The sequence below is a fragment of the Cytobacillus sp. Bac17 genome (assembly GCF_024519925.1).
Taxonomy (GTDB): Bacteria; Bacillota; Bacilli; order Bacillales; family Cytobacillaceae; genus Cytobacillus; species Cytobacillus pseudoceanisediminis.
This window is the reverse complement of sequence record NZ_JALJRC010000037.1, coordinates 1-41239: the sequence shown is the minus strand read 5'-3', so window position 1 is coordinate 41239 and position 41239 is coordinate 1. Positions and strand designations below refer to the sequence as shown.

General features: G+C 43.3%; 42 protein-coding genes. 37 read left to right on the top strand and 5 right to left on the bottom strand.

Features of this window, described 5'->3' with window-relative positions; all coding sequences use genetic code 11:
- Positions 1-346 precede the first annotated feature (346 nt).
- Positions 347-535: a hypothetical protein gene (locus NR125_RS25630; protein ID WP_009332207.1), complete on the bottom strand. Its 189-nt coding sequence runs from the start codon at positions 533-535 to the stop codon at positions 347-349.
- Positions 536-756: 221 nt separating this feature from the next.
- Between NR125_RS25630 and NR125_RS25625 the strand changes: the two genes are divergently transcribed.
- Positions 757-987, top strand: coding sequence for a hypothetical protein (locus NR125_RS25625; protein WP_034296171.1), 231 nt, complete (start codon positions 757-759; stop codon positions 985-987).
- Positions 988-1049: 62 nt separating this feature from the next.
- On the opposite strand, the gene NR125_RS25620 is transcribed toward NR125_RS25625, so the two are convergent.
- On the bottom strand, positions 1050-1766 hold the full coding sequence (locus NR125_RS25620; RefSeq protein ID WP_009332206.1) for a LysM peptidoglycan-binding and 3D domain-containing protein: 717 nt from the start codon (positions 1764-1766) through the stop codon (positions 1050-1052).
- Between the two features lie 646 nt (positions 1767-2412).
- Here NR125_RS25620 and NR125_RS25615 point away from each other — a divergent pair.
- The 20 genes from NR125_RS25615 (at position 2413) to NR125_RS25520 (ending at position 23669) form a co-directional block, all read left to right on the top strand.
- On the top strand, positions 2413-2787 hold the full coding sequence (locus tag NR125_RS25615; protein WP_009332205.1) for an NADH-quinone oxidoreductase subunit A: 375 nt from the start codon (positions 2413-2415) through the stop codon (positions 2785-2787).
- Positions 2778-3290 (top strand): NuoB/complex I 20 kDa subunit family protein, encoded by a 513-nt coding sequence (locus NR125_RS25610; RefSeq protein ID WP_256816402.1) that lies wholly within the window; start codon positions 2778-2780, stop codon positions 3288-3290. The genes NR125_RS25615 and NR125_RS25610 overlap by 10 nt, the downstream gene beginning before the upstream one ends.
- A gap of 3 nt (positions 3291-3293) precedes the next feature.
- Entirely contained in the window at positions 3294-4673 is a 1380-nt protein-coding gene (locus NR125_RS25605; RefSeq protein WP_009332203.1) for an NADH-quinone oxidoreductase subunit C, read from the top strand.
- 3 nt (positions 4674-4676) lie between these two features.
- Positions 4677-5777: an NADH-quinone oxidoreductase subunit D gene (locus NR125_RS25600; protein ID WP_071157169.1), complete on the top strand. Its 1101-nt coding sequence runs from the start codon at positions 4677-4679 to the stop codon at positions 5775-5777.
- A complete protein-coding gene (gene nuoH / locus NR125_RS25595) occupies positions 5777-6784 on the top strand; it encodes an NADH-quinone oxidoreductase subunit NuoH (RefSeq protein WP_009332201.1) in 1008 nt (335 codons plus the stop codon). Before NR125_RS25600 ends, nuoH begins: the two co-directional genes overlap by 1 nt.
- 394 nt (positions 6785-7178) lie before the next feature.
- On the top strand, positions 7179-7598 hold the full coding sequence (gene nuoI, locus NR125_RS25590; RefSeq protein ID WP_009332200.1) for an NADH-quinone oxidoreductase subunit NuoI: 420 nt from the start codon (positions 7179-7181) through the stop codon (positions 7596-7598).
- Positions 7595-8116, top strand: a complete 522-nt coding sequence (locus NR125_RS25585; protein ID WP_009332199.1) for an NADH-quinone oxidoreductase subunit J — start codon at positions 7595-7597, stop codon at positions 8114-8116. Before nuoI ends, NR125_RS25585 begins: the two co-directional genes overlap by 4 nt.
- Positions 8113-8427 (top strand): NADH-quinone oxidoreductase subunit NuoK, encoded by a 315-nt coding sequence (gene nuoK / locus NR125_RS25580; protein ID WP_009332198.1) that lies wholly within the window; start codon positions 8113-8115, stop codon positions 8425-8427. The genes NR125_RS25585 and nuoK overlap by 4 nt, the downstream gene beginning before the upstream one ends.
- A 144-nt stretch (positions 8428-8571) precedes the next feature.
- The gene (gene nuoL / locus NR125_RS25575) at positions 8572-10440 is read left to right on the top strand and encodes an NADH-quinone oxidoreductase subunit L (protein ID WP_256816398.1); all 1869 of its coding nucleotides are present in this window, start codon (positions 8572-8574) and stop codon (positions 10438-10440) included.
- A complete protein-coding gene (locus NR125_RS25570) occupies positions 10437-11954 on the top strand; it encodes an NADH-quinone oxidoreductase subunit M (protein WP_256816396.1) in 1518 nt (505 codons plus the stop codon). Before nuoL ends, NR125_RS25570 begins: the two co-directional genes overlap by 4 nt.
- Before the next feature lie 6 nt (positions 11955-11960).
- The gene (gene nuoN / locus NR125_RS25565; protein ID WP_256816395.1) at positions 11961-13475 is read left to right on the top strand and encodes an NADH-quinone oxidoreductase subunit NuoN; all 1515 of its coding nucleotides are present in this window, start codon (positions 11961-11963) and stop codon (positions 13473-13475) included.
- Between the two features lie 288 nt (positions 13476-13763).
- Positions 13764-14015 carry a DUF1146 family protein gene (locus NR125_RS25560; RefSeq protein WP_256816394.1) on the top strand — a complete coding sequence of 84 codons (252 nt, stop codon included), beginning with the start codon at positions 13764-13766 and terminating at the stop codon, positions 14013-14015.
- A gap of 272 nt (positions 14016-14287) precedes the next feature.
- On the top strand, positions 14288-15031 hold the full coding sequence (locus NR125_RS25555) for a YwmB family TATA-box binding protein (protein WP_009332193.1): 744 nt from the start codon (positions 14288-14290) through the stop codon (positions 15029-15031).
- Between the two features lie 33 nt (positions 15032-15064).
- Positions 15065-16375, top strand: coding sequence for a UDP-N-acetylglucosamine 1-carboxyvinyltransferase (gene murA / locus NR125_RS25550; RefSeq protein ID WP_009332192.1), 1311 nt, complete (start codon positions 15065-15067; stop codon positions 16373-16375).
- 414 nt (positions 16376-16789) lie between these two features.
- Positions 16790-18376, top strand: a complete 1587-nt coding sequence (locus NR125_RS25545) for a sensor histidine kinase (RefSeq protein ID WP_071157171.1) — start codon at positions 16790-16792, stop codon at positions 18374-18376.
- A 22-nt stretch (positions 18377-18398) separates the two neighbouring features.
- Entirely contained in the window at positions 18399-19085 is a 687-nt protein-coding gene (locus NR125_RS25540) for a response regulator (RefSeq protein WP_192907953.1), read from the top strand.
- A gap of 183 nt (positions 19086-19268) precedes the next feature.
- Positions 19269-20246, top strand: a complete 978-nt coding sequence (locus tag NR125_RS25535; RefSeq protein WP_019380628.1) for a tripartite tricarboxylate transporter substrate binding protein — start codon at positions 19269-19271, stop codon at positions 20244-20246.
- Between the two features lie 12 nt (positions 20247-20258).
- Positions 20259-20708 carry a tripartite tricarboxylate transporter TctB family protein gene (locus NR125_RS25530; RefSeq protein ID WP_009332188.1) on the top strand — a complete coding sequence of 150 codons (450 nt, stop codon included), beginning with the start codon at positions 20259-20261 and terminating at the stop codon, positions 20706-20708.
- Positions 20709-20729: 21 nt separating this feature from the next.
- On the top strand, positions 20730-22235 hold the full coding sequence (locus tag NR125_RS25525; protein ID WP_009332187.1) for a tripartite tricarboxylate transporter permease: 1506 nt from the start codon (positions 20730-20732) through the stop codon (positions 22233-22235).
- A 66-nt stretch (positions 22236-22301) separates the two neighbouring features.
- Positions 22302-23669, top strand: a complete 1368-nt coding sequence (locus tag NR125_RS25520) for an SLC13 family permease (protein ID WP_071157174.1) — start codon at positions 22302-22304, stop codon at positions 23667-23669.
- Between the two features lie 74 nt (positions 23670-23743).
- On the opposite strand, the gene tcuA is transcribed toward NR125_RS25520, so the two are convergent.
- Positions 23744-25243, bottom strand: a complete 1500-nt coding sequence (gene tcuA, locus NR125_RS25515) for an FAD-dependent tricarballylate dehydrogenase TcuA (protein ID WP_256816393.1) — start codon at positions 25241-25243, stop codon at positions 23744-23746.
- A 123-nt stretch (positions 25244-25366) separates the two neighbouring features.
- Here tcuA and NR125_RS25510 point away from each other — a divergent pair, with 123 nt between their 5' ends.
- Positions 25367-26224: a LysR family transcriptional regulator gene (locus tag NR125_RS25510; RefSeq protein WP_071157178.1), complete on the top strand. Its 858-nt coding sequence runs from the start codon at positions 25367-25369 to the stop codon at positions 26222-26224.
- Positions 26225-26329: 105 nt separating this feature from the next.
- Positions 26330-27361, top strand: coding sequence for a stage II sporulation protein D (spoIID, locus tag NR125_RS25505; protein ID WP_019380633.1), 1032 nt, complete (start codon positions 26330-26332; stop codon positions 27359-27361).
- A gap of 31 nt (positions 27362-27392) precedes the next feature.
- On the opposite strand, the gene NR125_RS25500 is transcribed toward spoIID, so the two are convergent.
- Positions 27393-27812, bottom strand: coding sequence for a VanZ family protein (locus NR125_RS25500; protein WP_019380634.1), 420 nt, complete (start codon positions 27810-27812; stop codon positions 27393-27395).
- 143 nt (positions 27813-27955) lie between these two features.
- Between NR125_RS25500 and spoIIQ the strand changes: the two genes are divergently transcribed.
- The 7 genes from spoIIQ to NR125_RS25465 all read left to right on the top strand — a co-directional run bounded on the left by spoIIQ (position 27956) and on the right by NR125_RS25465 (position 35042).
- Positions 27956-28921, top strand: a complete 966-nt coding sequence (gene spoIIQ, locus NR125_RS25495) for a stage II sporulation protein SpoIIQ (protein WP_009332181.1) — start codon at positions 27956-27958, stop codon at positions 28919-28921.
- 239 nt (positions 28922-29160) lie between these two features.
- Positions 29161-29766, top strand: coding sequence for a pyroglutamyl-peptidase I (locus NR125_RS25490; RefSeq protein WP_256816392.1), 606 nt, complete (start codon positions 29161-29163; stop codon positions 29764-29766).
- 217 nt (positions 29767-29983) lie between these two features.
- Complete coding sequence (locus NR125_RS25485; RefSeq protein WP_372675483.1) at positions 29984-30259, top strand: hypothetical protein; 276 nt, start codon at positions 29984-29986, stop codon at positions 30257-30259.
- 145 nt (positions 30260-30404) lie between these two features.
- Positions 30405-30707, top strand: coding sequence for a DUF4212 domain-containing protein (locus NR125_RS25480; RefSeq protein WP_019380636.1), 303 nt, complete (start codon positions 30405-30407; stop codon positions 30705-30707).
- Positions 30708-30800: 93 nt separating this feature from the next.
- Positions 30801-32471, top strand: a complete 1671-nt coding sequence (locus NR125_RS25475) for a sodium:solute symporter family protein (protein ID WP_019380637.1) — start codon at positions 30801-30803, stop codon at positions 32469-32471.
- A complete protein-coding gene (locus NR125_RS25470) occupies positions 32452-34362 on the top strand; it encodes a DUF294 nucleotidyltransferase-like domain-containing protein (RefSeq protein ID WP_372675484.1) in 1911 nt (636 codons plus the stop codon). Before NR125_RS25475 ends, NR125_RS25470 begins: the two co-directional genes overlap by 20 nt.
- A gap of 17 nt (positions 34363-34379) precedes the next feature.
- Entirely contained in the window at positions 34380-35042 is a 663-nt protein-coding gene (locus NR125_RS25465) for a 3'-5' exonuclease (RefSeq protein ID WP_256816389.1), read from the top strand.
- Between the two features lie 83 nt (positions 35043-35125).
- Here the strand turns inward: NR125_RS25465 and NR125_RS25460 are convergent, their stop codons facing one another.
- Positions 35126-35764, bottom strand: coding sequence for a LysM peptidoglycan-binding domain-containing protein (locus NR125_RS25460; RefSeq protein WP_019380640.1), 639 nt, complete (start codon positions 35762-35764; stop codon positions 35126-35128).
- 135 nt (positions 35765-35899) lie between these two features.
- Between NR125_RS25460 and NR125_RS25455 the strand changes: the two genes are divergently transcribed.
- The 7 genes from NR125_RS25455 to fabZ all read left to right on the top strand — a co-directional run bounded on the left by NR125_RS25455 (position 35900) and on the right by fabZ (position 41129).
- Positions 35900-36085, top strand: coding sequence for a hypothetical protein (locus NR125_RS25455; protein ID WP_256816387.1), 186 nt, complete (start codon positions 35900-35902; stop codon positions 36083-36085).
- A 373-nt stretch (positions 36086-36458) separates the two neighbouring features.
- Positions 36459-36731, top strand: a complete 273-nt coding sequence (gene spoIIID, locus NR125_RS25450; protein WP_009332173.1) for a sporulation transcriptional regulator SpoIIID — start codon at positions 36459-36461, stop codon at positions 36729-36731.
- 521 nt (positions 36732-37252) lie between these two features.
- On the top strand, positions 37253-38254 hold the full coding sequence (mreB, locus tag NR125_RS25445) for a rod shape-determining protein (protein WP_009332172.1): 1002 nt from the start codon (positions 37253-37255) through the stop codon (positions 38252-38254).
- A gap of 330 nt (positions 38255-38584) precedes the next feature.
- Entirely contained in the window at positions 38585-39424 is an 840-nt protein-coding gene (locus NR125_RS25440) for a flagellar hook-basal body protein (protein ID WP_256816386.1), read from the top strand.
- A 34-nt stretch (positions 39425-39458) separates the two neighbouring features.
- Entirely contained in the window at positions 39459-40286 is an 828-nt protein-coding gene (locus tag NR125_RS25435) for a flagellar hook-basal body protein (RefSeq protein ID WP_019380643.1), read from the top strand.
- Positions 40287-40303: 17 nt separating this feature from the next.
- On the top strand, positions 40304-40573 hold the full coding sequence (locus NR125_RS25430; RefSeq protein WP_009332169.1) for a DNA-directed RNA polymerase subunit beta: 270 nt from the start codon (positions 40304-40306) through the stop codon (positions 40571-40573).
- Positions 40574-40700: 127 nt separating this feature from the next.
- Positions 40701-41129 carry a 3-hydroxyacyl-ACP dehydratase FabZ gene (gene fabZ, locus NR125_RS25425; protein WP_009332168.1) on the top strand — a complete coding sequence of 143 codons (429 nt, stop codon included), beginning with the start codon at positions 40701-40703 and terminating at the stop codon, positions 41127-41129.
- Positions 41130-41239: the final 110 nt, after the last annotated feature.

Here is a 41239-nt window from a genome sequence, read left to right as displayed (position 1 = left end):
TGTCGATGCAGGCGATGCTTACTTTCGCTGCCATGAATTTGAAGAAAATGGCCAACTGGACTTGGCAAGGTCCAGAAATGGCCTAAATGATAACCTCGGAGAGGTCTGCAATTCTCTGTAATTACTTGAAGTCCCACAAAAAATGAAAAAAAGAGTTCGGAATGAGACTATTCCGAACTCTTTTTGTCTACAAACTGACAGGCTGCCTTTTAGAGGGCAGCCTGTTTTTAGGTGAACTTAATCGAATGGTATTGATGGTTGATATGTTGGTGGGTGAGTGGCTAATAGCTGCAATCCGGGTTTTATACATAAGAAAGGACAGGCATAGGCCTGTCCTTGTATTATTTTAATACTTTGTCTGGTCATATAGGGTTAACTGATCCAGGTTTTTATGCACGGTCATAAGCTTTTTGAGAAGGCTCATGAACTTTTGTTTATCTTCAAAAGGAGTGACGTCTAGTTCTTTTTTTAGCTCATTGCTTTTTTTAACGAGCTCATCGAATTTTTGAATAACTGGGCAGTTGTTTTTAGTCATATGAATTTCTCCTAATTTAAGCTCTTGAGATAACTTTATCACAAAATATAATTTCATAGGAAACAGCCGTGTGACATTTATATTAAAAACAAATGGCCTTTTTAACTAATTTAACTATTTTGTTAAATGTGTCAGATTCTGTTGAAACCCGGGGAATAGAGTCTTATATTATCAACATGGCTTAGAAAGACAAGGTTTAAGAAAACCAGGGGGTGAGATCCTTGTCGACTGTATTATTTGGAACGATAGAATACTATGAAAGAGAGTTAATCAGCTATTTTACAAATAATCATATAAGCAATAAGGATGATGCAACCATGAAAATATTCATCATGCTTGAAGCGGAGATTTTCAATGTATTTTTATTTGACGAAGCGATACGGATAAAATGTATGCAAAATCTATTAAAAGCCTTTTGCCGGGTGTCTGAAACATACCTGGTTAAAAAGTAGCCATTATTATGAATAGCACAATTAAGAGGTCCCTGTGTGAGAGACCTCTTCGTTAATTGCAATTAATTCAGAATCGTAACTTTTACCTCTTTTCTTCCCCATTGCATGGCATCTGGTGTGGCAGGAATAAACACATCAATTTCATTTCCCTTAATTCCTCCGCCAATATCCTCGGCAGTAGCATACCCGTATCCTTCTACAAATACTTTAGAACCCAAAGGAATTACCTCCGGATCCACCGCAATAACTTTTGCATCCGGGTTATCCATAAGATTTACTCCTGTTTTAGTAATGCCGATGCATCCTTCACAGCTGGCTGTATAGGCAGTTGCCGTGACAGTCAGGTTTTTGCCTGCTTCAGCTGCAGGCTGTCCTGTGTTAGCGGCTTTTACAACTGTTTTAGATTTTATTTCCTTCGCAGAGCCATTTTTATAGATGATAAGCTCTAAACCGGGTTTAATAACGTCTGAGTTTAGCTGATTCCATTTTTTGAGGTTATGTACTGTAATACCGTATGTTTTGGCAATATTCCATAGTGTATCACCGGATTTTACTATGTAGATTTCTTCAGGTGAAACATCGAGTTTATCATTTGGATGAATCAAATCCCCGGCTAGACCATTCCAGTTTTTAATATCCTGAACGGTCACTTCATGTTTTTGTGCTATGGACCAAAGGGTATCCCCTTTGTTTACAGTTACTTCTTCTGCATATGCGCTCGCACCTGCTGTACTCCAGATGGTTAAAGCTGCGAGCAGATAATAAAAATATTTTTTCATATTAAAGCCTCCTAATAGCTTGGTTGACAATTTCTATGCTAGCACAGAAAATTCAGAGAAAAAGAACAGGGGAGTTATAATTTAATTACGCACATTTCAAGAAATTAACGAAGAAACGGCAAAACATAATAATGTTCATAATAGATGAACAAAAAGCATCAGAAATGGTCATATTTGATACATTTAATCCTTAAGATGGTTTAAATAGAAACTTTTGTATGTGATTTATTTTCCGATATGTCAGTGCTGTATATTGATAGAACAGGAACTGACCGATAAATTGGAAAAGTGGCCGATAAACTTAAGGAGCAATGAATGCAAAAAACTCAGGCTTAAAATAAAAAACTCTTTTAAGGTGTTAAATATCTCACTGACAAAGCAGGTGGTTTAATTTTTAATGGTAGATAAATATAAATGAAGATTTTAATGGATATTGACTGGGGGAAAGCTCATATAATCTGGAGAAGGTGTTAAACCAGCTGGGAAGTGCGTATGGAAATTCTCTTCCGGCGATCCGATTTGAGGCCTAGATAGAATTTCCAATAATAGTCTGAGGTTGTGTCGACACATGGGGGAGTAGGGTGTATAATGGTTACGGTTACATGTTTAAATGTTGTGAAAATTTTCAGCATTGGAGGGGATAGGCATGGAGCTTTGGAATTTATATCAGAATAACTATTTGATAGTTTTTGTGTTTTTGTGCCTGGGAGTTTTACTGCCTGTGGTGGCTTTGTTTTTGGGAAAGCTTTTGCGGCCCTATAAGCCATATGATACGAAGTATACCACATATGAGAGCGGGATTGAGCCATTCCATGATTCGAGGGTGCAGTTCAATGTCCGCTATTATATTTTTGCCCTGATGTTTGTCATTTTTGATGTAGAGACGGTATTTTTGTATCCTTGGGCTGTGGCCTATGAGAAACTTGGTATTTTTGCATTGATTGAGATGCTGATTTTTGTATTTATGCTAGTAATTGGACTTGTTTATGCATGGAAAAAGAAGGTGCTGAAATGGATTTAAAGTTGGATAATATTTCACCAGAAGAAATGGAAGAACTGCAGCGAAATGTGTTTATGGCAACTTTGGAACAGATTAAAGCGTGGGCGCGGAGTAATTCATTGTGGCCAATGACCTTCGGGCTTGCTTGTTGTGCCATTGAAATGATGGGTGTTGGTTCATCGCATTACGATTTGGACCGTTTCGGATCTTTTTTCCGTACATCTCCCCGCCAGTCTGATGTCATGATTGTTTCAGGTACAGTAACAAAGAAAATGGCGCCAATCGTCCGCCGTCTTTACGATCAAATGCCTGAACCAAAATGGGTGATTGCAATGGGCTCCTGTGCAACAGCGGGAGGGCCATATGTTAAATCTTATTCAGTTGTAAAAGGGGTCGACCAGATTGTCCCTGTTGATGTATACATACCAGGATGCCCGCCGAACCCGGCAGCATTGATTTATGGAATTAATAAGCTAAAAGAAAAAATCCGTTATGAGGCTAAGATTGGGAAGAAGGTGATCTAACCTATGAGCGGAGAAAAGGATCTTGAACAGCTGAAAAAAGAAGCAGCAGCTAAAGCGAAGGCTGCAGCTCTGGCTAAAATGAAGGCGAAAGAGCAGGGTGAAGCGAAGGAAGAAACACCTGCAGAAGACATGGATCTGGCTAAGCAAAAAGCCGCCGCAGCTGCGAAGGCAAAGGCTGCTGCCCTAGCAAAGATGAAAGCGAAAGAGCAGGGTGAAGCGAAGGAAGAATCCCCAGCAGAAGACATGGATCTGGCCAAGCAAAAAGCTGCTGCCGCTGCGAAGGCAAAGGCCGAAGCACTGGCTAAAATGAAGGCGAAAGAGCAGGGTGAAGCGAAAGAAGAAACCCCAGCAGAAGACATGGATCTGGCCAAGCAAAAAGCCGCCGCAGCTGCGAAGGCAAAGGCTGCAGCACTGGCTAAAATGAAGGCGAAAGAGCAGGGTGAAGCGAAGGAAGAATCCCCAGCAGAAGACATGGATCTGGCCAAGCAAAAAGCCGCTGCCGCTGCGAAGGCGAAGGCTGCAGCACTGGCTAAAGTGAAGGCGAAAGAGCAGGGGGAAGCGAAGGAAGAATCCCCAGCAGAAGATATGGACATTGCCAAGCAAAAAGCCGCCGCCGCCGCAAAAGCAAAGGCCGCCGCAGCAGCTAAGGCGAAAGCCGCTGCTCAAGCAAAACAAGCTGGCGGGGATGACGAGAAAGCAAAGGCTATTGCAGCCGCAAAGGCGAAAGCCGCCGCTGCAGCAAAAGCAAAATTAGCTGCGGCAGGCAAAGCTGGCGGATCAGCTGATGATGAAAAGGCCAAGGCAATCGCAGCCGCAAAGGCAAAGGCCGCCGCCGCAGCTGCCGCAAAGGCAAAAGCTGCCGGAAGCAAGGCAGACACTGAACGGGCTGCAGAAAAAGCGCCATCCGTTAATCAGCCTTATCTTGATAAATATGTGAAGGTAATTGAAGAGAATCTTGGTGCTGACGTTCTTGAAGAGTACTATATTAATGATCTTTCCAAGGATGTGCCTACTTTAGTTGCCAAGGCTGAATCATATTTTAAATTGGCAGAATTCCTGAAATATAATGAACAACTTGGTTTTGATTACCTATCAGAGCTTCATGGCACTGATTTTGAGACGCATATGGAAGTGTATGCTCATTTATACTCATACAAAAAGCGCCAATCTGTAGCCCTTAAGGTTAAAATTGACCGCGATAAGCCGGAAATTGATTCTCTGCAGCCGTTATGGGCTGGAGCGGATTGGCCGGAATGTGAAACGTATGATTTGCTGGGCATTCAGTTCAAGGGCCACCCTAATTTATATCGGATTATGCTTGGGGAAGACTGGATTGGGCATCCGCTGCGCAAAGACTATGAACCGTACGATGTGGAGGTGTAACCAATGCTGCGAACCGAAGAAATGCTTTTGAATGTTGGACCTCAGCATCCAAGTACGCACGGTGTTTTCCGCCTTGTTCTGAAAATTGACGGTGAGATCATCAAAGAGGCGAAACCGGTCATCGGCTATCTGCACCGCGGAACGGAGAAATTGGCTGAAAACCTGCAGTATACGCAAATTATTCCTTATACAGACAGAATGGATTATCTTGCCGCTATGACGAATAACTATATCCTTGTGCATGCCGTTGAAACGATGATGGATCTTAAAATTCCGGATCGGGCCGAATATCTTCGGATAATTACCATGGAACTTGGCCGGATTGCCAGCCATCTCGTATGGTGGGGTACCTATTTGCTGGATATTGGAGCGACAAGCCCATTCCTGTATGCATTCAGAGAACGTGAAATGATCATCAATATGCTGAATGAAATATCCGGGGGCCGCTTAACGTTTAACTATATGCGTGTCGGCGGTGTAAAATGGGATGCTCCTGAAGGCTGGATTGAAAAAGTAAGAGAGTTTGTTCCCTATATGCGTGAACAGCTGAAAGGCTATCATCAGCTTGTAACAGGAAATGAAATTTTCATGAACCGTGTCAAAGGGGTAGGAAAGTATACGAAAGAGGATGCTTTAAACTACTCCCTGAGCGGTGCAAATCTTCGCTGCACAGGCGTGAAATGGGATCTCCGGAAAGATGAGCCGTATTCCATCTATGACCGCTTCGATTTCGATGTTGCCGTTCAGGACGGCGGGGATGCGTGGGCCAGGTATCATGTGCGCATGAAGGAAATTGAAGAATCATTAAAGATCCTTGAACAGGCAGTGGAACAATTCCCTTCAGAAGGCGAAATACTGGCAAAAGTTCCGAAAATCATCAAAGCGCCAAAAGGGGAAGCGTTTGTAAGAATCGAATCTCCTCGGGGGGAAATCGGCTGCTATATCGCGAGTGATGGAAAGAAGGAGCCATATCGCTTAAAATTCCGAAGGCCATCATTCTATAATCTTCAAATTCTCCCTAAACTGCTTGAAGGCGAAAACATTGCGAACTTGATTGCTATTTTAGGGGCAATTGATATTGTCCTTGGGGAGGTGGACGGTTAATGGTAGAAGAACTTCTTTATTCCGAAGCAGGTCTGCTGAATTTCGGTATTTTCTTCTTGCTTGCCACCGTTTTGCTATTAGTCGTTTTGGGGTTTGTTACTTATGCCATCCTGGCAGAACGTAAAGTCATGGGGTTTATGCAGCTGCGCCATGGCCCGAATCAGGTCGGAGGACGCTGGGGGCTGCTTCAGACCGTTGCTGATGTATTAAAGCTTTTATTAAAAGAAGACACCATTCCTAAACTTGCAGACAGGCCGCTGTTCATTCTTGCACCGGTCATTGCGTTTGCACCGGCATTTATGGTGCTGGCAACGATTCCTTTTACAGATAAACTTCAGTTTGCTGATATTGGAGTTGGACTGCTGTATTACATAGCCATTTCCGGACTGACAACAGTCGGTATTGTCACCGGAGCTTGGGCTTCCAATAATAAATATGCCCTGCTTGGGGGGATGCGTGCTGCGGCCCAGATGATTTCTTATGAGATCCCGCTCGTTATGTCTGTATTAGGCATTATCCTTTTAACAGGCAGCTTAAACCTCAATGAGATCGTGGAAGCGCAAAAGAATGGCTGGTTCATCATTTGGCAGCCAATTGCTTTCATCGTATTCCTGATTGCTTCGACAGCTGAGCTGAACCGTGTTCCATTTGACTTGCCTGAAGCTGAATCAGAGCTGGTCGCAGGTTTCCATGTTGAATATTCCGGCTTCCGCTGGGCGTTCTTCATGCTTGCGGAATATGTATATTTCTTTGCAATGGCTTCGTTGACAACCGTATTATTCCTTGGCGGGTGGCTGCCGCTTCCATTCCTGGAATTCATTCCGGGTGCCGTTTGGTTTGCACTTAAATTCACGGCTGTAATCTTTATCTTGGTTTGGTTTCGTGTCACATTCCCGCGCCTTCGTGCAGACCAGCTCATGGAATTTGGCTGGAAGGTTCTGCTGCCCGTAGCGCTTGCGAATATCTTCTTAACAGCTTTGCTGAAAGAATGGCTGAATATATTTTAATTGAAGACCGGCCTCATAAAGTTTTGTGAACTGTCTAGCTCCACAAGGAACGATTCGACAGCATCGTCATCGCGGGACTAAAAAGCGTTAGCTTTTAGGAGCGGCCTACCCCCTCGAGGTCACAAGCTTGTCTAGTTGCGGCTCCTAGGGACGAAAGACTAGCCAATCCCTTTCAGAAGGAAAGAACACCTTCTTGCAGGGCTCGTCTTGTGCTTGTCGGGGGTGGGCAAGGCGCTTCCGCATTTCTAAAATTGTCCAGCTCCAGGCGCCATCGGCTCTCGGGTCTAAGCCAATCCGTCCAAAAGGTTAAAAAACAACCTTCTAGCCGGCTCGTCTTATGCTTGTCGCCGATAAGCGGGCGCCGTATGCATTTCTTAACAAGGGGTGAAAAAACATGCTTGGTTTAGCGAAAGGATTATCGTATACCCTAAAAAACCTGACTCGCAAAAAGGTAACCTATGACTATCCGAATGAACCGCTTCCGCTTCCGGACAGGTTCAGGGGAATTCAAAAGTTTTATCCTGAAAAGTGCATCGTGTGCAATCAGTGTGCAAATATTTGTCCAACCGATTGTATCCAGCTGACAGGCAAAAAGCATCCGGACCCTGCCAAAAAGGGAAAAATCATTGATACCTATGACATCAATTTCGAAATTTGCATCCTTTGCGACTTGTGCACAGAGGTCTGCCCAACCGAAGCGATTATCATGACCAATAATTTTGAACTGGCGGAATATAGCCGGGATGAGCTGTTTAAAAATCTTGAATGGCTTGATGAAAATGATGAAAATATACGGAAGGTGAATAAAGCATGACGTTTTCAGGTGAGTTTTTAGCGTTTATGTTTCTAGCTTTAGTTGCGGTCATCGGCGGCGTGCTTTTATTAAACCTTACCAAAGTCGTGCATATGGTTGTCGCCCTGGTATTTACATTTGTAAGCATTGCCGGAATTTATGTGCTGCTTTCAGCTGAATTCCTGGCTGCCGTCCAGATCTTAATTTACTCCGGTGCCATTACCATCATCATGCTGTTCGGAATCATGCTGACACGCCATAACGATACAAGCGAGCCGAAAACAGGACGCTTTCGAAAGCTGTTATTATTCCTGGGTGTGCTTGGCTTTGCTTTCGCGGTGTACATCGGGATTTATAACCTCGATTTGCCGTCAGCACCGAATGACCTTCATGTCAATAATACAGAGCAAATCGGAATTGAGCTTTACTCAAAATTCATAATTCCATTTGAAGTAACATCTGTCCTATTATTGGTCGCTTTAATTGGTTCAATTGTTTTGGCTAAGAGAGATGATGAAAAGGAGGCGGAAAAGGAATGAGTACAGTTCCCGTTCAAGCCTACCTGGCCTTGGCTTTAATTCTTTTCTGCATCGGGCTGTATGGTGCCTTGACAAAGCGCAATACCGTGATTGTCCTGATTTCAATCGAACTGATGCTGAATGCGGTCAATATCAATCTGGTGGCATTCAGCAAATACGGCATTATGCCATCCATAACAGGCCAGATATTTGCTTTGTTTACAATCACTGTTGCAGCCGCAGAAGCAGCAGTTGGCCTGGCGATATTAATTGCCCTGTACCGTAATAAAAAGAGTGTTAATATTGATGAAATGGATGCTATGAAGCACTAAAGAGACTGTGGAAATGCAGCCGGACTGGCTGAGAATAGAGAGTAGTGAAGGCTGCCATATATGGCGCCGCCTTTATGGACCTGAAAAAAGGTCCCAATCTGACACGCCAAGCATTAGGGTGTGTTCAAAAAGGGGATTGTGATAATGATGGAGAATGCATGGATCATACCGCTTTTCCCGCTTTTATCGTTTTTGTTCCTTATTTTATTCGGCAAACGGCTAAAAGAAGCGAGTGCTTATATAGGAATTCTGTTTACACTGGCATCGCTTGTCTATTCAATATTGGTGCTATTTGACCGGTTTTCGGCACCAACTTTTAAAGCAGAAGGCGTTTGGCTGACTATAGGGGATGTTCAGTTAACAGCGGGTTTTGAAGTTAATCAGTTAAATGCATTGATGCTGGTAATTGTATCGCTTGTCAGTTTCCTGGTACATACGTATTCGAAAGGGTATATGCAGGGTGATGACCGCTTCCCTGTTTTCTATGCTTATTTAGGGTTATTTACATTTGCCATGCTGGGCCTTGTCATCTCGCCTAATCTGCTTCAGACGTACTTCTTCTGGGAACTTGTCGGACTTGGTTCCTTCCTGCTGATCGGTTTCTATTTTTACAAAGAGGAAGCAAAGGCTGCGGCTAAAAAAGCATTTATCATGACCCGTATTGGGGACGTCGGCCTTTTGATCGGAATGATTCTATTATTCTGGCAGGCTGGCAGCTTTGAGTATGATGAAATTTTTGCAGCTGTTGAAGCTGGTGCCATTTCTGGCACAATGATTACGTTAACAGCCATTCTTATCTTTGTAGGGGCTGTCGGTAAATCGGGCCAATTCCCGCTGCATACCTGGCTTCCGGACGCAATGGAAGGACCGACGCCGGTCTCCGCATTAATCCATGCTGCGACAATGGTAGCGGCAGGTGTGTATTTAGTGGCAGCGCTGTTCCCGCTGTTTACAGCAAGTGAAACAGCACTGATGACTGTTGCTGTAATTGGGGCATTCACAGCCATTTTTGCGGCAAGCATCGGCCTGGTCCAAAAGGATATAAAGCGGGTGCTCGCTTATTCAACCGTCAGCCAGCTTGGCTATATGATGCTGGCGCTCGGTTCTGCCGGATATGTAGCCGGTGTATTCCATTTAATAACACATGCCTTTTTCAAGGCCTTGCTGTTTCTTGCAGCCGGAAGTGTCATCCACGCGGTTCATACACAGAATATTGAACATATGGGCGGATTATGGAAAAAGCTGCGCGTGACTGGCCCTCTATTCCTGATTGGGACACTGGCGATTAGCGGGGTTCCATTATTTTCAGGGTTCTTCAGTAAAGATGAGATTTTAATTGCTGCCTGGGCGCATGGGAATACAGTACTGTTCTGGCTAGCGGTGATTGCTGCGTTCTTTACGGCATTTTATATGTTCCGTCTGTTTTTTATGGTTTTCGCTGGTGAAGCAAGAACCGATATGAAAAATGTTCACGAGTCGCCTGGTGTAATGACGCTGCCAATGGTGGTCCTAGGAGTGCTGGCTGTAGTGGCTGGATATGTGAATACGCCATGGTTTGGTACGTTTCTTGGTGATTGGCTCGTGGAAGATAACCATGCTCTGGGCCATGGCCATATTGAGGGACCTGCATGGATAATGATTGTCGCCACTGCTGTATCCCTGCTTGGAATTTTCCTTGCCTGGCTAATGTACGGCAAACGTTCGCTTGCCCGTGACTGGCTTACAAGCAGAATGCCGCTTTCATACAACGTTCTGTACAATAAATACTATATTGATGAATTCTATTCGCTGACAGTGGTGAATGGTGCGAAATTCATTAGCTCATTTCTGCGATTCCTGGAAGTGTTCCTGGTTGAAGGACTCGTGAAGAGCGTTACTGGAATCACGTCTGCACTCGGAAGACTGGGTTCTAAATTTCAAAATGGCCAGATTCAGACATACGGAACAGCAGCGTTTGTCGGGCTTGCTATTTTAGTTGTCATCTATGCGTTTACGGGGGGGTACTTAAAATGAACTTAGCGTATTTTCTATCCATTTTAGTTTTCTCCCCGCTCCTTGGTATTTTAGTATTATCATTCCTGTCGAAAACACAGGAAACATTGATCAAGACCGTAGGATTTTTGGCTACCATTCCGGCACTGATATTGGCGCTGATAGCCTATTTTCAATACCGGGCAGGTGCAAGTCTGGAACAGCTGAATGAAAAAGTCAGCTGGATTCAGTTTGGAGATTCCGGCCAGCTGGGCAACCTTTTTTCCATTGATTATGAACTGGGGCTGGATGGATTTTCATTAATCATGGTTGTGCTCACTGCTGTGCTTTCTACACTGGCAGCTATTGCTTCTATTCATATTAAAAAAGAATGGAAGGGCTACTTCATGCTGTTCCTGCTGCTTGAAGTCGGCATGCTTGGTGTATTTGCGGCTGAAAACCTGATTCTTTTCTTTATTTTCTTTGAAATCACCTTGATTCCGACCTTCTTCCTGATCGGGAAATGGGGTTACTTTGAAAAGGAAAATGCCGCTTACAGCTTCCTGATCTATAACGGTCTCGGATCTGCTGTGCTGCTGATTGTCATTATGGTGCTGTTTGCCCGTACTGGCACAGCTAATATTGATGCTTTGATGGCCGCAATGAACGCGGATAATCCGCAGCTAGTTGCGCCAATCTCTGAAAATATGAAAATGGGCATGCTGATTGCGCTTTTAATTGCGTTTGGAGTGAAGCTTCCTATATTCCCGCTGCACAGCTGGATGGTAAGGGTGCACGTACAAGCTCCGCCATCAATAGTCATGCTGCATGCCGGAGTGCTTTTGAAAATTGGTGCCTTCGGTTTAATCCGCTTTGGTATGGGAATATTTCCTGAGCAATTCCAAAGTATTGCTGTATGGCTGGCTGTGCTCGGAGTCGTGAATTTACTGTATGGAGCATTTCTGGCATTTGTTCAGACCGATTTTAAAATGGTGCTTGCCTACTCCTCTATTTCCCACATGGGAATCGTTTTAATCGGGTTAGGCGCATTAAATGAGGCAGGAATCCAGGGGGCGATTTTCCAGGTTGTTTCCCACGGTTTAATCGCAGCACTTTTATTCTTCCTTGTTGGTGTTTTCTATGAACGCGTTCAAACATCCAATATTCAAAATCTCGGAGGTTTGGCAAAAGGGATGCCGCTTACAGCAGGCTTCCTGCTTACAGGGGCTATGGCCTCACTTGGCCTGCCTGGCATGTCTGGGTTTGTAAGTGAATTTATGGCCTTCCTTGGCCTGTTTAAAGAAATGCCGATTCTTGCCGCAGTCGGTGCGATCGGAATCATTATGACAGCTGTTTACCTGCTTCGCGCGGTACTGGGCATCACATACGGCAAAGCGCTTAGAGATTTTGCCGGCGTAACGGATATGAGGAAGTTTGAGTTTGTGCCTGTCCTGGTATTAGTCGGCTTAATTGTCCTGATTGGTGTTTATCCGAGTGTACTGAGCGAACCGCTGACATCAACACTTGAAACGATCATGCTGGGGATAGGAGGGTGATGAAGGATGGATCTCGAAACATTATTATCATATGAATGGGGCATTATGACGCCGGAGTTCATCATCCTTGGTGTTGCGACCGCTCTTTCACTAATGGATTTGTTTATGCCGAAATCACAAAGCCGTAAAATTCTCGGCTGGGTCGGCTTTGCCGGAGTTCTGGCAGCACTTGTTTCTTTACTTGGCCTTATCGGACACGGCCCGGAATCCATTTTGCTTGATACATTCAGGCTTGATTCATTTGCAAATGCTTTTAAGCTGCTGCTTTTGATCGGATCGGCAATGGTACTGCTGATTGCCATTGGCTATGAGCCAAATGAAGGATTGGAAGAGTTCAGGGGGGAATTTTTCTATCTATTCATGGCTGCATTGCTTGGAGCGATGATCATGTCTTCAAGCGGAGACTTAATCACCCTGTTTGTGGGACTTGAGCTTCTTTCCATCTCGTCTTATATTCTGGCAGGCATGAGAAAAAGAAATCTGCATTCAAATGAATCTGCCATGAAATATGTAATAAATGGCAGTATCGCCACAGCGATCACTTTGTTTGGAATGAGTTATGTATACGGTTTAACTGGAACTACGAACTTAAAGGAAATGGCAGGATTTTTGCCATCCATCTATAACGAGCAGCATATTTACCTGCTTGGCCTTGCGTTCTTTATGATTGTGGTGGGGCTATCCTTCAAGTTGGCAGCAGCACCGTTCCATATGTGGGCGCCTGATGTGTACCAGGGCGCACCAACACCTGTAACAGCTTTTTTAAGTGTAGTTTCCAAAACAGCCGGGTTCATCATTATAATCCGCATCCTGTTCTCAATCTTTGCGAATGCACCATCCGGTGAGGCTCAGGGGCTGCCGATGATTCTTGCTCTCCAGGATTACATAGCCTTCCTGGCCGGCGCCACGATGATTATTGGGAACCTGATTGCGTTAAGACAGCGGAATATCAAGCGTTTGTTTGCCTATTCCAGTATCGCACAGGCTGGTTATCTGCTGGTCGTCATTGCGAGCATGTCATTGTTCATGTTTGATACACTCTGGTTTTATCTGGGAGCCTACTTATTCATGAACTTGGGTGCTTTTGCGATCATCCAGCATGTAACACATAAATCGGGCTCTGAAGATATCAGCCAATTTGCCGGCCTATACCGCCGCGCTCCGTTCCTGGCCATTGCCATGGCCATCTTCCTGCTCTCGCTTGCAGGAATTCCGGGAACAGCCGGATTTATTGGCAAACTGAATATCTTTATGGGTGCATTAGTGCCGAGTGAAGGGCATTATGTATTAGTATCGATAATGATTGCGACAACAGTTGTTTCATACTTCTATTACTTCGGCGTAATGGTGCAAATGTTCTTCAGGCCAGCAGGTGATACAGGGAAGGTTAAGATCCCAGCTGCATTAACAGCTGTTATCGGCATTAGCCTGGCAGCAACAATCCTATTTGGAGTTGCACCGAATATCGCATTTGACTTCCTGCAGGGCAATTTCAATCAGTTCACTGATTTCTTTCAGTAAGGTAAAATCGCTTTATAGGATGGGGATTATAAAAAAGCTTTTACAAAAAGGGGACAAAAGGGGTATTAATAAGAGGGGGAATTTACCCCTCTTTTTGTTTGCCCCTGTTTACACTTCGTGTTTTTTCGACAATTCGATATAATAGACATACAAACTGCGAAAAAGAAAGAAACTTAATTTTCAAAAAATATACAGTCATGAAACTTACCTGGTAAGATAAACGTCAAATGGTATTGTAGCGCACAAAACAGGTAAGCGACGTGGCAAATTGTTAAGGGAGGGAAGAAGATGGTATCAGGATTTGGGCAACAGGCACTTATCAGCATTATGTCTCATCTGGTGTTTATTGCGCTGGCCTGGTGGGCGCTTCAGGCACTGCAGTTTGAAACGCTATTGCGGGCGAATCATGTTTTTCAGGCAAGAGTACTGTATGTTCTGCTTTCCATTGTGATTGGATCAGCCGTAAGCAATTTCTTTCTCGATTATCTTCTATGGTCCCAGCAGCTGCCGCTTATTCTGCAGAACATCACCTTTCTTTAGGAGATGCATTTGATGGCCATATTTTTTATAAATATAGGTCTTCATACATGTTTTCATTTTGATAATTATTGAGTAAAATCTTTTTGTTGCTTGTTTTCCTGCATACATACTAGTTTGTGAAATGGTTTTCAAAGTATGCAAAAAAGGGCAGGAATAACATCGGAGTTAACAGTGATTTTGCTGCCTTTTCAGTTTGTCAAAAAGTGACGACAATTCCCAAGTATGCTCTCTCTATCCTTGGTAACAATGGTACTAAGGGGAGGAGTTTAGAGATGAAAAAATTATTCATGACATTATCCATTATTGCCATTATTGGTTTCATGATGATAAACATTGGGAATAAGACGACTGTAGCCAAAGGGGAGCTTGACCTGTTAACGATGGCCTCGGTTTTACAGGGCGAGAATATTTTAATCAAGAATTGGACTTTGCATGCGAGAGAAAAAATGGAAAACCTTCAAACCCTTCAGGAAGTGAAAGCATTCACCGATGAATTGCAGTCGAAATATCCTGATTGGGAATGGAGCTTTCAAAGATCAGAAAAGGCTTGGGAAGCAGAAGCTATTATTATGAAAACAGATACTCAGTCAGAAGCAGTAAAAGTTTTATCGACCCCCACAAAAGGTCAAGTTCAGACGTATGTGATTTATGAGGCCAAAGGTCAGGGGTGGAAGAAAGAACAAAGCGAACTGGCTGCAGAACTGAATAGTAAGATTTCTGACATTTTTCGAGGAAATGCCACAATTTTCTCTTGTATCCAGGGTGAATTCAATGATAAGATGAATAAGTCTTTGCCTGATACTGCAGCTCAATTGCTGGCAGCTTTTAATGCAACGGAAATAGAAGCAATAAAAGAAGACCAATTTATTTCAGCATCAGCAAATTCACCGCTTTTTGGTGAATCCATTGAGACAAATGGCAATAAAATGAACATGCAGCTTGGATTACGGACACAAGGAATGGGCGCCAAGACAAACATAGTTATTGGCACACCCATCATTACGATTGAATATTAATATAGAGAAATTGGACGCGGAGGGGAATACACTTTGGATAAAATCATCGTCCGCGGCGGAAATAGGTTAAGCGGTACTGTCAAAGTAGAAGGAGCAAAAAACGCTGTCTTACCGGTTATCGCCGCAACACTGTTAGCAAGTGATGGCAAAAGCGTAATTCGTGATGTCCCAACACTCTCCGATGTATATACTATTAATGAAGTATTACGCTATTTAAACGCCGAAGTGGAGTTTGAAAATAATACAGTAACAGTAAATGCATCTCGAGAGTTGAAGGTAGAAGCACCTTTTGAATATGTACGCAAAATGCGTGCTTCAGTTTTAGTCATGGGATCTTTATTAGCAAGAAATGGCCGTGCCCGTGTGGCATTGCCAGGGGGCTGCGCAATTGGTTCCCGCCCGATCGATCAGCATTTAAAAGGCTTTGAAGCGATGGGTGCGAAAGTAAAGGTTGGTAATGGCTTTATTGAAGCGGAAGCACCAGAAGGCCGCTTGCATGGAGCAAAAATATATCTCGATTTCCCTAGTGTTGGTGCTACGGAAAACATTATGATGGCTGCAACATTAGCCAAAGGCACAACGATTTTGGAAAACGTAGCAAAGGAACCGGAAATTGTTGACTTAGCTAACTTCCTGAATAAAATGGGTGCCAAGGTTAAAGGGGCAGGAACTGGCACGATCCGCATTGAAGGCGTGGACGTACTGTTTGGTGCAGAGCACAACATCATTCCTGACCGCATTGAAGCAGGTACATTCATGGTAGCAGCTGCCATTACAGGCGGAGACGTTCTTGTAAAGGGTGCTGTTCCTGAGCATTCCGCTTCTTTGATCGCCAAGATGGAAGAAATGGGTGTTACCTTCATCGAAGAAGCTGAAGGAATTCGTGTACTGGGTCCAGATAAATTAAAGGCAGCTGATATTAAAACAATGCCTCACCCTGGCTTCCCGACAGACATGCAATCACAGATGATGGCCCTATTGCTTCATGCTCAGGGTACAAGTGTAATCACGGAAACTGTATTCGAAAACCGATTCATGCATGTGGAGGAATTCCGCCGCATGAACGCTGATATTAAAATTGAAGGCCGTTCTGTCATTATGAACGGACCAAGCAATCTGCAGGGTGCAGAAGTAGCTGCTACAGATCTTCGTGCAGCCGCTGCGTTGATCCTGACTGGATTGGTGGCAGATGGCGTAACACGCGTAACAGAGCTGAAGCATCTTGACCGCGGATACGTGAATTTCCACGAAAAGCTTGCTGCACTCGGTGCAGATATCGAACGTGTGACAGAAGTGGAAGAAACACCTGTTAATAGCAGCATTGTTTCTGACATGAACGCGTAAGTAATGCCAATCAAGGCGGCCACCTGCAAGTCGTCAAAATAGTCGCCTTGCGCGCATTTCAAACTGAAACCGCAGAATCGAGCTGTCAGAGGACTGACGAATCGATTCTGCGGTTTTTAATTTCTGATAAGAATAACATTTGAACGTTGATAACTATCTAGTTCCAGCGAGGTCACAATCCGAGCCCCCCAACGCCTTTCCGAGAGGCTCGACTTGTTGTGCTTGTCGGGGGTGAGCACCTAAGGGAAGCTTCCTTGGGTGTTCTTCGCAGGAACAAGCGCTTTTGGCTTTTTCCGAAGGCGCTTGCGCTTTTCTTATTGGCCGACTAGTAAGAAATATTCATGGATAATTTTGAATATTTATACTAATATAATAGAAAAAGATGGGATATAGTGAACAGCTAATGAAGATATCATGAAAAAATTCCTAAAGGTTTCATTGAAGGTGAAAATTCTGGGATTGGTCCTTATGCTGATTATATTTATCATCACTTCTTTATCAGGTCTATTTATTTATATGAAGCAGGCTGATGATGTGGTAAAGGCGAGGGAAATTTCCTTGGAAACGGCCAAGACCCTGTCTTATATGCCTGCCCTGCAAGACTTTTTTCGGCATGGCGGCGAATATGAAAATATCAATATATTGATGGACCAGATTAAATATCAATCCAAGCCCATGACTGTATTTTTTCAGGGCCGTGATGGGAGGCTGATTGCTTCAACAGATGAACAGGGTTTATATAAAATGCTGAATAATGACAATGCAGATAAAGCGCTTACTTATGGGAGCTATTACGTACTCCAAACAACGGAAAACGGCAGAAAGGTGCTTAAAGCGATTGCCCCAGTTATGGTGGATTATGGGCCATATAAAAAAGTGGAGGGTACAGTCGTTGTTTTATATGAAATGGATGCGATATATATTTCTATTTGGGACGACATCGCAAAGATTCTAAAGGCCTCCGTATTAATCTTAATCATGGGGATTTTTGGAAGCTTCCTATTGGCCAACAGCATTCGCAAAGATACTCTCAATCTGGAACCATATGAAATTGCCGCTTTGTTCAGAGAAAGAAATGCAATCCTGCAATCGGTGCGAGAGGGAATCATTGCTGTGGATGCACAAGGAGTTATCACCATGATGAACTCGTCTGCACAGCATATGCTGGATATTGAGGCACAGGCAGAAGGTCGGCCCTTAACTGAAGTAATTGACTCCTCAGAAATGTTAAAGATCCTTTCAAACAATGAAAAACAAATGAATGTTGAAATACAATACAAAGAAAAAATTATGATCGTCAGCACTGAGCCAATTATTGAAGAAGAACAAAAGAAAGGGATGGTCGGAAGCTTTCGTGATCGGACAGAGATTAAGCATATGATTGATGCCCTATCTGAGGTTAGGCAGTATTCCGATGACCTGAGAGCTCAAGCTCATGAATTCACCAATAAGCTGTATGCCATTCTCGGCCTTCTTCAGCTGAATAAGAAGAGGGAAGCGATTGAGTTTATTAAAAATGAGGCACATATCCATTCAATAGAGGAAGATTTATTACTATCGAAAATACAGGATGAAAAAGTCCAGGCCATCCTATTAGGGAAAATGGCGCAGGCATCGGAAAAGAAGATAAATTTTGTTATTGACCCAGAAAGCTCGCTGGAATCCCTACCGGAAAAATTCAAGCTATCTTCCCTGATCATTATTTTGGGAAATCTCATTAATAATGCATTTGATGCCGTTGCAGAAAAAGAAGAAAAGATGGTTCATTTCTTTGTGACAGATATCGGAAATGACGTAATTTTTGAAATCAATGACAACGGCAAGGGAATTAAGGATGAGGATAAGCCGTTTATTTTTCAAACCGGTTTTTCTTCTAAGGGAAAACATAGAGGATATGGACTTGGGAATGTAAACGATGAAGCACGATCATTAGGCGGAATGATTGAATTTGACAGTAATGAAGAAAATGGTACGGTGTTCACTGTCTACTTGCCAAAATGATTATCTCTTATAAAGGGGGAATTTGAGTGGGGTAATCAATGTTGTAATTGCTGAGGATGATTTCCGAATTGCGCAAATCCATGAAGAATTTTTATCAAGGGTTAAGGGCATGAAGTTAGTCGGGAAGGCCTTAAATGCTAGGGAAACCATGAATTTATTGAACGTCCATCAAGTGGATTTGCTGCTGCTGGACATATATATGCCGGATAGATTGGGAACAGACCTGCTGCTGGAAATCCGTGAAAAGTTCCCCACACTGGATGTTATTTTGATATCAGCCGCCAGAGAAAAAGAATATTTGCAAAAAGCCTTGAAATTTGGCGTCCATAACTATTTGATTAAGCCGGTAACAATGGAGACCTTGATCGGAACACTTGAGAAATATAGGCAAGATAAGCAGATCCTGGACTCAATAGCGGAAGTAAATCAGGATGCCATTGACCGGTTATTTGGAAGCCGCAAGGTGAAAGAGGATAAACTTGATTTGCCTGCAGGAATTGACTACCTTACCTTAAACAAAGTAAGGCAAATACTAAAGAAAGAGACGAAAGGCATGTCCGCTGACAAGGTTGGCGAAAAAATGGGCGCATCCAGGACTACGGCCAGAAGGTATCTTGAATATTTGGTAAGTGCCAATAAAGCGTATGTGGAGCAGGAGTATGGAATTGTAGGACGGCCGGAACGAAATTATTACATAAAAGAAGGATGAGGAAAGGTCCGAGTGATCAGGGCTTTTTCTTTTTTTTATAAATATGTGAACCAATGAACATATGAACATAATGAACAAAATGCATATAAAGGTTTATATGGACATTTTTTTGAAAACGTTTACACTATGGTATTTAGAATTTATTATAAATTCAGAATAAATAACTTATAAGGAGTGGATACCATGAAAAAACTTGGAATATTAATATTATCTGTAGTATTGCTTTCGGCATGTTCATCAGGTAAAGCATCTAACAGTGCAGATTACCCTTCTAAGAACATTGAAATTGTAGCCCCTGCATCTCCGGGTGGAGGATGGGATTTGACTGCCCGATCCGTACAGAAAATCTTAAAAGATAACAAACTAGTCAAGAGTAATGTAAATGTCATTAATAAGCCGGGAGGCGGCGGTGAGGTGGGCTGGAACTATCTGCACAGCAAAGACTCTCATAACCTTGCAGTAAATTCGAGTTTGCTCCTGACGAATAATTTACTGGGACAAAGTAAGCTGACGCACAAAGAATTTACTCCGTTAGCAACTCTGGCCACTGAATGGCAGGCAATTGCCGTATCGGTTGATTCTCCATATAAATCCATCAATGACTTAATGGACCAGATCAAGAAGGATCCAAAGTCCATTAAAATCGGAGTTGGCCCTGGATTAGGAAATGATGACCATCTGGCATTTGTACAGGTTGCAGACATGAAAGGGATCACACCAGCAGATTTGAATTTCCTTGTTTATGATGGTGGCGGGGGAGATGTGGTTACCGCTTTGATGGGGAACCATGTGGATGCTGTAACCACATCGTTATCAGAGGTTAAGGATCAGCACTTGGCTGGAAAGCTTAGAATCTTGACTGTATCCTCTGATAAGACATTGGAAGAGCTCGAAGATGTGCCTACACTCCAGGAAGAAGGAATAGATATGGTCTTTCCTCACTGGAGAGGTATTATGGGCCCGCCTGACATGACTGAAGAAGAAATCAAATATTGGGATGAGAAGTTAACGGAAATGGTTAAAACGGATGAATGGAAGAAGCTGCTTGAGAATAATGACTGGGATGACTTCTATCAAAATAGTGAAGAAACCAAAGCGTTTTTTGATGAACAGGAGAAGTTATACAAAGATCTGATCAATGATTCTGGATTGGTTAAGTAAGGGAGCGATGGGATGAAAGCCGTAAAAATAGGAATGCCTTTGTTAATGATCATCATTGCCGGTTTCTTTTTAATCAGCTCATTCGCTATTCCAAAGGCAAATCTCGGAAACCCAAACGGGCCTTTATACTTTCCGATAGGATTAAGTATTTTCATGCTGGTGCTTAGCGTCATCTATCTCTTTAACGAATTAAAAACCCTGCATGAACATAATGGGAAAATCCAGGGGCTTTTTGAGGGGAGAACATTGAAATTAATAGCAGTGACCATCGCCCTGGGAGTGATTTACGCTTTTATTTTCGAACCTTTTGGATTTCTGATTTCTACCATTATTTTTCTGGGATGTCTGCTCTTCTATGTGAATGGATGGAAGAAGTGGAAGGCTAATATCATTGTCACGGTTTCATTTTCGTTCATAACCTGGTACGGCTTTAGTGAATTATTGGGTGTGAGTTTACCATAAATATGGAGGTGAGAAGTTAGCATGGATGCTTTCTTGCAAGGGTTCCAGATCGTTTTACAGCCAATGAATATTTTTTGGGTTGTAATTGGCGGGTTTTTAGGCACGATTGTCGGCATGCTCCCAGGCCTGGGGCCAGCTACAGCTGTTGCGGTGTTAATACCCATTACCTTTGGGATGGACCCGACAAGTGCGATCATTTTAATGGCTGCCATTTATTATGGTGCCATGTATGGCGGCTCAAGAAGTTCGATTCTCCTCAATACACCGGGGGATGGATCTGCCATCGCGGCCACCTTTGACGGATATCCGATGGCTCAAAAGGGACAGGCAGGAGAGGCAATGGCCATTTCCGCAGTGGCTTCCTTTATCGGCGGTGTATTGGCGGTCTTTGGTTTTATCTTTTTGGCAAAGCCGCTGGCAAACTTCGCTTTAAAATTTGGCCCATCAGAATATTTCCTATTAATGCTTTTAACATTATCGGCGATTGTATCACTTTCTATCGGTAAAATGGTGAAAGGCTTCATCGCGATGGCGCTGGGTCTTCTGATCAGTACCATTGGAATTGACCCCCAGACGGGGGTGCACCGTTTTACAATGGATATTCCCCATTTAAGTGAAGGTATTGAATTCCTCATTGTTATTATTGGTGTTTATGCAGTAGGAGAAGTTTTTTATAACTTTTTAACTATTGATAAAGTAAAAAAAGAAAAGAAAAAGGTTGGAAGAATCTGGTTTACCAAGGAACAATGGAAAAGGTCGAAATGGCCGATACTTCGCAGTGCTCCATTAGGATTTATCGTTGGTGTCCTCCCTGGGGCGGGAGGTTCGATTGCTTCCATGATGAGTTATTCTTCTGAAAAGCAGCTATCAAAGAAGCCTGAGGAGTTCGGTGAAGGTGCTGTTGAGGGACTTGCAGCTCCGGAATCATCCAATAATGCTGCTTCTGTTGGGGCAATGATTCCGCTTTTGACCATGGGAATTCCAGGTTCAGGCACGACAGCGGTCATGCTGGGAGCTCTTATCATGCTGGGAGTGAGACCAGGCCCCTTGCTTTTTGAAAATGATCCTGGAATGGTATGGGCCCTGATCAACAGCATGTTTATTGGAAATATCGCATTAGTCATCATCAATATTCTCCTTGTCGGCTTATTGGTGAAAATCCTGGATACACCAGCTAAGGTTCTATATCCGCTTATCATCATGCTGGCGTTTATAGGCACATACACACTCAGCTATAGCACCGTTGATTATTTCCTGCTGCTTCTTTTTGGCGTAATTGGGCTTTTCATGAAAATAATGGACTTCCCAATTGCCCCTCTGGTGCTGGCAATTATTGTGGGCGGGGATATGGAGCAGAATTTCCGGATGGCCCTGACTTCATCTAACGGCAGCTTAAGTATATTCTTTTCTTCCGGAATATCGATTACACTGATTGTGCTGACTGTACTTTCTTTGTTCTATCCAATTGTGATCAATAAGTTCAAGAAGAAAAGCAGAAATGATGATAAAGATGCTATCTCTGCTTAATATGGATCCAGGAAAGTCCACCAGAATAATGGTGGATTTTCCTGTTTACGCCGAAGGAGAAACATTATGAAAAAGAAACTTCTAATGATTATAGCAATCGCGCTGTATCTTTTCTTTTTTATCCTCCCGATGCAATGGAATATAAAAGTACAGTCGCTCGTCGCGCTTGTGATCATCCAGCTATTATGGGTGGGAAACGTATTTCCCCTGGCCTACAGCTCACTACTAGTCATGCTGATGTTTTCCTTTCATTTTTTTACTTATGAAGAGGTGCTGGCATATATTAGTTCTGATGTTGTCTGGCTGCTGGTTTCTACATTTATCATCTCAAGAGCCTTTATCGATACTGGATTAGCCGACAGGCTTTCCTTAATGATTTTGAAATGGTCGCGCGGTGCAGGCAAGGTGCTTGTCTTCATCTCATTTTTCCTTGTCTTTATTTTATCGGTCCTTGTACCGTCCAATGTCGGGAAAGCAAGTCTTATTTCCTCCGTATTTGATAGTCTGATCAGAAGCTTAAAGTCAATGGACGAATCAAGCAATCTGGCGAAATCCTTGTTCATCGGCATCACCTATCTGATCCCGATTACTGGTGCTTTTGTTGCTACAGGAGCAAGTTCAACAATCTATGCTTACAGTCTTTTGTCCGATAGTGGCCATCATATTGATTTTCTGCAATGGACTCTTACTTTTGGAGTGCCAATCGCTATTTTTGCCGTGCTGCTCGGTCTGGCATTCATCATCATGTTTCCGCCGGAGAAAATGAACAAAGAGCATTTGCTGTGTCTGCTTGAAGCCAAAATCAGTGAATTGGGAAAGGTCAGTGCAAGAGAAAAGAAAATGCTTGCGATTATGGGCGTTACACTTACTCTTTGGATCACGCAGGCCATACATGGATACTCAATTCCCCTCATTGGACTTTTGGGCGCCTGTCTGACCATATTCCCGGGAATCGGAGTCTGGGAATGGGAGCGGGCAAGAAAATCGATTAATTGGGATATCGTTCTGTTTTTTGCTTCTACGCTCATGGTCTCAGGGATGCTGTTAAGTACAGGCACCATCGATTTGCTGGTTAAGTATCTCACCCCAATCCTTGCCCTGAAGACTCCGTTTATGACTGTTTTGATCTTAATTCTATTAACTTCATTGATGAGAATCATGTTTGTGAATGTCTTAGGTTTCCTGGCCATCATGCTCCCTTTAGTTATTTCACTGGGGGATGCATTAAGCGGCTTCCCAGCTCTGAACCTGGTGAAGGCCGTGCTTTTGGCAGGTATTCCAGGCTTCTTCTTTATCACCCAATCGCCTGTCCATTTAATCAGTTATTCATATGGCCATTTTAGTGAGAGAGATTTGCTTAAAGCGGGTGCTGTTTCCTTTTTGATTTGGATCGGGGTTATTTTAGGAGCGTTCGCATTTTATTGGCAGGGATGAGGCGGCTTACGGCTGTCTCTTCTTCTATTTTGAAAAAAAATGGCGTGCTCACTTAACTGAGCACGCCATTATAGTTATTTAATTGAAGCCTTGGATTGATTCACTGCGAATGAGGCGGCTTGAGTTCCGGCGACTTTGCCATAAACGGCACCGGACATTAAGCCTGATCCGCCTGGATAGTTTTTATAAAAGATTCCGCCGACCACCTCTCCTGCTGCAAAAAGCCCTGGAATTGGGGTCTGTTCTTTATTTAGTACTTCTCCATCGGTGTTAACATGTAGTCCGCCAAAGGCAAAGGTAATTCCGCATGTAACCGGGAAGGCATAGAAGGGTCCTTTCTCAGCCCGCAGTGCCCAGTTCGTTTTTTCAGGAGTGATGCCTGATGTTGATTTTCCATCTTTGACAGACGGATTATAATCACCATCTTGAACAGCATCATTATATTCTTGAATGGTTTTTAAAAACTGTTCTTTTTCTACAGGGAGCTGCTCCGCTAATTCCTGGAGCGTGTCTGCCTGATAAACAGTTGCTTCTTCCAGATTATATTCTTTGCGCAGAAGAGGTCTCACTTGGCTATCAAAGATCTGGTAAGCAACATGTCCAGGCTGTTTTAAAATTTCGCGTCCATATTTTGCATAGGTATAGTTCCTGAAATCGGCGCCTTCATCCACAAAGCGGTACCCCTCTTTATTTAGCATGATTCCAAGCGGGTATGAATGCTTCTTGAAGATATCGCCTGGCTTTGTGAAGTCACCGACCTTTGGAACATTATAGTCTGTACCAATGGAGTGGCATCCTGACCATTCACCAAATGTTTCGGCTCCAGCCTCAATCGCCATATTGATTCCGTCACCTGTATTGAATTCTGTGCCCCGGACAGCAGCTGCTTCCCACTCAGGTCCTAAATTCCTGGAGCGCATTTCTTTATTGGCTTCAAAGCTTCCGCAGGCAAGCACGACGCTGTTTGCCTCTACGATAAGTTCTTTCTCTTTTTGCTGAACGACTGCGCCGGTTATTCTGCTGTCTTCGGTTAATAACTTTGTTGCCTGGGCCTCATACCATATGTCAATCCCTGCTTCCTTAGCACGCTGGAAAAGTGCCTTCATTAAGCCAATTCCTTTTTCCTTAGTTTTAACAGGAAGGCCGCCCCAGAAGTGAATTTTGTCATCCTTTTTAAATGATTGATTATCATAATTCAGTTCAAATTCGACACCCTGCTCTTTCATCCAAACGATTGTTTCGTAAGACTTAGAAACAAGCTGATTTGCCAGCTCCGGATGGCTCTGGCCTTCAGTCACCCTCATTAAATCATTATAATAATCAGAATTACTGTACTCCGGCATCACAATTTTACCGGCTTCTTCATCTGTCAATGAGGGCATGATTCTTCTGATATCGCTTAAATCGTTATAAGCAAAACGGATGGCCCCATCTGTAAAATAAGAATTGCCTCCGCGCTTATGTTCAGGACCTTTTTCAAGGATCAGGACGCTTGCCCCATTCTCCTTTGCCGAAATCGCCGCACATAGTGCCGCATTGCCGGCTCCTACCACTACTACATCATATTTAGCCATTTTAAGTACCTCCCGACGAATTTTTACTATTTATAACTTTATTGTAGGGGGAATGGTAAAATAAATGAAATATTGATATTTTATTGTTAACGATAAAAAATTTCTATTTCAATGGAGGCAGAAATGGACGAAAAAGATTGGCTCATCCTGCAGACAATCCATAAAGAACGGAATATTACGAAAGCTGCGGAACAGTTGTATATCTCGCAGCCTTCATTGACGTACAGGATTCAGCAGCTGGAAAAAGAATTTGCTGTAAAAATCCTATCACGAAGAAAGAGAGGAGTGGATTTTACATCTGAAGGGGAATATTTAGTGGAATATGCCAATAGGATGATTCATCAGCTAAGGGAAACGAAGGATTTTCTCAGCAGCATGGAGGGTGAGGTAAGAGGAGCATTAAGGCTTGGAGTCTCACAAACGTATGCCAGATATAAATTGCCTGAAATACTGGCTGCATTTCTAATTCAATATCCACAGGTAGACCTGAAGTTAAAAACCGGCTTCAGCTATGAAGTAATCCAAATGGTTCATAAAGAAGAAGCGAATATTGGCATCGTCCGTGATCCTTATGATTGGAAGGGGCCAAAAATTTTAATAGATGAAGAGAGAATCTTCCTTGCTTCAAACGATAAAATCGATTTAGAACAGCTTCCATATCTGCCGAGAATAGATTATAACACCGATCCATCCTTAAAAAATATTATCGATCTTTGGTGGAAGGAAAACTTTAACCATCCTCCTACTATTACAATGGAAGTAGATATTATCGATACATGCCGTGAAATGGTTCTGAATGGGCTGGGTTATGGAATCCTGCCAGAAATTTGCCTTAAAGGCTGCACAGATCTAAACACATGGGAATTGAACTTAAAGGGTGAAACGCTTTACCGGAAAACATGGCTTGTATTTAATGAAAGTTCACTGAATCTCTCCGTCTCAAATGCTTTTATTGAATTTATCCGCGGCAGTAAAGCATAAATTGATTAAATGGCAGTCCGGTACATTAAGTTGTCATAATAGCTTGTCCATAGCCATAAACATGAAATGAGTTCGAATTATTTATTTGCTATGGAGGCTTAAAACATGACAAAATTCAAACCTTTCATCGTACTAGCCGCACTGTTGTTTGCCGTCACGCTTATCGTTCCCGCCCTGCTTGTGATTCCCTTTACAGAAGGAAAAGTCAGCGGGAAACTTGGCGAGGAGCTTAAGACTGAGACGAAAAAAGAGACAGCGGCAGAAATTCCTCAAGGGCCAGCCATAGAGGTAGGGGTCTACCGCCTTGCACAGAAAAAGCTGGAGACGGTTCCGCTTGAAGAGTATATCGTCGGAGTAGTAGCATCGGAAATGCCGGCTGAGTTTGAAGAGGAGGCTTTGAAGGCTCAGGCATTGGCAGCCAGGACATTCATTGTGAAGCAGTTAATGAATAAAGATAGCGTTGAACTTCCTGAGGGGGCATTAGTTTACGATACAGTAACCCATCAGGTTTATAAAAGTGATGAGGAATTGAGACAGCAATGGAAACAAGATTATAAGTGGAAAATCGAAAAGGTAAGAGAAGCCGTTACCGAAACGCAAGGCCAGATTCTTACTTTCGACGGCTCACCGATTACAGCCTCCTTCTTTTCAACAAGCAATGGCTTTACGGAAAATTCCGAAGCTATCTGGCCAAATTCTGTTCCTTACTTAAAAAGTGTAGAAAGCAAATGGGACCTGCATTCTCCGAAGTTTAACGGCAGAGAGGTATTCACAGTCCAGGATTTTGAAAGGAAATTGGGTGTACAGCTTCCTAATGATAGCACGATTGGCACCGTAACTGAACGCACAGCCGGCCAGCGGGTCGCAAAAGTGGATATTAACGGAAAAGTCGTCAGCGGTAAAGACATCCGGGAGAAGCTTGGCCTGAAATCAACAGACTTTACCTGGGAACGCAAAGGAGACAATATCATCATCAATACCCAGGGCTACGGCCATGGAGTCGGCATGAGCCAATACGGCGCAAACGGCATGGCAGTTGAAGGAAAGAGCTACAAAGAAATCGTTGCCCATTATTATAAAGGGGTGGAAATTGCCGCTTCTGACCAGCTGCTGACGAAAGTCACGGCTAAGAAATAAGGAAAAGAGCTGATTCATTGAATCAGCTCTTTCAATTTGCTTTATTAAAAAAACCAAGAAAATTAGCAAGCTTTTTAAACTTCCCATAAAAAAGAGCCCGGCTGATCAAATACCAGCACACCAGCACACCGGTAATATCCTTGACAGCGTCAATCACAGTAGCAGACCGATAAGGTACAAACGATTGATGAATTTCATCGAGAATCCCGTAAAAGCAAGCCAATACGGCCAATAAAATATTTACTCCCGGGGTTAGCTTAAATACTGTTAAAGCAGCCAAAACCAGAAGAACATACAAAATACCAAACTCAATCAGATGCATAGATTCTTTTAAAAAACGGTCCACCGCCAGATCCGGCAGCTCCACCACTGCATCTGCCGGCATGCTGGACAGGACCCAAATAAGCGCCATATAAAGGAAAGGCAGCACCCGTATTATCCACTTAACCATCTATAAGTAACTCCTTATAAATTTTTTTCCCAAATCATGCATAATCCGAAAACCTTTGTCGAAAAATAAGCCCAAAAAATTTTTTTTGAGAAATGTATATAATCCTCTCAATCTGTTCAGACTGATTGCTGAGGTGATGATAAATGAGAGAGGAAGAAAAGAAACGATCTTCTCAAGATTCCAGCTTTAAACGCTTTATGAAGAAGCGGTGGGCATTCCCAGCTATCTACATTGCAAGTGCAGCAATCATTCTAACCGGTGTTCTTTGGTATCAAACAAGCGACAACGCTACAGACACTGACAGCTACGATTACGAAGCCACTGATATTACCGGCAAAAAGTACGACGAGCCAGCATTGGAAGTTAACCGCGCAATGGAAAACTTCGTAATGCCTGTCAAAGATCCAGACTCAGCTGTCATTCAAAAACAATTCTATGACTATGACGGCAAGGCTGAAGAACAGGAAGCTGCTCTAGTATTTTACAATAACACATACCATCCGAACACAGGTATTGATATCGCTACAAAGGATGGAGAAACTTTTGATGTCCTTGCTGCATTAAGCGGAAAAGTAACTAAGGTAGAAGAAGATTCACTTTTGGGCAATGTCATTGAAGTGGAGCATGACAAAGGAATTGTAACACAATATCAATCTGTTACAGAGATGAATGTTAAGGTTGGCGACCAGGTAGAACAAGGTGATGCCCTTGCGAAGGCAGGCGAAAGCTTGTTTAATGAAGAAGCAGGCGTACATGTACACTTTGAAATCCGTAAAGACGGAATGCCGGTCAATCCGCTTGATTACTTCAATAAGCCGCTTAGCTCTTTACAGGAGTTAGACACAACTGACAAAGCTAATGCTGAAGAAAACAGCGGTGCAACTGAAGGAAACGACGAAGCTGCTCCTTCTGAGGACAAGTCAGCTGAAGAGTCTGGCAAAACGGAAGACGAAGGTTCTGCTGAAGAACCTGCGGATGAAAATGCCGGAAATACGGAAGAAGACGAGTCTGCTGATACAGAAGAAGATCCAGCTGGAACTTCTGAAGACGAAGGTCAAACTGACGACCAAGTTGAGGAAGACACTGCAACTGAATCAACTGACGCATAATGATAGGGAGTCTGCCGAAATGGCGGGCTCTTTTTTTGACAGAATGTATGAATCCTGAAGTTTGATAACTGTCTAGTGCAAGCAGCCTGCCCCCTCGATTTGTAGGGGGTGGGCAAGGCGCTTCCGCTTTTCTTTTGACAGGTACCACCCGATTTTTGTCGAATCAACATTTTTTAGACAATTCTGCCATTGTCCTGTATAATATTTCGGAAAACGAAGAGTTATACAGGGGGAGAAATATGAAGAAGCTTCTATTAACCGGATTTGAACCTTTTCTTGATTTTCCAATCAATCCGACGGAAAAGATTGTACATGCATTGGATGGCAAAGCTGTTGGAGACTATGAAATTATGGGGCACCTTTTGCCGGTGGATTTTAATGTCGCCCCTAAGGAAATAGCAGAGGAAGTAATGGCGAAAAAACCGGATGCAGTGATTTCTCTTGGACTGGCAGCTGGCCGTACAGCCATCACACCTGAAAGAATCGCGATCAATTGCCAGGACGGGGAGCCGGATAATAGCGGAGTCGCCCCTGAAGACAAACTGATAGAGGAAAATGGTCCCGATGGCTATTTTTCAACGCTTCCAATCCGCCGGATGGTTAATAGGCTTAAAGAAGCGGGATATCCTTCTGCCATCTCGAACTCAGCGGGGACTTATTTATGCAATAACGTTATGTACTCTGTGCTTCATCTGCTAAAATCCGCAAACACTGAAGTACCGGCGGGTTTTGTGCATATTCCTGCTTCCCACGAGCTGGCAGCTGCCAGCAAAAAAGGCATGGCAAGCTGGTCTGATTCAGATTTGCTGGAGGCAATTACTCTTATCATCAAAGAATTGGATTAAAGAGCCGGACAGGCTCTTTTTTTTCGAAGTTTTTATTATCACTATAGTGTTTTCCTCTAATGCCCTAAAGCCTCCGCCATCCATACTTGCGGACAAAAACCCTTATGTATCAATGGGAGCAGTTGGTTCTTTTAAAAAAATTTAATATATTTCCAGCATGTACTTGACCTGGAAATGATTTTTGTACATAATGAAGTATGAATTTTCTTAAAATTAAATGAAGTCAGAAAATAACTTGAATGCCTATTTTAAAGCCGAAAGCAGAAATCAGCAAAAAATGACAGCGCTTTCTAAAAAGGAGGGAACCAAATTGCTTACGTTAATGTCTATGATGATTATTACAGGTATCTGCCTTTTTCTAGCTTTAAGAAAGAAAAGACCAATCTTCCTGGCAGTTCCATTTCTATCAATCTTTGCTTACTTCCTCGTTCAAATCATTCTTGTTCCCGCACCTTTCATGGATACAGTCAAATTTATTTTCAGTTTAAGGTAATGGTTTTGTCCGGGTCCGGATAACGGATCCGGTGAAATAGCGGCGATTCAGCTGCAGATAACCGATAAAGGAGTGATTCCTGACAATAAAGTCTGTTAATCAGAATCAAGAGTGCGAATTTATCATTTTTACCGGGGGTGGAGTTTTGAAAAAAATTGATAAAAAAGTAGCAGACAGTTATTTCCGCGAAAAGACTCGGAACATGATCATTTATTTTGCTATTGGATTTCTTGCCTCTTTTGGCGTGGTCTTTTTTGCAGAACCATTAAGCGATATTTCGATTAACGGATTTCCATTCCATTACTTCATGGGCGCACAGGGCGCGGTCCTGACCTTTATCATTCTGCTGTTCGTTAATGCCAAAATGGGGGATGCCATTGACCGGAAATATGGAATTGATGAAAACAAAAATGAACAGATCAGCTCAGGGAAAGTTCTTGATCATTAATTAATGAAAAATGAGCGGCTGTTCAAGCCGCCGCTATAAATAGAGAAAAAAGGGGCGTCATATAAATTTTTTACGGAATAAAGGGGGATGTCTTTGGATACACAATTTTTGGTCTCATTATCCATTATTTTAGCTACATTTGCTTTATATATTGGAATAGCCATTTATAATAAGGCAAAAGAAACATCGGAGTTCTATGTTGCCGGCCGCGGGGTGCCGCCAGTCTTTAATGGAATGGCGATAGGCGCCGACTGGATGAGTGCCGCTTCCTTTATCGGGATGGCGGGAACGATCATGCTCCTGGGCTATGACGGTCTTGCCTATATTATGGGCTGGACGGGCGGATATCTGCTCTTAACCTTCCTTTTGGCACCACAGCTGAGGAAATACGGCCGCTACACGGTTCCTGAATTCATCGGTGACCGGTTTGACAGCCACACAGCCCGTGTGATTGCAGCCCTTTGTACGATCATTATCAGCTTCACTTATTCGATTGGCCAGCTTTCCGGTTCAGGAGTGGTTATTGGCCGCCTGTTTGAAATTGATGCGAAGCTTGGAACCATGATCGGTGTCGTTCTTATTGCCTTTTATGCTGCATTCGGCGGCATGAAGGGGATTACTTGGACGCAGGTTGCTCAGTATGTCATTTTGATTATCGCATATATCATTCCAGTCGTTTTCATGTCCCTTCAAATTACAGGAAACCCGGCCCCATGGCTTTCTTATGGGGAGCTTGTCGGTAAAATGGGTGAACTCGACCGGGAGCTTGGAATCTCTGAATATTTTGCACCATTTACAAATGGAACAAAGTGGCAGTTCCTGGCTCTTATGTTTACACTGATGGCTGGTACAGCCGGTCTTCCGCACGTAATTGTCCGTTTCTATACGGTATCAACGATGAAGGCCGCCCGCTGGTCTGGGGCATGGGCATTGCTGTTCATCGGCTTGCTTTATCTATCTGCACCTGCATACTCTGCATTCTCCCGTTTCATTTTAATGACACAGGTTGCCGGCAGCAAAATTACAGAACTGCCTGCCTGGACGAAGACATGGGTTGATACAGGCAAGCTGCAAGTAGCTGATGGCAATGGCGATGGGGTACTGCAATGGAATGAACTCATTATCTCGAACGATATAGTCGTTATGGCGACACCTGAAATTGCCAATCTTGGCATGTTTGTCATCGGTCTTGTGGCGGCTGGGGCAATGGCTGCTGCATTATCAACAGCCGGCGGTTTGATGATTGCGATATCTTCTGCCTTTGCCCATGATATTTTTTACCGGGTGCTAAAACCGAATTCAACTGAAAAGACACGTCTTTCTGTTGCTCGCTGGTCCATTGTAATCGCCACTCTTTTAGCAGGTGTAATCGCACTTAACCCTCCAGGAGCGATTACGCAAATTGTTGCCTGGGCATTCGCACTCGCGACCGGAACATTCTTCCCTGCGCTTGTTCTGGGGGTCTGGTGGAAGCGTTCAAACTCACAGGGGGTTATTGCCGGCTTGCTGGTCGGATTAGGTGTAACTTTGGCTTACATCTTTGCAGCTAAATATGGCGGCTTCACCATCCTGGGTATCATTGATACAGGTGCTGGTGTGTTTGGTGCCGCTGCAGCATTTGCAGCTAATATCATTGTTTCTCTCATGACAGCTGCCCCTTCGCAAAAAATTCAGGAGGAGGTTATGGATCTTCGCTATCCGGAGCAAATGGTCTACAAAGATGGTGAAGTATGGATGAACGATGATGGATCAAAATCTGTATAACCTATACCATTTGGAGGCTGTGCGGTTTCACCCCTTTTTTCAAGGGGTGGAATTTGACACAGCCCTTTCACTTCTATCTTTGTGTGAAGTCCGCCGCTATGGGAAAAGTGAAATTATCCTGAAAAAAGATAAACCGCATGAAGGCCTTCTGCTCCTTTTAGAAGGTCTTTCAGAGGTATTGGTAAAAAATGAACATAATGGACGGGAAGAAGTACTTGAAGTAGTCCAGGCAGGGGAAATGATTGGTTTTTCCAGCCTCGCCGATTTCCTGGGAGTTTCCAAAAAGATCGATACAGAGTCAATGGTCGAAGTCAAAGCCTCCAGCGAGGTAAGGGCGATGTTCATTCCGTTTGAAGTGGTGAGAAAAAGATGGGATGACCCTGCTGTTCATGATTACTTGCTGACACAGGTAGTCATCAGATTGAAAGATGTTTACGCTTCTCTTGCAGAACAGGTAAAACTCGCGACAGATCATGGAGAAAATGACCCATTCATAATCCGGGTTCAGGATGTCATGAGTACTGAGGCGGCTGCAGTCAGTCCGGACGCATCCATTCAGGAGGCCGCTAAATTAATGCATAATAGGAAAATAAGTTCGATCCTTGTTGCAGAGAATGATTGCTTGTTAGGGATTATTACGGAAAGAGACATAGTGGAACGGGTAGCTGCTGCAGGTGCTGATTTATCTGCTCAGGCAAGAACCATTATGACAGAAAATCCAGTCACGATATCAAGGTTTGCGTATTATTATGAGGCCCTTTCACTGATTCTGTTTAAGGGTGTCAAACACCTGCCTGTCAAGGAAGATTCTAAGGTGGTAGGGATTGTGACGCTATCAGATTTGCTGAGAAAGAAAAACGAGAATGTGATGAAGACTGTTGGACAAATTGAAAAAGCCGACCGGGACAATCTTCCGCAAATCAAAACGGGCATCTATGACATTATTGATTCTTTAATAAGTGATCGTGTTCCCATATTAAAAATGCTTGAAATCATTACAAAGCTATACGATCGTCTGGCAGCAAGGATTATAGCTCTATCTATTTCTGAACTGAGAGAAAAAGGTTTACAGCAGCCCTGCGAATTTGTTTTCTATCAAATGGGCTCAAGCGGCCGTGGAGAACAGTTCATGCTCACAGACCAGGATCATTTCCTCGTTTATGAGAGTCATTCAGAAGAAGCCACGGCATTTTTTGAAGAGCTGGGAAAAAGAATCACCTCTAATATGGAAGCAGCTGGCTATGCACGCTGCAAAGGGCTCATGATGTGCAGTGAACAGAAATGGCGCGGCTCATTGACAGTATGGGAAGAGAGGCTGCGAACATGGATGCTCCATTCAACAAATGACCATTTATTATTAGCGCAAAACTTCTTCTCCTATCGGCTAATTGCGGGGAGTGAAGGGCTGCATGCGGAATTTGAAGCGCTGGCCGCTGAACAGGTTAAGCGGTCCAGAATTTTTTTATACCGGCTGGCACAGCTGGAAAAGGAACATGGCATACCCGCCCTGGATCAGCCGATCCGATCCCTATTCAAGCTGCATCGAAAGAACATCGATATGAAAAAAGATATTCTATTTCCCTATCATCATAGTCTGCAGATCCTGTCACTTATACATGGAAAACTATCAGGCACACCAATGGAAAAAATAGATTTCCTGCAGGAGAAGCAGGTGTTCTCAAAGGAGTTTGCATCCGATTTAAAGGAAGCGGTAAGTACTATTATGACATTGTATGTCACCCAGCGATGGCAGCAGGAGAAAGCAGGTGCCTCTTTCTCTTCCGTTATATCATTTACAAGAATGTCTACCCGCGAAAAAGAAGAATTGATTCTAAGCTTAAAGACATTAAGGGAGCTGCAGAGCCAGGCAATCGCAAGATTCTCTCTATAGATCTGAAGGAGGCTGGTATGTTTTTTCTCAGAAAGAATGTGACGTGTTCCTTAACGTATGAGAATATTCCGTTATCCACGCCGCTTGAAGATCTGAGTTTTATTGTATTTGATACTGAAACAACAGGATTTCAAGTATCTGCAACAGACCGGATCATTGAGATTGGTGCCGTCCCTGTAAAAGGATTTCAAGTGCAGGAAAAGGACCTTTTTCAGACATATGTTAACCCAAAACGACAAATTTCTCGGGAAATAAGAGAATTAACCTCTATTTCCGATGATCTGGTTAAAGATGCCCCGCAGGCATTGGAAGCCATTCTAAGCTTTTTTGATTATGTTGAATCAAGGGAAGCGGTATGCCTGGTTGGCCATTATGTAGGCTTTGATGCACTTGCTATCAAAAGTGAATTTAAACGCGAAAAGCTTGCTTTGAAAAATTTCCTTACTATTGACACGCTGGATTTGATTGGCTTTATCGCCCCGTCCTATGATATGCGCGACCTTGAGAGATATGCCATGGCATTCGGCACCCGCATATATGACCGCCATAGTGCAGTAGGGGATGCTTTAACTACCGCATACCTATATGTTGAATTGCTCTTTCAGTTTCAGCAGAGGGGCCATAAAACCTGGGGGGAATTGATTAAAGCAACCGACAGTCAAATGAGATCCCTATTTTAATGACAGTGGTTGGAATGTTGGTGAGTGGATGATTGATGCGGTTAAACCAGTGGAAAGCCGGCAGAATGCGGCTTTCCATGCCTTTACTGTATATCGATCAGTGAACCGTCCTTATAAACCACCAGGACTTCTTTTCCTGACATTTTTTGATAGGTTTGTGCTGTTCCATAAGGTACCTTCAGTGTGAAATAATCATCCCCATTTTTAAATTCCACCGTAAAATTGTCTGCCGCACCAGTGATGACTGCTTTTATTTTGGAAATATCCCCTTTAATGGTCAATTTCTGATTAATGAGTACCATATCACTTTTTAACTTGTTTAATCTTTTCAGTTCATTGACATTCATGCGGAAGCGCTTTGCGATTCCCCATAGTGTATCGCCCGGCACCACGGTATAAACAGCTGTCTCATTATTGAACGGTTCTTCTGTATGACGCTCAGTCCGAACCTCCAGTGATTGCCCTGGATGAATTGTGTCAGACTTCAGATGGTTAACCGCTTTCAATTCTTTAACAGTCATATCATGTTCCCTGGAGATTTTATATAATGTATCTCCATGCTTCACTTTGTAGGTGCCTGTCAATGCCTGAGCTTCTTTTGATGAAACGCTGAAACCGGCTGATGCGATTACTGCAGCGAACACAGTGCTGGCTGCCGCCATTCCTCTTGCTTTTATCTTCTTTCTTTTATCGTTTAGAATTCTTTCCTTGCGTGTTTGCATACTATGTTCATCCTATCCTTTGGAATATAATGGTTTTATAACCAATTAAATGAATTGTTTTCCGAGAAAAATAGTACGGTAAAAATATCCGGTTCACAATAGGGAGGAGTTCCTGGCTCTTTACCCTTGTTTCCGATGATGTACATAGTTCAATCCACTCTGCAATTCCTAGATTTATGCATTTATCTGATTCTAAAGAAATTGTTTATGTCTATAGAAATGAATGATCCGGCAATGAAGGGTTTTGATGGATATGCGGGAAAAGTACTGGATTTTATTAATGGATCAATTAAAATTAGGAAAGTCTTCACTGGTCTTTAGGCCGCTTATTTTTCAAATACCCCAAAGGATTTTTTGAAAACATTTCTGATTTTTGGCCTCCAGATGTCCTATTTTCAAAAAATTTACACAAAACCTTGTCCCTATTGAGTTTTTCGTGCATATTACCTCAACCAAGCTAATAAACTGTTACAAACCTTACAAAGAGAATGTATGAGGTGAGGGATCGTTTTACTAAAACTAATGAATATGTTGAGGACATGTTTAATTATCGCAAGCTGAAAGCAAGCCTTTCAGGCGCATGCACGATTAAACTCATTTTAATCATGAATCCATGCGGAATACAGTTAAAAACCAGACAGAAAGCGAGTCTCATTTCACACTTCTCACATCCAAATCGGGGAGGGCGAGTGGTGTGCACGATTACATCAAAGAGAGAACTATCAAGATTGGAAAGTATATCGTGGAGACGAAAAAAACGGTTCGCGTAATCGCGAAGGAGTTTGGCGTATCCAAAAGTACAGTCCATAAAGACTTGACGGAAAGACTACCTGAAATCAATCCTGAACTGGCAAACGAAGTAAAGGAAATCCTGGATTATCATAAATCGATCCGCCATCTGCGCGGCGGCGAAGCCACAAAAATGAAATACAAAAAAGAGGAAATGGAAGAAGAGCCAGTTAAATGAAAAGATTCAAAAGGCGCTGATAAAGGCGTCAAAGGCTAAAGACTGCTGTTTTTAGCAGTATCATGGCAATTTTTGTTTTGATGTACATGATGGACCTTCATGCGGCTCCGGGGGCTAAAAGATCATAAGCTGTTTCCATGGCCTGAACCAAGGCTTTGCTATATGGATTTAAGCCCCTTCCTAAGTCGCCTGCATCTATTTCCCCATTTCGACAAAAACCCTCAAAAAGTCTCACAAAATCTGTCAAAATGTTACTGCTTTCACAAGGAATGTGTTAAAATATAAAATTAGGATAGAACTTGGTTCGTAAAGACTAGGACTCCTAATGAGAACGCCGGGCAAAATCATTTCTTTATAAAAAGAACTGATTTTTTTGCGTGGCTTAAACTGCAGTTGCGAATAATGACTTGAACATCTAACTAAAAATTTATAAGCGAAGTTCGCTTTAAGAATGCCTAAATAGAGAGAGCCTTCAAAGGTGCGGACAGAAGCTGGCCATTTTGCAAGGAGGAAAAAGAGAAATGTTTGCTAGGGATATTGGGATTGATTTAGGAACTGCCAACGTGCTAATCCACGTTAAAGGACGCGGAATTGTGCTGAATGAACCATCTGTAGTGGCAATTGATAAAAATACAAACAAAGTACTGGCCGTCGGGGAAGAGGCGCGCCGCATGGTCGGACGCACACCAGGGAACATTGTGGCAATCCGCCCGCTAAAAGACGGTGTTATTGCCGACTTTGATGTGACAGAAGCGATGCTGAAGCACTTTATCAATAAACTGAACGTTAAAGGCTTCTTATCAAAGCCGCGCATTTTAATCTGCTGCCCGACAAATGTTACAGGTGTTGAGCAGAAGGCGATTAGGGAAGCTGCTGAAAAAAGCGGCGGCAAAAAGATATATCTTGAAGAAGAACCAAAAGTTGCGGCAATCGGAGCAGGCATGGATATCTTCCAGCCGAGCGGAAACATGGTTGTCGATATCGGCGGCGGTACAACAGATGTAGCGGTTTTATCAATGGGAGACATTGTTACGTCTTCTTCTATTAAGATGGCCGGAGATAAATTTGACAACGAAATTCTTCAATATATCAAAAAAGAATACAAGCTTCTAATCGGCGAAAGAACTGCCGAAAATATTAAAGTAACAATCGGGACCGTATTTCCTGGCGGCAAAAGCGAGGAAATGGAAATCCGGGGCCGTGACATGGTTTCAGGTCTGCCGAGAACGATTACCGTACGCTCTGAAGAAGTTCAGGGTGCTCTGGCAGAATCTGTTGATGTCATCGTACAGGCTGCCAAAAGCGTGCTTGAACGCACACCGCCTGAACTGTCTGCAGACATCATCGACCGCGGGGTTATTTTAACAGGCGGCGGGGCCCTTCTTCACGGAATCGACCAGCTTCTGGCTGAAGAGCTGAAAGTCCCTGTTTTAATTGCAGAAAACCCGATGGATTGCGTAGCCGTTGGAACAGGTATCATGCTTGATAATATTGATAAGCTTCCAAAGAAGAAGCTTGTATAATTGTGGACCCGTCTTTTTGGCGGGTTTTTCTTTTGGGAACAGCTCAAGTGCTGTTTTTGCGCGAAGTGACCAATAAATTTAGAAATTCACCGATAAAATTCTAAATTGGCCGATAAATAAAAAATGTGACCGGTAAAAATGAAATCTGACCGATATCAATAAGTGAATATATCTTTAGTAAACTTTCTCCTATTCCAGCCGATTAAAAAAAGGTACAGCTTTTTTCAAAATCTAACTCAATTCTTCAAAATTTTTAATGTTTATTGTCGGAAAGTTTCTTATAATAGAGGTAAATAGATGTTCGGAATTGCAATTTAGAGGTGATTAAAGATGTTTAGAGGTTTCTACACGGCTGCTTCCGGGATGCTTGCGCAGCAGCGGAGGACAGAAGTGCTGACGAATAATATGGCGAATGCCAATACACCAGGTTTTAAAGCAGATCAGACAAGCTTAAGGGCTTTTCCTGAGATGCTTTTGCAGCGAATTGGCCAGAAGACAGTTCCGACCGAGAAAGGCCTTAATCTTCCTTTTAATCAGGAAGTGGGCAGCCTGAATTCAGGGGTCTATATGCAGGAGACACTGCCATCCTTCATGCAGGGAGATATGAAGGAAACAGGCCTGAATACGGACCTGGCCTTGCTTGATCTTAATCTTCCCGTTAATCCGGATACTGGCTTAAGTGGGTCTGTCTTTTATACAGCAGCAGGTATTGATGGCGAGCAGCGCTATACAAGGAATGGAAATTTTACCCTTGATGGAGAAGGTTATTTAACGACAGCGGGCGGATTATATATTCTGGATGATGCGGGTGAACGGATTCAGCTCTCCAGTGACCGCTTTAAAGTGAGTGAAGATGGTGTGATAACAGGTGAAGCGGGTGAAACAGCGAGACTGGGCATTATGTATGCACAAAACCCTGAAAGCCTGCGTAAAGAGGGTGACGGACTGTTTGCAGTGACAGAAGAAAGCGTCCTTGAGAATGCCTATAATGCACAGAATGTCCAATTCAAGCTGCAGCAGGGCTATTTGGAGCGTTCCAATGTAGATGCTTCCCGGACGATGACAGATATGATGACCGCCTATCGCTCTTTTGAAGCAAACCAAAAGGTCCTGCAGGCTTATGACCGCAGTATGGAGAAAGCCGCAAATGAAATCGGGCGGATCGGGTAATGTCCTGCGGCAGACCCGCTAAGGGGGAAGAACAATGAATAGAACCATGATCACAGCAACGAATACTCTGGCACAGCTGCAGAAGCAGATGGATATTGTCAGTCATAATGTGGCCAACATTGATACAGCGGGCTATAAAAGAAGAGAAGCCAATTTTACCGATTTGCTTTTTCAGCAGTTCAATAATCAGCGGAATCCGAATGCGGAGACCGCAAGACTAACACCTGCAGGCATCAGGCAAGGTGTAGGGGCAAAGCTCGCGCAATCCCAAATTGTCATGAAGCAGGGTGCCTTAAAGGCAACCGAACGGCCGCTTGATCTAGCCTTCACAAAAGAAGGGCAGTATTTCCGTGTGCTCGAGCAGACCGAAGAGGGAGCAGCTGTGCGTTTTACCAGAACAGGCGCCTTTTATTTAACACCGGTTTCAGATAATGAGACCATGCTTGTAACAGGTGACGGACTTCCTGTTCTTGATGAAAATAATAATTCGATTATAATAAATGGACAAGCTAAAAATTTTAAAGTGACCGAAACAGGGAGCTTTTTGGCAGAAGCAGCCAATGGTTCCATCCAGGAATTCAATCTTGGAGTGGTTCTGATTAACAAGCCTCAATTCCTGGAGCAAAAAGGGGATAATCTTCTTGGCCTTCCTGATGGAGTTGACGGCGAGGGGATCTATACAGAGCTGAATGGTGCGCTCCGCGGCCAGATAGGAATGGCCCAGGGTTCCCTTGAACAATCCAATGTGGATATGTCTAAGGAAATGACAGATTTGATCAACCTGCAGCGGGCATATCAGTTTCAGTCAAGATCTGTCTCCATGGCTGATCAAATGATGGGGCTGATCAACGGAATACGTTAGGTAAAAGGGGAAATAAAATGTCAGTAAACAACAGTAATCAAGAAGCAGTCAAGACGCGTGAACAACTGAAAAAAGAACACAGCAAAGAAGAATCACCGCGTAAAGGGCGGGTTCGCATTCGCCTCATTCCAATCTGGCTTCGGATTATTATTGTCGTGCTTTTAATTTTCCTGAGCGTTACGGCCGGAGCCGCGGTCGGGTATGGAGTCATCGGCGGCGGGGAAGTAAAGGATATTTTTACAAAGTCCACATGGATGCATATTGTGGAGTTAGTTGAAAAAGAATAGAAAATGAAGAGGAGGGCGATGATGCCCTTCTTTTTTGTTTCCACTTTGCGTTCGCCCATTTTTTTAGTAAAATAAATATAAGCTATTATTAGTATCTGGTACTAAATACTGCAGGGGAGCGATACATATGAAATTGAATGTTGAAGAAATTAAAGAAATAATCCCTCACCGATACCCATTTCTGTTTGTGGATTCCATTGAAGAGCTTGAGCCTGGAAAAAGAGCTGTCGGCAAAAAGAATGTAAGTGCCAACGAGGAAGTGTTCAATGGGCATTTCCCGAATTACAATGTATTTCCAGGATGCCTGACACTTGAAGCCTGTGCACAGACAGGTGCTGTTGCCCTGCTGTCACTGGATGAATATAAAGGAAAGCTTGCCTTTTTTGCCGGTGTGGAGAAATGCCGCTGGAAACGCCAGGTGCGGCCGGGCGATACACTCATCATGGAAGTCGAACTGCTCTCCGTCCGCAGGGGAATCGGAAAAGGAAAAGCCGTTGCGACTGTAGAGGGCGAAGTGGCGATGGAAGCTGAAATTATGTTTGCAATTGAAAGGTAATGATAAAAGAAATCCCGTACGAAGCGTACGGGATTCAGACTGTCGACAAACTCGATGAAAATCGTGCTTGTCTGCAGTCTTTTTTATTTTAAAATAGAAGTAATACAATG

What these genes read in the sequence shown, in the direction of transcription:
- nuoN (WP_256816395.1), top strand. Translation starts at nt 11,961, where the DNA reads ATGGATCTCGAAACATTATTATCATATGAATGGGGCATTATGACGCCG.
- NR125_RS25465 (WP_256816389.1), top strand. Translation starts at nt 34,380, where the DNA reads ATGTTTTTTCTCAGAAAGAATGTGACGTGTTCCTTAACGTATGAGAAT.
- NR125_RS25535 (WP_019380628.1), top strand. Translation starts at nt 19,269, where the DNA reads ATGAAAAAACTTGGAATATTAATATTATCTGTAGTATTGCTTTCGGCA.
- NR125_RS25460 (WP_019380640.1), bottom strand. Translation starts at nt 35,764, where the DNA reads ATGCAAACACGCAAGGAAAGAATTCTAAACGATAAAAGAAAGAAGATA.
- spoIIQ (WP_009332181.1), top strand. Translation starts at nt 27,956, where the DNA reads ATGAGAGAGGAAGAAAAGAAACGATCTTCTCAAGATTCCAGCTTTAAA.
- NR125_RS25620 (WP_009332206.1), bottom strand. Translation starts at nt 1,766, where the DNA reads ATGAAAAAATATTTTTATTATCTGCTCGCAGCTTTAACCATCTGGAGT.
- NR125_RS25605 (WP_009332203.1), top strand. Translation starts at nt 3,294, where the DNA reads ATGAGCGGAGAAAAGGATCTTGAACAGCTGAAAAAAGAAGCAGCAGCT.
- NR125_RS25555 (WP_009332193.1), top strand. Translation starts at nt 14,288, where the DNA reads ATGAAAAAATTATTCATGACATTATCCATTATTGCCATTATTGGTTTC.
- NR125_RS25435 (WP_019380643.1), top strand. Translation starts at nt 39,459, where the DNA reads ATGAATAGAACCATGATCACAGCAACGAATACTCTGGCACAGCTGCAG.
- NR125_RS25455 (WP_256816387.1), top strand. Translation starts at nt 35,900, where the DNA reads ATGATGTACATAGTTCAATCCACTCTGCAATTCCTAGATTTATGCATT.
- NR125_RS25500 (WP_019380634.1), bottom strand. Translation starts at nt 27,812, where the DNA reads ATGGTTAAGTGGATAATACGGGTGCTGCCTTTCCTTTATATGGCGCTT.
- nuoK (WP_009332198.1), top strand. Translation starts at nt 8,113, where the DNA reads ATGAGTACAGTTCCCGTTCAAGCCTACCTGGCCTTGGCTTTAATTCTT.
- NR125_RS25470 (WP_372675484.1), top strand. Translation starts at nt 32,452, where the DNA reads ATGGATCAAAATCTGTATAACCTATACCATTTGGAGGCTGTGCGGTTT.
- NR125_RS25545 (WP_071157171.1), top strand. Translation starts at nt 16,790, where the DNA reads ATGAAAAAATTCCTAAAGGTTTCATTGAAGGTGAAAATTCTGGGATTG.
- NR125_RS25440 (WP_256816386.1), top strand. Translation starts at nt 38,585, where the DNA reads ATGTTTAGAGGTTTCTACACGGCTGCTTCCGGGATGCTTGCGCAGCAG.
- NR125_RS25600 (WP_071157169.1), top strand. Translation starts at nt 4,677, where the DNA reads ATGCTGCGAACCGAAGAAATGCTTTTGAATGTTGGACCTCAGCATCCA.
- fabZ (WP_009332168.1), top strand. Translation starts at nt 40,701, where the DNA reads ATGAAATTGAATGTTGAAGAAATTAAAGAAATAATCCCTCACCGATAC.
- NR125_RS25585 (WP_009332199.1), top strand. Translation starts at nt 7,595, where the DNA reads ATGACGTTTTCAGGTGAGTTTTTAGCGTTTATGTTTCTAGCTTTAGTT.
- NR125_RS25430 (WP_009332169.1), top strand. Translation starts at nt 40,304, where the DNA reads ATGTCAGTAAACAACAGTAATCAAGAAGCAGTCAAGACGCGTGAACAA.
- NR125_RS25630 (WP_009332207.1), bottom strand. Translation starts at nt 535, where the DNA reads ATGACTAAAAACAACTGCCCAGTTATTCAAAAATTCGATGAGCTCGTT.
- nuoL (WP_256816398.1), top strand. Translation starts at nt 8,572, where the DNA reads ATGATGGAGAATGCATGGATCATACCGCTTTTCCCGCTTTTATCGTTT.
- nuoI (WP_009332200.1), top strand. Translation starts at nt 7,179, where the DNA reads ATGCTTGGTTTAGCGAAAGGATTATCGTATACCCTAAAAAACCTGACT.
- nuoH (WP_009332201.1), top strand. Translation starts at nt 5,777, where the DNA reads ATGGTAGAAGAACTTCTTTATTCCGAAGCAGGTCTGCTGAATTTCGGT.
- NR125_RS25510 (WP_071157178.1), top strand. Translation starts at nt 25,367, where the DNA reads ATGGACGAAAAAGATTGGCTCATCCTGCAGACAATCCATAAAGAACGG.
- NR125_RS25490 (WP_256816392.1), top strand. Translation starts at nt 29,161, where the DNA reads ATGAAGAAGCTTCTATTAACCGGATTTGAACCTTTTCTTGATTTTCCA.
- mreB (WP_009332172.1), top strand. Translation starts at nt 37,253, where the DNA reads ATGTTTGCTAGGGATATTGGGATTGATTTAGGAACTGCCAACGTGCTA.
- tcuA (WP_256816393.1), bottom strand. Translation starts at nt 25,243, where the DNA reads ATGGCTAAATATGATGTAGTAGTGGTAGGAGCCGGCAATGCGGCACTA.
- NR125_RS25485 (WP_372675483.1), top strand. Translation starts at nt 29,984, where the DNA reads ATGAAGTCAGAAAATAACTTGAATGCCTATTTTAAAGCCGAAAGCAGA.
- spoIID (WP_019380633.1), top strand. Translation starts at nt 26,330, where the DNA reads ATGACAAAATTCAAACCTTTCATCGTACTAGCCGCACTGTTGTTTGCC.
- NR125_RS25525 (WP_009332187.1), top strand. Translation starts at nt 20,730, where the DNA reads ATGGATGCTTTCTTGCAAGGGTTCCAGATCGTTTTACAGCCAATGAAT.
- NR125_RS25530 (WP_009332188.1), top strand. Translation starts at nt 20,259, where the DNA reads ATGAAAGCCGTAAAAATAGGAATGCCTTTGTTAATGATCATCATTGCC.
- NR125_RS25615 (WP_009332205.1), top strand. Translation starts at nt 2,413, where the DNA reads ATGGAGCTTTGGAATTTATATCAGAATAACTATTTGATAGTTTTTGTG.
- NR125_RS25520 (WP_071157174.1), top strand. Translation starts at nt 22,302, where the DNA reads ATGAAAAAGAAACTTCTAATGATTATAGCAATCGCGCTGTATCTTTTC.
- NR125_RS25570 (WP_256816396.1), top strand. Translation starts at nt 10,437, where the DNA reads ATGAACTTAGCGTATTTTCTATCCATTTTAGTTTTCTCCCCGCTCCTT.
- NR125_RS25560 (WP_256816394.1), top strand. Translation starts at nt 13,764, where the DNA reads ATGGTATCAGGATTTGGGCAACAGGCACTTATCAGCATTATGTCTCAT.
- NR125_RS25610 (WP_256816402.1), top strand. Translation starts at nt 2,778, where the DNA reads ATGGATTTAAAGTTGGATAATATTTCACCAGAAGAAATGGAAGAACTG.